45 protein-coding genes and 1 pseudogene (2 of these 46 cut by a window edge) are annotated in these 57,671 nt (G+C 55.9%); 25 read left to right on the top strand and 21 right to left on the bottom strand.

Annotated elements, in window-relative coordinates; all coding sequences use genetic code 11:
• From Q1A74_RS05390 to Q1A74_RS05380, 3 genes are all read left to right on the top strand, one after another.
• Window positions 1-68, top strand: partial view of a glycosyltransferase family 4 protein gene (locus Q1A74_RS05390; RefSeq protein WP_299593140.1) — the 3' end only. 1,141 nt of this gene lie to the left of the window's left edge; the window shows 68 of its 1,209 coding nt (coding positions 1,142-1,209); the start codon falls outside the window, past its left edge; it ends in the stop codon at window positions 66-68.
• A 69-nt stretch (window positions 69-137) separates the two neighbouring features.
• Complete coding sequence (locus Q1A74_RS05385) at window positions 138-875, top strand: sulfotransferase domain-containing protein (RefSeq protein WP_299593137.1); 738 nt, start codon at window positions 138-140, stop codon at window positions 873-875.
• Between the two features lie 213 nt (window positions 876-1,088).
• Window positions 1,089-2,555, top strand: a complete 1,467-nt coding sequence (locus tag Q1A74_RS05380; RefSeq protein ID WP_299593135.1) for a hypothetical protein — start codon at window positions 1,089-1,091, stop codon at window positions 2,553-2,555.
• Between the two features lie 117 nt (window positions 2,556-2,672).
• On the opposite strand, the pseudogene Q1A74_RS05375 reads toward Q1A74_RS05380, so the two are convergent.
• The 3 genes and pseudogenes from Q1A74_RS05375 to Q1A74_RS05365 all read right to left on the bottom strand — a co-directional run.
• Window positions 2,673-3,837, bottom strand: a pseudogene (locus Q1A74_RS05375) (IS256 family transposase); the annotation flags it as partial.
• A gap of 133 nt (window positions 3,838-3,970) precedes the next feature.
• Window positions 3,971-4,657, bottom strand: a complete 687-nt coding sequence (locus Q1A74_RS05370; protein ID WP_299593132.1) for an ABC transporter ATP-binding protein — start codon at window positions 4,655-4,657, stop codon at window positions 3,971-3,973.
• Window positions 4,657-5,421, bottom strand: a complete 765-nt coding sequence (locus Q1A74_RS05365) for an ABC transporter permease (RefSeq protein ID WP_299593129.1) — start codon at window positions 5,419-5,421, stop codon at window positions 4,657-4,659. The genes Q1A74_RS05370 and Q1A74_RS05365 overlap by 1 nt, the downstream gene beginning before the upstream one ends.
• Before the next feature lie 177 nt (window positions 5,422-5,598).
• On the opposite strand from Q1A74_RS05365, the gene Q1A74_RS05360 reads away from it, so the two are divergent.
• Together Q1A74_RS05360 and Q1A74_RS05355 are read left to right on the top strand one after the other, a co-directional pair.
• The gene (locus tag Q1A74_RS05360; RefSeq protein WP_299593126.1) at window positions 5,599-6,741 is read left to right on the top strand and encodes a glycosyltransferase; all 1,143 of its coding nucleotides are present in this window, start codon (window positions 5,599-5,601) and stop codon (window positions 6,739-6,741) included.
• Window positions 6,741-7,829 carry a glycosyltransferase family 1 protein gene (locus Q1A74_RS05355; protein WP_299593123.1) on the top strand — a complete coding sequence of 363 codons (1,089 nt, stop codon included), beginning with the start codon at window positions 6,741-6,743 and terminating at the stop codon, window positions 7,827-7,829. The genes Q1A74_RS05360 and Q1A74_RS05355 overlap by 1 nt, the downstream gene beginning before the upstream one ends.
• 242 nt (window positions 7,830-8,071) lie before the next feature.
• Here the strand turns inward: Q1A74_RS05355 and Q1A74_RS05350 are convergent, their stop codons facing one another.
• Both Q1A74_RS05350 and Q1A74_RS05345 read right to left on the bottom strand, forming a co-directional pair.
• Complete coding sequence (locus tag Q1A74_RS05350; RefSeq protein ID WP_299593120.1) at window positions 8,072-8,506, bottom strand: divergent PAP2 family protein; 435 nt, start codon at window positions 8,504-8,506, stop codon at window positions 8,072-8,074.
• A gap of 5 nt (window positions 8,507-8,511) precedes the next feature.
• Entirely contained in the window at window positions 8,512-9,399 is an 888-nt protein-coding gene (locus tag Q1A74_RS05345; RefSeq protein ID WP_299593117.1) for a decaprenyl-phosphate phosphoribosyltransferase, read from the bottom strand.
• A 36-nt stretch (window positions 9,400-9,435) separates the two neighbouring features.
• Between Q1A74_RS05345 and Q1A74_RS05340 the strand changes: the two genes are divergently transcribed.
• The 3 genes from Q1A74_RS05340 to Q1A74_RS05330 are packed head-to-tail and all read left to right on the top strand — an operon-like array spanning window position 9,436 to window position 11,878.
• Window positions 9,436-9,840: a GtrA family protein gene (locus Q1A74_RS05340; protein ID WP_299593114.1), complete on the top strand. Its 405-nt coding sequence runs from the start codon at window positions 9,436-9,438 to the stop codon at window positions 9,838-9,840.
• Complete coding sequence (locus Q1A74_RS05335; protein ID WP_299593111.1) at window positions 9,837-11,138, top strand: FAD-binding oxidoreductase; 1,302 nt, start codon at window positions 9,837-9,839, stop codon at window positions 11,136-11,138. Before Q1A74_RS05340 ends, Q1A74_RS05335 begins: the two co-directional genes overlap by 4 nt.
• A 2-nt stretch (window positions 11,139-11,140) precedes the next feature.
• Window positions 11,141-11,878, top strand: coding sequence for an SDR family oxidoreductase (locus Q1A74_RS05330; protein ID WP_299593108.1), 738 nt, complete (start codon window positions 11,141-11,143; stop codon window positions 11,876-11,878).
• A 16-nt stretch (window positions 11,879-11,894) separates the two neighbouring features.
• On the opposite strand, the gene Q1A74_RS05325 is transcribed toward Q1A74_RS05330, so the two are convergent.
• The 6 genes from Q1A74_RS05325 to Q1A74_RS05300 are packed head-to-tail and all read right to left on the bottom strand — an operon-like array spanning window position 11,895 to window position 19,152.
• On the bottom strand, window positions 11,895-13,637 hold the full coding sequence (locus Q1A74_RS05325) for a BatD family protein (protein WP_299593105.1): 1,743 nt from the start codon (window positions 13,635-13,637) through the stop codon (window positions 11,895-11,897).
• A 5-nt stretch (window positions 13,638-13,642) separates the two neighbouring features.
• Window positions 13,643-15,541 carry a VWA domain-containing protein gene (locus tag Q1A74_RS05320; protein ID WP_299593102.1) on the bottom strand — a complete coding sequence of 633 codons (1,899 nt, stop codon included), beginning with the start codon at window positions 15,539-15,541 and terminating at the stop codon, window positions 13,643-13,645.
• Window positions 15,538-16,596, bottom strand: coding sequence for a VWA domain-containing protein (locus Q1A74_RS05315; protein WP_299593099.1), 1,059 nt, complete (start codon window positions 16,594-16,596; stop codon window positions 15,538-15,540). The genes Q1A74_RS05320 and Q1A74_RS05315 overlap by 4 nt, the downstream gene beginning before the upstream one ends.
• Window positions 16,589-17,203, bottom strand: coding sequence for a DUF4381 domain-containing protein (locus Q1A74_RS05310; protein ID WP_299593865.1), 615 nt, complete (start codon window positions 17,201-17,203; stop codon window positions 16,589-16,591). The genes Q1A74_RS05315 and Q1A74_RS05310 overlap by 8 nt, the downstream gene beginning before the upstream one ends.
• Window positions 17,203-18,165, bottom strand: coding sequence for a DUF58 domain-containing protein (locus Q1A74_RS05305; protein ID WP_299593096.1), 963 nt, complete (start codon window positions 18,163-18,165; stop codon window positions 17,203-17,205). The genes Q1A74_RS05310 and Q1A74_RS05305 overlap by 1 nt, the downstream gene beginning before the upstream one ends.
• A 27-nt stretch (window positions 18,166-18,192) precedes the next feature.
• Window positions 18,193-19,152 (bottom strand): MoxR family ATPase, encoded by a 960-nt coding sequence (locus Q1A74_RS05300; RefSeq protein ID WP_299593093.1) that lies wholly within the window; start codon window positions 19,150-19,152, stop codon window positions 18,193-18,195.
• A gap of 270 nt (window positions 19,153-19,422) precedes the next feature.
• On the opposite strand from Q1A74_RS05300, the gene Q1A74_RS05295 reads away from it, so the two are divergent.
• Together Q1A74_RS05295 and Q1A74_RS05290 are read left to right on the top strand one after the other, a co-directional pair.
• The gene (locus tag Q1A74_RS05295) at window positions 19,423-24,309 is read left to right on the top strand and encodes an NAD-glutamate dehydrogenase (RefSeq protein WP_299593090.1); all 4,887 of its coding nucleotides are present in this window, start codon (window positions 19,423-19,425) and stop codon (window positions 24,307-24,309) included.
• A gap of 147 nt (window positions 24,310-24,456) precedes the next feature.
• Complete coding sequence (locus Q1A74_RS05290) at window positions 24,457-25,497, top strand: quinone-dependent dihydroorotate dehydrogenase (protein ID WP_299593087.1); 1,041 nt, start codon at window positions 24,457-24,459, stop codon at window positions 25,495-25,497.
• Between the two features lie 96 nt (window positions 25,498-25,593).
• Here Q1A74_RS05290 and Q1A74_RS05285 read toward each other — a convergent pair whose 3' ends face one another.
• Window positions 25,594-25,797: a ribosome modulation factor gene (locus Q1A74_RS05285; protein ID WP_299593085.1), complete on the bottom strand. Its 204-nt coding sequence runs from the start codon at window positions 25,795-25,797 to the stop codon at window positions 25,594-25,596.
• Window positions 25,798-26,145: 348 nt separating this feature from the next.
• Here Q1A74_RS05285 and rlmKL point away from each other — a divergent pair, with 348 nt between their 5' ends.
• Window positions 26,146-28,350 (top strand): bifunctional 23S rRNA (guanine(2069)-N(7))-methyltransferase RlmK/23S rRNA (guanine(2445)-N(2))-methyltransferase RlmL, encoded by a 2,205-nt coding sequence (rlmKL, locus tag Q1A74_RS05280; protein WP_299593081.1) that lies wholly within the window; start codon window positions 26,146-26,148, stop codon window positions 28,348-28,350.
• Here the strand turns inward: rlmKL and Q1A74_RS05275 are convergent.
• Complete coding sequence (locus tag Q1A74_RS05275) at window positions 28,337-30,754, bottom strand: bifunctional serine/threonine-protein kinase/formylglycine-generating enzyme family protein (protein ID WP_299593078.1); 2,418 nt, start codon at window positions 30,752-30,754, stop codon at window positions 28,337-28,339. The two genes, rlmKL and Q1A74_RS05275, sit on opposite strands and share 14 nt — an antisense overlap.
• Window positions 30,755-30,771: 17 nt before the next feature.
• Window positions 30,772-31,725 carry a protein phosphatase 2C domain-containing protein gene (locus tag Q1A74_RS05270; RefSeq protein WP_299593075.1) on the bottom strand — a complete coding sequence of 318 codons (954 nt, stop codon included), beginning with the start codon at window positions 31,723-31,725 and terminating at the stop codon, window positions 30,772-30,774.
• Between the two features lie 240 nt (window positions 31,726-31,965).
• On the opposite strand from Q1A74_RS05270, the gene Q1A74_RS05265 reads away from it, so the two are divergent.
• Together Q1A74_RS05265 and Q1A74_RS05260 are read left to right on the top strand one after the other, a co-directional pair.
• The gene (locus Q1A74_RS05265; RefSeq protein WP_299593072.1) at window positions 31,966-32,838 is read left to right on the top strand and encodes an FHA domain-containing protein; all 873 of its coding nucleotides are present in this window, start codon (window positions 31,966-31,968) and stop codon (window positions 32,836-32,838) included.
• Between the two features lie 31 nt (window positions 32,839-32,869).
• Complete coding sequence (locus Q1A74_RS05260; protein WP_299593069.1) at window positions 32,870-33,124, top strand: glutaredoxin family protein; 255 nt, start codon at window positions 32,870-32,872, stop codon at window positions 33,122-33,124.
• A 19-nt stretch (window positions 33,125-33,143) separates the two neighbouring features.
• Here Q1A74_RS05260 and Q1A74_RS05255 read toward each other — a convergent pair whose 3' ends face one another.
• Window positions 33,144-35,207: a transglycosylase SLT domain-containing protein gene (locus tag Q1A74_RS05255; RefSeq protein WP_299593066.1), complete on the bottom strand. Its 2,064-nt coding sequence runs from the start codon at window positions 35,205-35,207 to the stop codon at window positions 33,144-33,146.
• Window positions 35,208-35,300: 93 nt separating this feature from the next.
• On the opposite strand from Q1A74_RS05255, the gene Q1A74_RS05250 reads away from it, so the two are divergent.
• Window positions 35,301-37,184 carry an ATP-binding cassette domain-containing protein gene (locus Q1A74_RS05250; protein WP_299593063.1) on the top strand — a complete coding sequence of 628 codons (1,884 nt, stop codon included), beginning with the start codon at window positions 35,301-35,303 and terminating at the stop codon, window positions 37,182-37,184.
• 47 nt (window positions 37,185-37,231) lie between these two features.
• Here the strand turns inward: Q1A74_RS05250 and Q1A74_RS05245 are convergent, their stop codons facing one another.
• Window positions 37,232-37,675 carry a universal stress protein gene (locus Q1A74_RS05245; protein WP_299593060.1) on the bottom strand — a complete coding sequence of 148 codons (444 nt, stop codon included), beginning with the start codon at window positions 37,673-37,675 and terminating at the stop codon, window positions 37,232-37,234.
• A gap of 194 nt (window positions 37,676-37,869) precedes the next feature.
• Between Q1A74_RS05245 and Q1A74_RS05240 the strand changes: the two genes are divergently transcribed.
• The 4 genes from Q1A74_RS05240 to Q1A74_RS05225 all read left to right on the top strand — a co-directional run bounded on the left by Q1A74_RS05240 (window position 37,870) and on the right by Q1A74_RS05225 (window position 42,408).
• Window positions 37,870-38,412, top strand: a complete 543-nt coding sequence (locus Q1A74_RS05240) for a hypothetical protein (protein WP_299593057.1) — start codon at window positions 37,870-37,872, stop codon at window positions 38,410-38,412.
• Between the two features lie 297 nt (window positions 38,413-38,709).
• Window positions 38,710-41,457: a type I DNA topoisomerase gene (gene topA / locus Q1A74_RS05235; RefSeq protein ID WP_299593054.1), complete on the top strand. Its 2,748-nt coding sequence runs from the start codon at window positions 38,710-38,712 to the stop codon at window positions 41,455-41,457.
• Window positions 41,458-41,479: 22 nt separating this feature from the next.
• Window positions 41,480-42,025, top strand: coding sequence for a DUF6586 family protein (locus Q1A74_RS05230; protein WP_299593051.1), 546 nt, complete (start codon window positions 41,480-41,482; stop codon window positions 42,023-42,025).
• A 128-nt stretch (window positions 42,026-42,153) separates the two neighbouring features.
• Entirely contained in the window at window positions 42,154-42,408 is a 255-nt protein-coding gene (locus Q1A74_RS05225; RefSeq protein ID WP_299593049.1) for a hypothetical protein, read from the top strand.
• Window positions 42,409-42,487: 79 nt separating this feature from the next.
• On the opposite strand, the gene lexA is transcribed toward Q1A74_RS05225, so the two are convergent.
• Both lexA and Q1A74_RS05215 read right to left on the bottom strand, forming a co-directional pair.
• Window positions 42,488-43,096, bottom strand: coding sequence for a transcriptional repressor LexA (gene lexA, locus Q1A74_RS05220; protein WP_299593046.1), 609 nt, complete (start codon window positions 43,094-43,096; stop codon window positions 42,488-42,490).
• Between the two features lie 301 nt (window positions 43,097-43,397).
• The gene (locus tag Q1A74_RS05215; protein WP_299593043.1) at window positions 43,398-43,730 is read right to left on the bottom strand and encodes a DUF6763 family protein; all 333 of its coding nucleotides are present in this window, start codon (window positions 43,728-43,730) and stop codon (window positions 43,398-43,400) included.
• A 333-nt stretch (window positions 43,731-44,063) separates the two neighbouring features.
• On the opposite strand from Q1A74_RS05215, the gene Q1A74_RS05210 reads away from it, so the two are divergent.
• From Q1A74_RS05210 to Q1A74_RS05195, 4 genes are all read left to right on the top strand, one after another.
• Window positions 44,064-44,720: a TetR/AcrR family transcriptional regulator gene (locus Q1A74_RS05210; RefSeq protein ID WP_299593040.1), complete on the top strand. Its 657-nt coding sequence runs from the start codon at window positions 44,064-44,066 to the stop codon at window positions 44,718-44,720.
• Window positions 44,721-44,812: 92 nt separating this feature from the next.
• Entirely contained in the window at window positions 44,813-45,826 is a 1,014-nt protein-coding gene (gene nagZ / locus Q1A74_RS05205; RefSeq protein ID WP_299593037.1) for a beta-N-acetylhexosaminidase, read from the top strand.
• 95 nt (window positions 45,827-45,921) lie between these two features.
• Window positions 45,922-47,043, top strand: a complete 1,122-nt coding sequence (locus Q1A74_RS05200) for a mechanosensitive ion channel family protein (protein ID WP_299593034.1) — start codon at window positions 45,922-45,924, stop codon at window positions 47,041-47,043.
• A gap of 293 nt (window positions 47,044-47,336) precedes the next feature.
• Entirely contained in the window at window positions 47,337-47,552 is a 216-nt protein-coding gene (locus Q1A74_RS05195) for a cold-shock protein (protein WP_299593031.1), read from the top strand.
• A 188-nt stretch (window positions 47,553-47,740) separates the two neighbouring features.
• Here Q1A74_RS05195 and Q1A74_RS05190 read toward each other — a convergent pair whose 3' ends face one another.
• The 3 genes from Q1A74_RS05190 to mfd form a co-directional block, all read right to left on the bottom strand.
• A complete protein-coding gene (locus Q1A74_RS05190) occupies window positions 47,741-48,976 on the bottom strand; it encodes a DUF819 family protein (protein WP_299593028.1) in 1,236 nt (411 codons plus the stop codon).
• A gap of 163 nt (window positions 48,977-49,139) precedes the next feature.
• The gene (locus Q1A74_RS05185; RefSeq protein WP_299593025.1) at window positions 49,140-50,093 is read right to left on the bottom strand and encodes a CsiV family protein; all 954 of its coding nucleotides are present in this window, start codon (window positions 50,091-50,093) and stop codon (window positions 49,140-49,142) included.
• 189 nt (window positions 50,094-50,282) lie between these two features.
• The gene (gene mfd / locus Q1A74_RS05180) at window positions 50,283-53,768 is read right to left on the bottom strand and encodes a transcription-repair coupling factor (RefSeq protein WP_299593021.1); all 3,486 of its coding nucleotides are present in this window, start codon (window positions 53,766-53,768) and stop codon (window positions 50,283-50,285) included.
• A gap of 326 nt (window positions 53,769-54,094) precedes the next feature.
• On the opposite strand from mfd, the gene Q1A74_RS05175 reads away from it, so the two are divergent.
• From Q1A74_RS05175 to Q1A74_RS05165, 3 genes are all read left to right on the top strand, one after another.
• Entirely contained in the window at window positions 54,095-55,558 is a 1,464-nt protein-coding gene (locus tag Q1A74_RS05175; protein ID WP_299593863.1) for a glyceraldehyde-3-phosphate dehydrogenase, read from the top strand.
• A 496-nt stretch (window positions 55,559-56,054) separates the two neighbouring features.
• The gene (locus Q1A74_RS05170) at window positions 56,055-57,395 is read left to right on the top strand and encodes a Na(+)-translocating NADH-quinone reductase subunit A (RefSeq protein WP_299593019.1); all 1,341 of its coding nucleotides are present in this window, start codon (window positions 56,055-56,057) and stop codon (window positions 57,393-57,395) included.
• A 2-nt stretch (window positions 57,396-57,397) separates the two neighbouring features.
• On the top strand, window positions 57,398-57,671 hold the beginning of the coding sequence (locus tag Q1A74_RS05165) for an NADH:ubiquinone reductase (Na(+)-transporting) subunit B (RefSeq protein WP_299593016.1). Its footprint extends 938 nt past the window's final position; the window shows 274 of its 1,212 coding nt (coding positions 1-274); it begins with the start codon at window positions 57,398-57,400; its stop codon lies beyond the right edge, outside the window.

The raw sequence follows: 57,671 nt of genomic DNA, 5'->3' as shown, positions 1-57,671 counted from the left end.
CGAAAGGAATTTGCGACGTAATTGAGTTGGATCAGGTTGATTCCGAAAGTCAGACTATTGTTGCGTAAAAGTTATTGTGATTAATCTGTCTCCTGGTTGGGTTGCTGACTTGGGATAATGTATTTTAGAGGGGCAATATGACATTACCAAATCTCTTAATAGCAGGGTGCCAAAAATCTGGGACGACGTGGCTGCATCACTGCCTGTCTAAATCCCAATATGTTTATGGTTCGGATGTGAAAGAGTTGAATTTTTTCAACCGGCCAAATTACTCTGACCATGTAACTGAGTACGAGAAAAACTTTCAAAGTGAAAAGTCGTTTAAATACTATATGGAGAGTACTCCTCATTATTTCAGGCTGCCTAGAAAAGGTGTGAATATACCGAAAAATATAAAGTCCCTTTTGGGAGAGCCTAAGATTATTGTATTGTTTAGGGATCCTACGGATAGGTATGAGTCAGCATATATCCATCACATGATGGCAGGACGGTTTGAGTATAAGACTTCGATAAATGAAGTGACGGATGCCCATCATATGCTTGCTTTGGGGCGTTACGCAGAAATCGTAAAATTTTGGGCCGGGTATTTCCCAAATATTAGATATTTCCTCTATGATGATTTGGGGAGTAAAAAATTATTAATAAAAAATGTTATGAGCTATCTCGATTTGCATAATGATTTGGAGGGGGAGCGTCTTAATTTTTTTGTTAATGCAAAGAAGAAAAAAATTGTCAGTAAGCGGAAAGGTGAGGGGTGGGGTGAAATTCCGAGATTAACAGCTGAAGCCCGGAAAAAATTGAATGAGTACTATTTTTCAGATGTGCAGGAGTTGTCATCTTTAATTGATAGAGATTTGTCTCACTGGCTTAAGTGACCTAATGCCAAGGTTTGAGCTGGGCGTAAGCTGAGATGTATTGGTATTATAATTTTTTTGGTTCAAATGAGCTGTTTCATGAGTTACATGACGATTTTTATAATTTTACTCCATTTCTGAATAGAGCTAGTGCGAGATCGCTGTCATATAGTTGTGAGAATCTGCTAGGCGACTGATCGGATATTTGGAGGTGCTTTTTGGATTTCGAATTTTATGCATGCTAATTTTGTGAATGTTTTAGCTCGAGTGAAGCAAGATAAGTTAAGTGCGGCAGCCCTCATATTAGGCTTTTTTGCTGTCTGTGCCTATTTCATTCAAGCTCTAGGTATGGGATTTTGGCGGCCTGATGCGTGGGGCTACTCGGTAGATGAGCTGAGTGAATTTCGGGGGAGTCAGCGTTGGTTGGCACCCTTTTTCCATCATTACTTACGGGAGCTTCCCCTAGCTGTAGGGTGGATTTGTTTTATACTGGGTTGGTGGGTTCTCGGTTATCGCGTTGCAAAAAACTATCTTGGCGCTAATGCGTGCTGGATGCTCGCATCGACTGTGGCTCTCGTCTTCGTGATCAATCCGAGTTTGATTGGTCAAAGCTTTTGGCCGCTTCACAGTTTGGCTGCCTTAATTATACTGCTTTTGATGGATCAGTTGCGGGGGAGTGTTTCAAAATTCGTTCTGATACCTGTTGGTACAGTATGTCTTTATGCTATTCTGCAATCGTTCGCATTTCTTACGTTGATATTTCTGCTCCCCACCAAAAAAGAATTGGAAGTTGCTTCCCTTGGGTGGTTATTGAAGCGGGGGATGTATGATTTATCTTTGTGGGTGGGTTCCCTTGTTGCTGGGGTATTGGTAGCTAAGCTGGCTCAGCTTATTTATTTTGGCGAAATTACTGGCCTTTTACCGCATAGGAACTTAAGGCCGGTAGCTACTGTCTCTGATCTGATTGGTAACCTGATCCATAATTTGGAAGTGTTTTGGCATCATTTTCTTGGGGCGTATTCACTTTTCGGCATCTTGACATTTTCCGTTTTGGTATTCGGAGGCGTAGCTCTTATTGCATGGAAGCGGGGGGATAGATCGGGGGTTGCAAAACTACTGGCCGTAATGGCTTTTTACTCTCTCCCATTGGCTCTAGGTGTTTATTTAATAACTGCGCCCCTAGGTTCATTAATATCTTTTCGTTCAGGTTTTGGCGCTGGATGCGCTATTTTTATTGCACTCTTGGTTTCACAGTTAGTCGTAAGTGATCGCAGGTTCCTGTACTTGTGTATGTTCTCCCTGTTAATTCCAGCTTTTGGTCTTTCGTATGCCAATTTTAAGCGTTTTTCTGTAGGGACAGGTGAGATAGTTGCCACAATTTCAGAATTTAATTGGCGGGGGGCTGATAAACCTAATGTTTATATTGTTTCCTCTAAGGCTGAGTGGCCTATTACTTGGGAGTATTCTACCAGGTATTATCCGAAGTTATATGGGCGATACCAAACAGCGGAAAGATCCAAAGGTGCATTCTGGGAGTTGGGTTTACCTGAGCCAATTTGGTGTGTTAATGAAAAAAGGAAAAAGTATAAAGGAATTTGTGAGGAACTGCGTAAGCCGCCAAGTGCAAATTGTTCAAAATTGAACTCACGCATATGTGTAAAAAAAATAGATTTACAGAACTTTGTAATTTTCATTGATTAATTTATTGCAGGATTATAGTTGCGTAGGCGTTCTTCCATGTGGGATAAGAGTTTCTCGGCATATTAGGGGAGGGTGTTCAAAACTCTGTGTCAGCCATATAGCCTCATAGGCTGCTGTGTTTTCCAAGCGCTCCGGGAAGTGAATCGTCAACTGTGACAGCGTCAGGTTCCAGGTCTGAATTGGGTGCGTCCAGCGCGCTCAGAGGCTTTGAGTATGCCCGCGTACAGAAGCTTGAGTAAGCCGCTCTCGCTGGTGAAGACGCCCTTGGTTTTGGTCAACTTGCGGAACTGCCGGTGAACCGCCTCTACGGCGTTGGTGGTGTATATCGCGGTCCGCACATAATCCGGGTATTTAAAGTAGACTGACAGGGTCGCCCATTTGCTGCGCCAAGACTTGAGAGCCATCGGATATTTGTCGCCCCACTTGACCTCCAGCTCATCCAGGGCACTCTCTGCGGCATTCAGGGTCGCGGCTGTATCAGCCATGAAGACCTTCTGGTTCTTGGAGGCAACGTACTTCAGCGAGTTGCGGATTTGGTGAATGATGCAGTGCTGGATTTCGGTTTTTGGGAAGATGCTTTCGATGGCTTCGGGGAAGCCTTTCAGGCCCTCTACGCAGGCGATCAGGATATCCGAACTCCTCGATTGTAGAGATCGGTGAGCACGCTCAGCCAGTGGTGAGCGCCCTCTTGATCGGATAGATACAGGCCCAGTAGTTCCTTCTTCCCCTCAATATTCAGGGCAAGAATGGTGTAGATGGCCTTGCTGACATCGCGGCCATTTTCTCTGATTTTGTAGTGGATGGTATTGAGCCAAACGATGGCGTAGACCAACTCCCGCCCACGCCACGCCTGCAGCTCCGTGTCTGTTGCCGCGCTAATGGTCCCATTGGAAAGCTCCATGTCATACATGTCAGCGATGTGGGTACGGATGTCCTGGTAACTGTTACCCAGCGCAAATAGGGCAATATCCTTGCGCTCCAGTTCACCGGTAAGATGCGTCTGATGTTTTTTGACGATTTGCGGTTCAAAGGTGCCAGCTCGATCGCGCGGCGCGTATCCCAGCTCGAAGTTCCCAGCCGGGCTCTTCATGGCCTTGGAGGTACGGCCGTGCTTGCGGTTGGGCTGATCCTCGCTGGCGAGGTGCTCATCCAGTTCCGCCTGCATGGCGGCCTCGGTGAGCTGTTTGATCAGGGGAGTGAGGATGCCGTCTTTACCGCTTAGGTCTTTGCCTTCACGCAGCGCCTTGATAGTGGCATCCATGTCGAAAGTGGGTTTGGTCATAGGCCATCTCTTTTCGATCAATGGTAAAGAAATGACACGGAATTCTGAACACTACCTATTAGGGGTAATAAAATTAACGATAGGTGTGTTGAATGGCTTGCTTCTGAGTGATTTTCCTGCAAGTCTTGAACTTTTAATCTTTGAGGTATTCTGTTGTTACTTCTTTTGCGCACCCGGCTGCTCGTATATTGCCATTTTCAATCCATATCGCTTTGCTGCAAAGATTGTTTATTGTTTTTGGCGAGTGAGATACGAGTATGACCGTTTGTTCGGAATTGAGTTTTTGCTTTATTAATTTCTTTGATTTTTCCTTAAAATTTTTGTCTCCCACACCTAAAATTTCATCGAGTAACAGAATGTCCGGTTTTGCTTGAATCGCAATTGAAAAGCCAAGCCTAGCGCGTTGCCCAGCGGAATACGTTTTAAGCGGGTGGCTTGCTATGTGTTCCAGTTCGGCAAATTGCATTATTTCCTGAATTCTTGCTTTAGCTTCTCGGATTGATGAACCATTAGTAACGAGCGCCATTATTGCATTCTCTTTGCCGGTCAGCTTACGGTTAAATCCAAGGTTGAGTGCTAGTAGTTGTGAGGAGGTGTTGGGCGATCTGTATATTTCGCCTTCATCGGGCTCAATTATGTTTGCGAATAGCTTTAATAGAGTGCTTTTCCCTGCGCCGTTTCGACCGATTACCCCAAGGGTTTCGCCTCGGTAAAGTTTAAAGTTTAAACCTCTCAATACCCATTGCTTTGATGAAAAAATGCTTAGGCGTTTTCGGTATGCAACACCAACGTTTTGAAAGTTTAGTAATAACTCTTTCATTACATTACTCTGGGGTAGAAACGATCGAAATATTTAAGGGTTATTAATCCGAAGGCTGCTAACGATAACCCAAAAGCGAACGGGTACGTAAGAGCTGATAAGTTTGTTTCTCTACCTAACAGTAGACTGGTTCGGTAGCATTCAATAATTCCGGTTAGTGGGTTTAAATATAGTATTTGTTGTATGTTTTCGGGTCTTTCTTGAATGTCAAAGAAAATTCCTCCGGTGAAAAGAAGGCAAGTAATCGAAATTGGAATAATGTTGGAGAAATCAGGAATGATTGGAATGACTGCGGCTGTTGCATAGCTTAATCCAAGATTTAATATTAATTGCGTGGCAACTACCGGCGCGATGTCGAGCCAATGGATATCTTCAGGTGCTCCAATTAATAGAACTGAAAAGGCGAGTAACGGAAGTACAATAAAGAATCTTAGTGTAAGAGTTAGGTTTGTTGCGGTGGGGAAGATCCACTTAGGTAAATAAAATTGGCTAAGAATTCCCTTGTTATTTGAAATGGCGCTCGCGCTATTGTTTATGGTAGATGCGGTCCATTTAAATGGAAATAGGCCACACATGAGGAATAGTACGAAACTAGTGCCTTTATCGCCGCCTCTCAAACCTGTGGAGAATGCTAAGTAGAATACTGCGGTTAACAGGAGAGGCTCTAAAACCCACCAGAACGTACCAAGATACGTGTCTTCAGAGTCAGCTTTTAGTGCGCCGAGCCCGCGAACCCAGATGATGCTCAGGTAGTGTTTAAACATCTTTTAGTGACAAGTTCTTCTATGTTGAAAGTGGAATGCCTGTGATTTTGGATAGATTCAATAATCGTAAGGCTCATGCGATTATCAGAGTAAAACCTTAGAGTTCAAATATACTAGATTTTTGGTCCAAGCAGTAGTCTGTTCTCATGTTTGCGACCATGATCATGGTATTATCGTGTGCGTTTGTCTATAGGGGGATTGGATTTGAGCTTATCGAATAAAGTAGTTCAGTGTTATCGAACATTTTTTCCCGAGAGTCACGGTGGGCTAGAACATGTTGTTCTCGAACTTGCGCGAGGTACAGGGGGGGAGGTTTTAACTTTGGCCAATACTAAAACTACGGAAGGGGTGTACGATGGCGTAAAATTTAAGGCGGCGCGGCGTTGGTTCAGTGTAGCATCCTGCTGTGTAGGGCCGGGACTTTTTAGGCTTCTATTTAGAAGTTCAGCTCGCCTCCTGCACTTTCATTTCCCCTGGCCGTTTGGTGATCTGCTGTATTTATTTGCTGGCCGCAATCGCCCCTTAATTGTGACGTATCACTCTGACATTGTGCGCCAAAAATTGTTGGGGGCAGTTTATCGCCCGTTATTGGAGCGTTTTTTAGATCGTGCTGACCGAATAGTAGCCACTTCGGATAATTATTTAGAAACAAGTCCGGTGCTGGCAAAATACAGGGATAAGGTTGAAGTCATTCCTCTTGGAATTTCTGAGTGCTTCTATCCAGGGTCTTCAAGCAAGCTTCTGATTGAATTGGAGCGAAAGTTTGGTAAGGACTTTTTTTTGTTTATCGGGGTTCTCCGTTACTACAAGGGCTTAGATTACTTGATTAGGGCCGCAGTTGGGCAGCAGTTTAAAGTTCTTGTTGCTGGTCAGGGGCCAGAATTTGAGCGGCTTCTTGCTCTCAAAGATGCGTTAGGTGCGGATAACGTGGAATTCGTGGGTTACGTTAGTGAGTGTGAGAAGGCTTGCCTGATGTCGCTATCTAGAGCTGTGGTTTTTCCTTCACATTTGCGCTCTGAGGCGTTTGGAGTAACTCTTGTGGAGGGATTGATGTTCGGCAAGCCATTAATCTCATGCGAGATTGGGACGGGCACTAGTTATGTGAATGACAATGGTAATACTGGATATGTGGTTCAGCCGCGAAGTTCTGATGCGCTTCAGGAGGCAATGATTGAGCTATGGGGTAATGCGGAATTGGCAAAAAATATGGGTTGCTTTGCTCGTCAGCGATATGAAAAATTATTTACTGGTGAGCGTATGGTTGAGTCTTATAGGAGGCTTTACAGTAAGGTTCTCGATGAGAGTGGGGCTGTAAGTTAATGGCCAAAATAGCAGTTGATGCTCGCCCTCTTGCAGACCCCACAACTGGTATCGGGCGTTACACGTGGGCAGTCTTGAAGCGCTTAATTCGTAGTGAGCACAATTGGTATCTTTATAGTCATAAGCCTCTTTTGCACGATTTTGGCTTGTCACAGAATGTCGTCATTCGCTCCGGGAATATCCGGCCTAATGCATTAGGTTCAATTTTTGCTCAGGCGGTATTTCCGGTGTGGTGTCGGAGAGACCGTGTCGATTTATTTTGGACTCCTCGTCATCACTTGCCAATGTTTATAGGTGCATCTACAGCTCGTCTAGTGACTATTCACGACCTCGTTTGGAAAATGTATCCATATACAATGCCCCGACTTGGTAGATACCTTGAGCGAGCCTTGATGCCGCAATCTTTGAAGAAGGCAGATGCGGTGGTAGCAGTCTCCGATAGCACGGCTGATGAGCTTGTTGAGTCATTTCCCATGTATGCCAACAAGCTGCGCACAATTTATGAAGCGCCGTTTATCGAGGCGTCAAGTTCCCGGGTCGTTTTGGGGGGCTACTTTTTATTTGTTGGTACAATCGAGCCGAGGAAGAACCTTCTCCGGCTTCTCGATGCTTATAATGTATATCAATCTAATGTAAATAACCCTTTACCTTTACGGATCTGTGGTGGGGCAGGATGGGGTGTTCCTGGGCTTGAGGGGCTTATACAGTGCAAAGGGTTGTCTGATTATGTTCAAGTTCTTGGTTATGTGGATGATGAGAAGTTAGTCGAACTGTATAGCAACGCGAGAGCAGTACTTTTGCCTTCGCTTTACGAGGGGTTTGGCCTGCCTATTGTGGAGGCGTTTGGCCAGGGGACGCCGGTAATAACCTCGAATCGTGGCGCAATGAGAGAAATTGGCGGAGATGCAGCGCTGTTAGTGGATCCGGAGAGTGTAGATCAAATAGCTGCGTCTCTAAATGAGTTGACTGTTAATATACCACTAGTTGAAAGGCTTCAAGGCTTGGCTACTAAAAGGGCTGGGCTATTTTGCTGGGATCGCGCAGCTGAGCAAACGCTCGAATTGATGGAGTCATTAATTTCCATATAGATCTCAAAGTTTTAGGGTAAGATAAGTGTGTGGATGGCACAATTTTTAATGTCTCCTTTTGCTGTAAATTCGGGAGCTGGAATGAGTGAGTATTTCTCTGTTTGTTTGAGTCTAAGGTTCAGTTGAGGGTGCCGAGTACTCTCGCGAAAAAAGTGCTGGATCGATATTGGATGTTTTGTTTGTTTGAAATTTATTATTGAAAACAGTGGTCGTTTACGGTGAATGTTATTGTGGAGTGTTTTTTATCCGATAGCTTGCAGATTTGTTGCCGATGAGATACAAAGTGACACAAGAATTCCAGTAATAACTCCGGCGATAATTTCAATTCGAGTGTGCCCAATGCGTTCTCGTAATTTTGAGGTTTGCTTTTCTTGTGAATTGGTAATTTGATTTAAAGCCTTTGCGTGTTTTCCAACTTGTTGACGCAGGCTGTTCGCATCAAGAATCACAATAAACGCCAATGTGATCGCTACGCCAAATGCTGGATGATCAATCCCTTCCTTTAGGGCAATCAGTGTTGCTATGCTACTCACGATTGCACTGTGATTGCTGGGTAGGCCGCCGTACCCGATCAATCCAAAGGCCAGTTGCCTGGCTCTGATACTGTTGATCATAAATTTTAGAGAGCCGGCCACTAGCCAGGTCACAAACGGCGTGACAAGGTAAATCAGGTTCATTGGTATTATACTCCGGTGGGCCAGATTGCGGCGGTGCTGGCCGCTCCCCAAGCCAAAACTGTAACAATGAGTTGTTTGTCTGAGTACAACGCGTCAGTAGGGGACTCACCCTCGTTTCGGCTTTCAACCACAAACCAGTACCGAAATAATCCAAAGATAACCAGTGGCACTGTGATAACCAGCTCCGGGCGTTCGTTCATTACGAACAGGCTGTAAAACAGAAGTGCGCCGACGGCAGCCATCTCTGCATAGCGGTCGATCAGCGAAACGGTGTAATACTGAAGTACGTTCCTCCCTTCACTACCACTCTGGGCGAGCTCCTGCCGACGTTTGATGGCGGCAAGGTACAGGGCCAGGCACATAGTGGTGGTGAACATCCACGGGGACACCGGGACATCAATAGCCGTGGCGCCGGCGTAAACCCGTAATACAAATCCAATGGCGATAGTAAAGATGTCCAGTACTGGTTGGTGTTTCAGGTGGAAGCTATAGGCAAAGTTCAGTGCGATGTAGCTAGCTATTACGGCGATAACGCTGGGGAATAGGGTGAAACCCCAGATAAGTCCACCGTACAGAACGGCGAGTAAAGCCAGTGCTTGGGGTTTGGACACCTTCCCGGATGCTAGGGGGCGCTTCAGAGACTTGGTCGGGTGCTTTCGGTCACGCTCAATATCTTGATAGTCGTTGATAATATACGTAGCCGATGAGGCGACGCAGAATAGCGCCACAGCGATTAAGGCCTGGGAGATGGCAGTTCCGCTCAAAAATTGACCGGAAAAGATAAGTGGGGCTAAAACAAATGAGTTTTTAATCCACTGTTTGGGTCGCATGAGTGTAATGAGGCTGAGTGGAAGCCATTTCTTTCCCTCCACTAATACCGTAAAATCCAGCAAAATCTCTCTCCAAATCAACAACTTGTAGAATCATCTATGCGAATCGCCGTAAACTACACGATTTTCGCTGCCCTCGCTACATTAATCAATATTTGCAGCCAGGACATAAGCCTGCAGCTTTATGCCGGTCCATACTCTCTTGCGCTTTCCATTCTTGTCGGCACTTTTACGGGCTTGTTGGTCAAGTATTATCTCGATAAGCGTTACATATTCCGATACGTGGATGTTGGGGCCAGTCAGGATGTGCGCCTCTTTACTCTCTACGCCGCGATGGGAGTTGTCACAACGGTGATTTTCTGGGGGACGGAGTTGGCTTTCGAGTTGATGTTCCAAACCAAATCCATGCGTTATCTCGGTGGTGTCGTTGGATTGGCCATTGGTTACTTCATTAAATATCAACTGGATAAACGGTTCGTTTTCATCCCGAGAGGTGCTGTGTGAAGTTAAGTGGTTGGGGCCGCTACCCCAAAGTCGAGTGTCAGCCGCAATTCCCTCAGACAGGTACAGATGTGGTCCAGTTGCTGGAGCGGGGGCCGGAAGGTACTTTTATTGCGCGTGGCTTGGGGCGCAGTTATGGCGATAGCGCACTGGCCGAGGCCACGCTACACAGTGCCTATCTCGACTATTTTCGCTCTTTTGATGCTGAGTCCGGGATGCTGCGTTGCGCATCGGGGGTCAGCCTGGCGACCATTCTTGAAGTAGTTGTTCCCAAAGGTTGGTTTTTACCCGTTACGCCTGGCACTAAGTTTGTGACCCTGGGTGGCGCAGTGGCTAGTGATGTGCATGGGAAGAACCACCATATTGATGGTTGTTTCTCTGAATTTGTGGAATCCATAAGCGTTGCGACCTGCAGAGGTGTCGTGGAGTGTTCGAGGTCTGAAAATACAGAGTTGTTTCGCGCTACCTGTGGGGGGATGGGACTGACTGGTGTGATTCTGGAGGTCGAGTTACGCCTCAAAAGGATCTCGAGCAGTTATATCGAGTCGACCACGATCAAAACGCAGAACCTATCTGATACGGTTGCAGTACTCGACGAATACAGGTCTGCCACCTATTCCGTTGCATGGATCGACTGTTTATCAACTGGAAATGCGCTGGGGCGCTCATTGGTCATGCTCGGAGAGCATTCGGAAGAGGGAGAGTTGCACTTGGGATCCGGTGCCAGGCTGTTTGTACCCTGTGATATGCCGGGCATTTTGCTGAACGGCATGACGATGCAGGCCTTTAACAGCATTTATTACCATCGTGTAACCCGGGATCATACGCACAGCCTGGTGCACTACGAGCCGTATTTTTACCCACTGGATGGTGTGCGAAACTGGAACCGTTTATATGGTAGTGCTGGTTTTTTACAGTACCAGTTTGTCATACCTCGCGATGCCGGAATGGCGGGGATGACAGAAATCCTGAATCGCCTTGCAAAATCGAAGCAGGGTTCGTTTCTTGCCGTATTAAAGCTGTTTGGTAAAGAAAACCGGAATCACCTTTCGTTTCCTCTCGGTGGCTACACGCTGGCACTGGACCTGAAGTATTCTCCAGAGGTTTTGGCTCTACTGGATGAGTTGGATCGCATCGTGCTGGATGCCGGGGGCAGGATTTATCTGGCAAAGGATGCCCGCATGTCAAAGATGGTCTTTCAGGCTGGTTACCCACGCTGGGAGGCATTTTCCCGGCTAAGGCACGAATGGGGTGCCCATCGTGTATTTAATTCCGCGCAATCTCAACGGTTAGGTTTGTAGTTATGAAAAGCATATTAGTGATTGGCGTAACCTCGGCAATTGCAAAAGAAGTGGCAAGAAATTATGCAAGGCAGGGTGATTCCCTCTATGTCTTGGCGCGAGCTAAGGATCGCCTAGAGCAGATCGTTGAGGATTTGCGTGTTCGGGGGGCTGGTGCGGTAAGTTCAGGGCTTCTGGACGTTTGTGATTTCGATTCCCATATTGCTACTCTGGATAAAGCCTTTGCCGCCATGGGCCACATAGATACGGTCATCGTCGCGCACGGCACACTGCCTGATCAGGCTGCCTGTGAGGCTTCCGCAGAAGTTGCCCTGAAAGAAATACAAATTAATGCCACGAGTACCGTATCGTTGCTGACACATTTGGCTAATAAACTCGAATCTCAAGGCGGTGGGACACTGGCGGTTATTACGAGTGTCGCCGGTGACCGAGGACGAAAATCCAATTATGTATATGGATCCGCGAAGGCAATGGTATCGGTATTTCTGGAAGGGCTGCGCCACAGGCTGTACAGAAAAGGCGTGAATGTTCTGGATATTCGCCCTGGATTTGTAGATACCCCGATGACAAAGAACTTTGCCAAAGGCCTGCTCTGGGCGCAACCGGAGACGGTAGCGGCCGGAATTGTCTCAGCGGTAGAGCGGAGAAAAAATGTTGTTTATTTGCCGTTTTTCTGGGCGTGGATTATGCGAGCGGTTCGCAACCTTCCCGATTTTCTATTTTTACGTACCGGTCTTTGATGAAAAGGATTAAAATTTACGTGGATCCTTCGCCAAATAGCTGTGGCAGGTTTCGCGGCTGTGCTGCGGGTGACGTGTTGTATTTAGCTATACGATCAATCAGAATTATTAATAGCTGTCGGTTTATCGGTTTAGCTGGGGCCTGATAAATTGCGTCATTTATTACCTGAACAGCGTGTGTGAGCTCTGCTATATCGAGCTTTTGAGCGGCATTAGTTAGATTGTATTTCTCCACTTCTGGAAAATATCGACCTAACCACTCTTGGAGGGCTACCTGAATGTCTTGGGGGCTCTCATTCTGGATTAATCTCTTTAGGTTTTCAGTTTCGGCTGAATTTTTTGGCCGACTTTTAGCGGGCTTTGGTGTTTTTTCGTTGTTATTCTGGAAATAAAAAAGATAGATAATCCAGAAAAGATGTGATGCGATTGCGGCTATAGCCAGTTTTTGCCAAAACCCGGGTTCTACATTTTTTACATCGGGCGCTGTGATTGATGGTTGGTGGGGGGCGACATGAGCATCAGAATCGATCAGGGTTCCGCCACCCACCTCAAACCGAAACGCCGGCAGCTGCGTAGCACGCTGCCGCCCAGTCTTAGTATCCCACCAGGTAATCGTCACCGGCGGCAGCTGATAACTCCCTGGCTTGGTCGCAACAATCGCCGTAGTTTCAATCCGGCTACCGGTAATGCCATTCATCCCCGGCTGATCTTCCTGCTGTGGCTGATCCGGGTACGTTTTCAGTCCTTCTATATTGAGCTTCGGCAGGGGAGGGAGTTGCGCAGCTCTCAGGCCTTCTGCTCTAAGGGTGATAATTCGCGTAATCGGCTCCCCCACCCTGAACTCTTCCGGATCTTTGCTCCAGCTCTGCACCAACCCTAGGCCGGCCGCAGGTAGCCAGTGGCTGCCGCTGTAGCTATCGGGCTTGGGCTCTACCTTTACAGTTTTCGCCTCCGAGCGCAGGCGGATGCGTTGGGCATTGCGGTTGAAGAGCGAAAAGGGATCTCTTCGGCCGGTTACGGCGACGTAGTTGAGTGCGGGGATTTGTAATTCACCGGAGCTTTCCGGGAATACGGCGTAGGTGAGTTCGTAGACGGCATGGCCGACGCCTTTGATTCGGCGTTCGAATCGCTGTTCGTCGACTTTTTCTACGTGGGCACCGGGGATTTTTAGTGGGTCGGTGGCGATGTCGTGTAGGCCTACGGTGGTGTAGAGGCGGACTTTTATCAGTAGTTGTTCCTGGACGTGGAGCTTTTCTTTGTCGAGCTCGACTTCGAGGAAGGCTTTGCGGCTGTCGCTACTGGGAGCCTGGCCGGCTTGGTTGACGGTGATGGGGATGGCGTCGGAGATCTGGCCGTGGAGGTGCAGGGAGGGTACGAAGAGTTTGCCTTCTTTCAGCGGGGCGAGGATGACGGTCCACTCGACGAAGCTTTCGGCGTGGCCGTTGATGACGCGGTACTGGTTGGACTGTTGGCGGGAGAGGACTTCGAAGTCCTGCTCCAGCAAGTTGAAGTCGGGTTGACCGCCCCGTTGGCCGCCGCCGTAGCGGAGGGTTAGGGTGAAGGTTTCGTTGATCGCCAGTTCGTTACGATCGACCGACGCGGTAAGATCTTTGGCGTTGCTGGTTAGGGAGACCAGAAGGAGGAGTGGCGCCAATATCAGGAATTTGGTCAGAGTGAATGGCGTAGTTTTCGCGCGTGTGCGCGATTTGCCCGCAGGCAAGCTCCTGCGGGATGGGTGCGTGGTCTGTGAGGATTCCACTGGGGTTACCATCGTTGAGTGGCTCCGTTTTCCGGGGGCTGCCATTCGCCGGCACGGTAGGCGCGGCGGCGTTGCAGGCTTTCGTATTTAAATTTTTCGCGCATCAGGCCGGCGGGATCGTCGGGGATCTGGCGTAACCACTGGTCCAGGGCCTGTTGGGTTTCCGGGTCCAGGGGGCTGTCGGATTCCTGGGGTTGGGCGTTGGCCTGCTGTTCCTGCTCTTCGCCCTGTTGTGCTTCCTGTTCGCCTTGCGCCTGCTGTTCTTGCTGGTCTTCCTGATCGGATTCGCTTTGATCCTGCTGGTTCTGAGACTCTTGCTCGGACTGCTGTTGATCTTGTGAATCCTGCTGGGCGTTTTGCTGCTGCTCGGACTGGTCGCCCTGATCTTGTTGCTGCTGATCTTGCTGGGCGTTCTGTTCGCTTTGCTGATCCTGCTGCTGATCGTTTTGCTCTTGGTCGGACTGTTGGCTTTGTTGCTGCTGTTGCTGAAGCTCTTTCAGTTTTTTGGCCACTTCGCGATTGTGCTCGGCATCTGCGAGTGCCGGATCTTGCGCGAGGGCTTCGTCGTAGGCTTTGATGGCTTCATCAAAGCGGCCCAGACGAGTGAGGCTGTTGCCGAGGTTGTAGAGGCCCTGGGGGGAGTGGCTCTGGGAAAAATTCTCGGCTGCGGGGCCGTATTCACCGGCCCGGTATTGTGCAGTGCCTTGCCATTGGGAGTTTTCGAACACCTGCGCGGCGCTTTTGGGGTCGCCTTGTTGTAGCAGGTCGCGACCTTGCTGATTGGGGGTTTGCCACAGACTGCTCCCTGTCGTTGAAGTGGTGGGCTCGGCTGGCTCGGGCCCCTGACTGGCTTCTGTGCTCGGACTGGCGACGATGAGGCTCGATAGGGCCAATGGTAGCGCGCAGGCGAGGGCGCCTTTGCGGAAAAGTAGCAGGGTGAATGGCAGAAGTAGAAGTACCAGCCAGGGGCCTTCTTCGTACCACTGGTCGAACTCCCGTTCGGTGAGTTCTGCCTGCTCGGGCGTGGTGTTGTCTGGCAGTACCCGGGCGATATCGCTGTCGTCGACGGTGATCTGGGAGAAGTGGCCGCCGGTGCTTTTCGCCAGGCGCGCGAGTTCCTGGCGGTCAAAGTTGGCGATGATGATGGAGCCGCCGTCGTCGGTGATGAAACCGCTGCCTGTGTTTTTCGGGATGGGACTGCCTTCGCCGCTGCCCACGGCGAGAATCGAGAGGGTGGCGTCGGTGCTATTCACATCGCTCTTGATGGTGCTGGTGGCGGCTTTGGCGATACCGTCAGTGACCGCGAGTAGGCGGCCGGATCCGTTGGCGCCATCTTTGATCAGGCGCAACCCTTCCTCTACGGCCATCTCAATGTTGCTGCCGGGGACCGGCATGATGCGGGGAGACAGGGAGGGCACCAGGTTGGCGATGGTGGCGGTATCGTCGGTGAGCGGGGTGACGATGTGTGCTTCGCCGGCGTAGGCCACCAGTGCGGTGAGACCGTCTTTACGCTGTTTGAGGATGTCGAGGACTTTCAGGCGGGCACGCGTCATCCGGTTGGGTGTGAGATCCGTTGCCATCATTGATGGCGACAGGTCGAGGAGGATCACCAGTGCATCTTGATTGGAATACACCGGCGTGGGCAATTTGCGCCAGGTGGGGCCGGCGAGGGCGATGATGGCGGTGGTGAGCAGGGCAAAAATCAGGGTGAACAGCCAGGGCCGTTTTTCTCCGCCACGCATAAGCAGGTGGGGGAGCAGGTCCGGGTCGATCAGTTTTTGCAGGCCACCGCCGGCGAATACGATACGCGCCAGTGCCCAGCAGGCGACGGCAGCGGGCAGAATCAGCCACAGAAATGCAGGGCGCAGGAAGTGGAATAGTTCGGTATCGGCCAGGAAGTTCATACGGGCTGGCCTCCGTTGGTTTCTGCTTTGCGTCCATTGGACTTGGGGCTGCGGCGTTGAAGCTCTGCGATACCGGCGGCAATTAATGGGATTGCGGCCCATAAGAGGGAAAGCAGCAGGGCAATGGATAGGGGCCAGATGTAGAGAGACTTCAGTGGGCGGTAGGTTTCTGCTTCCTGTTCTACCGGCTCCAGGCGGTCGAGTTCAGCGTAGATGCCTTCCAGTTCCTGTGGATTGTGTGCGCGGAAATAGAGGCCATCGGTTTTGTCGGCGATGGCCTGCAGGGTGTCGCTATCCAGGTCCCGCGACGGGTTGATCCGGCGTGCGCCGAAGCGGGAGCCGAGTAGGCCCCGCTGCACCATTTCTTCCGCGCCGATGCCGATGGTGTAAACCTTAACACCGGCCTGCTTGGCCAGTTCGGCGGCTTTCAGGGGCGCGACTTCACCGGCGGTATTGGCGCCGTCGGTAAGCAGGATCAGTACCCGTTGATCGGCGGGGCGCTGGGTGAGACGTTTTACCGACAGGCCGATGGCATCACCAATGGCGGTACCCTGTCCTGCAAAGCCGATCTGGGCTTCGGTCAGCAGTGTCGCTACGGTTTCTCGGTCAAAGGTGAGTGGCGCCTGCAGATATGCGCGGGTACCGAACAATACGAGCCCCAACCGATCCCCCTTGCGGCGCAACACGAACTCCCCCACGACTTTTTTCACGGCGGTAATCCGCATGGCCGGGTTGCCATTCAGGATCATATCTGGGGTTTCCATGCTTCCGGAAATATCCACGGCAATCAGCAGGTCCCGCGCCGTGCTGGTTTGTGAGATGGGCTCGCCATACCACTGTGGACGTGCCGCTGCGGCGACGAGAAGCGCCCAGAGTAACCAGAGCATGACCAGGTTGAGGCTGTTGCCGGCTGCACTGCCGCCTTTGTGCGACAGCTTGCGGTAATAGGGCACCTTGAGTGCGCTGCTGAGCGGTTCGCTTTTGGGTAACAGCCGGCGGGCCAGAATCGGCAGCGGCAGCAGTGCAAATACCCACGGTAGGCCAAACTCAAACATGCTCGGCCTCCGTTTTTTCTGTGGGCGTTTGGGGTGCCGGTATGGATGGTATTGCGGCTGCCTGCGCGCATTGATGTTTGCGGGTCCACGAGACGGCAAATTCGCGCAGGGCTCTGAGATCTGCTTCGGTGCCGTGCGAGGCGCTGTAGAGATTCTCCAGCAGTGCGCGGCGGGCGGCATCTGGCATCGGAGCTTCGACGGTGGACTCGAGAAACTGGATCCAGCGCTGACCGGTGAGCGGGGCGCAAGTGTCGCGTCCGAAGGTCACTACGGCAACACGCTTTAACAGAATGTTGATTTCCTCCACGACTCTCGGTGCGTCGAGATCCAGCGCGTTCAGCAGTCGCACACCTTCCGCGCGGTAGCGATTGCGGAGACGTTTTTTGTGTGCGCGTAGCAGAAGCCAGCTGGCGGCGAAGAGCAGGATGATGATGACACCTGCGAGGATCCACCAGCCGGGGGCCAGCGGCCACCAGCCGATCTGGGCCGGTTCGTGAATGTCTTTCAGCTGTTCCAGCAGGCGCTGCATTTCCGGTGTCATCGGATTGGGTGTGACTGGATCGCGGGGCGGTGGCGCGGCCTGTTTCAGCGCAGACAGCAAATGCATCACGCGGGCCTCCGGCTCGGAGACGGTTGGCGATCACCGTAGGTACTCAGTAGCAGCGGTACGACGGGCTGGGTGTTGTCGAAATCCACCAGTGGCAGGCGCAGACGCCGGCACAGTTGGGCGGTTTGTTCGCGCACGCGGTACTGCTGGTTGGCAAACTGCTGGCGCAGCAGGCGGCTGGTTTTGCCTAGGAAGGTGCGTTGTTTGCCGTCGCTGATGGTGAGCGGCTGATCTGGCAGTTGCTGTTCGAGCGGGTCGGTGATCCGCAGTACCTGAAGGTCTGCGTGGCGCGTCAGCAGGTAGAGCGGCTGTTCGCAGCTTTCGTCGAGGTCGTGGCAGTCGCTGACCAGGAAGAGAGCGCTGCCGGGGCGCGCTATGCGCCTGGCTTCTTCCAGCAAAAGGCTTAGCGGCTGAGTGCCGTTGGTGGGGATCGGGCTTTCCAGTGCGCTGGCGGTTTCCACCATGCCGTGAATAGCGGCGAGCACCGCGTGATGGCTGCGGCGCGGGCGTACGGTATCCACACCCTGGTCGGAGAATACGAGGGCGCCGATACGGTCGCCATGCTGCAACCCGGCCCAGCTGAGGGCGGCGGCGATGCTACAGGCGGCGACAGATTTGAACGCATTCTGGCTGCCGAAGAACATGGGCGAACGCAGGTCCAGCAAAATCACTACCGGGCGCTCGCGCTCTTCCTGAAACAGTTTGGTGTGGGTTTTGCCGGTGCGCGCGGTCACGCGCCAGTCGATGGAACGCACGTCGTCGCCGGGCTGGTAATAGCGCACTTCCTCGAAGTTCATGCCGCGCCCACGGTAGCGGGTGAGCAGATTACCGGCTTGGTCGCTGCGGTTAACCCGTGGTTTGAACAGGCGCAGCTGACGGGCGATATGCCGCATTCGCACCAGCGGTGCCACCGTTGGGTAGGCGCCGCGGATGTTCAGGTCGTTGTGATTGATGGTCTTCACGTCTGCTCGAATTTCTCTCGCACTGGATTAAATGGCCGGTACCTGTTGCAGCAGGCGATGGATCACCTGATCCGCACTGGCGCCGGCGGCTTCGGCTTCGAAGCTCAGCAGCAGGCGATGGCGCAGTACATCGGGGGCGATGGCCATAACATCGTCCGGGGTGACGTAGTCGCGTCCGGCGAGCCAGGCATAAGCTCGGGAACAGCGGTCCAGGGCGATAGTCGCCCGCGGACTGGCGCCGAAATCGAGCCAGGAGGCGAGTTCGTCGTCGTAGCGCTGGGGTTCACGGGTGGCGATGACGAGCTGTACGATATAGGTCTCTACCGCTTCCACCATGGTCAGATCGAGAATCTCCTGCCGCGCGGCGAAGATGGTTTCCTGGCTGATCACCGACCGCGGGCTGCCTTCGCCGTGGCTCGCTTCCGAGCGCGCCAGCTTGAGGATTTTTGTTTCCGCCTCGGCATTTGGATAGTGGAGGTTGACCTGCATTAGGAAGCGGTCGAGCTGGGCCTCGGGCAGCGGGTAGGTGCCTTCCTGCTCAATGGGGTTCTGTGTCGCCATTACCAGAAACAGGTCCGGTAGGGAGTAAGTGTTGCGCCCCACACTGATCTGGCGTTCCGCCATGGCTTCCAGCAGGGCGGACTGTACCTTGGCCGGTGCGCGGTTGATTTCGTCGGCGAGGATCAGGTTGTGAAACACCGGGCCGGGTTGAAACTGGAATTCACCGGTTTCCGGCCGGTAGATATCCGTGCCAGTGATATCCGAGGGCAGCAGGTCCGGGGTGAACTGCACACGGTGGAAGTCGCCCTCGATGGCGTCTGCCAGGGTCTTGATGGCTTTGGTTTTGGCGAGGCCGGGGGCGCCCTCTACCAGGAGGTGTCCGTCGGCGAGGAGCCCTATCAGGATGCGATTGACCAGAATCTCCTGACCAATAATCTGCTGCTCCAGCCAATCACCCAGAATTTTTATCTGCTGGCGTGTGTCCATATCGTCACTTCTTTTGCCGATTTCCTGTTTCAATACGCTGCCCGGGGTGGGAGGCTATCTATCATCTTTATATATAGCTACTTGTCTGGTTTTCGCGGGCCGGTTGATTTTAGCGGCATAGCGCCGAGAGGCAACCACTGGTCCCGCCCGGGCCACCGAAAGGCGGCAGAGTAGACAATTATTCTGACGTTTTGTTCTACCTTGATTCAGCAAATGTAGCATTCTTGCGCGCGATGGCGGTTGCGCGTTGATGGGAGGAAGCACGTGAATATGGCGACGGTCATTACCGACAGCCGGGAAGAGCTGCTGACACAGGTCAGCGAGCTTATAGGGAAAAAGCTGGGCGACAAGGCGGGCCCGGTAGCGGCCTTTGCCGCGCAGTTTCTGAATCAGTACCCGCTGGAGGATCTGGCGGGGCGACGTCTGGCGGATGTGTACGGGTGTATCTACACCTGCTGGGACTTCATCCAGCAGCGCACCGCGGGGGCGCCGAAGATCCGGGTATTCAACCCACGACTTGAAGAGCACGGCTGGGAGTGTTCCCACACAGTAGTGTGCGTGCTGCAGCGGGATATGCCGTTCCTGGTGGATTCCGTGCGCATGGACGTAAACCGGCGTAACACGGTCATTCATTCCATTAAAAGTACCGTGATGAACATGCAGCGCGGGGACGACGGCCGCCTGCAGCAACTGCTGCCTCCAGGTCTTACGGAGGAAACCGGGCGTCAGGACGATCCGAAGGTGAGTAGCGAGGCGCTGATTTACCTGGAAATCAATCTGGATACCTCTGCATCTCATGCCCACGAGCTGGCGCGGGACCTGAAAGAGACCCTGGGTGATGTGGCGCTGGCGGTAGATGATTATGTCCCCATGCTGGACACCTGTGCCGCCATGGAAGATCAGCTTCATGCGGGCCTTGCGGACAACGACGCCAATCTGGAAGAGGCGAGTGCCTTCCTGCAGTGGATGCGCGATGGCAACTTCACCTTCCTCGGGTACCGCGAGTACGAATTCTGTCAGCAGGGCGACAGAAAAGTGCTGTGCGAGGTGGAGAACCGCCGCCTGGGACTGTTCAAGAATCTCCAGCAGCCGGCCGAGCCCACTCCCGAATACGCCTTCAACGAGGGCAAGCAAAAATTTTACCAGGGGCCCAACTTCCTCACCTTTGCCAAGTCTTCAGTGAAGTCGCGGGTGCACCGGGCGGCGTACTCCGACTACGTGAGTATCAAGCGCTATGACGCCAACGGCGAAGTAATCGGTGAGTCTGCGTTTATGGGGCTCTACACATCGCCGGTGTACACTGAGAGCCCATCGAAAATCCCCATCATCCGTCGCAAGCTCGCGTCGGTAATCGAGCAGAGTGGCCTGGCACCCACCAGCCATGACGGCAAAGCGCTGAAGCGGATTCTCGACACCTTTCCCCGCGATGAACTGTTCCAGAGCAGCACCTCTGAACTCTACGAGACGACGCTCGGCGTGCTGGCCATGAACGAGCGCGCGCGGTTGCGCCTGTTCATGCGCAAAGATCCCTTTGGCAAGTTCGTCAGTGCCATGGTGTATGTGCCGCGGGACCAGTTCAACAGTGAGGTACGTGAGCGGATCAGCGATCGCATTGCGCGCACCATTCACGCACTGGACTCCGACTTTACGACGTATTTTTCCGAATCGATTCTCGCCCGGGTACACCTAGTATTCCGTATTGATCCCAATGAACCGGTGGAATTTGAAGTAGCGCGACTGGAGGCGCAAATCGTGGATATTACCCGCAGCTGGGAAGACGTATTCCAAAGGTCCCTGATTGAAACCCATGGTGAAGAAGTGGGCAGCCGCCTGACCAGCACCTTCGGTCAGGCGTTTCCCGCAGGCTACCGGGAGGATTTTGAGCCCCGCATTGCCGTGCAGGATGTAATTTCCATTCAGGAGCTCAATGCAGATAACCGCGTTGCCATGAGCTTCTATCAGCCCGTGGGCGCGGAGCCCGGCAGCCTGCGCTTCAAGGTGTTCAACGTGGGCTGCGGCCTGACCTTGTCCGACGTTATTCCGGTGCTGGAAAACCTCGGCCTGCGGGTGATGGGCGAGTTCCCGTACACCATTCGTCCGCAGGGGCAGCAGGATGTGTGGATGCACGAATTCCATCTGGAATTCGGCTTGCCCACCCGGGTGGATGCCCAGGCTTCCCGCTCCCTGTTCCAGGATGCCTTCGCGGCGATCTGGGATGGCGTTGCCGAAAGCGATGCCTTCAACCGTCTGGTACTGGCGGCGCGCCTCAACTGGCGCGAGGTCACCATGCTGCGCGCCTACGCCCGCTACCTGAAGCAGACCAAGTTCAGTGCCAGTCAGTCCTATATCGCCGCCACCCTGGCCAACCATGTGGAAATCACCCGCAATCTGGTGGCGCTGTTCCGGGCCATGTTTGATCCGCGCATCAACGCTACAGACCGCCAGGACCAGTCGCGGGTAGAGCGCCTGATCAAGAAGATTCACGACGGCCTCGACAACGTGGACAACCTGAACGAAGACCAGGTGATCCGCCGCTATCTGGACCTGATCCGCGGCACCCTGCGCACCAACTTCTTCCAGCTGGATGGACAGGATCAGCCGAAAGATTACATCTCGATCAAGTTTAGCCCGCGGGATATCCCCAATATTCCCGAGCCGCGCCCCGAGTTTGAGATTTTTGTTTACTCGCCTCAGGTGGAAGGTGTGCATCTGCGCGGTGGTAAAGTGGCCCGGGGCGGGCTGCGCTGGTCCGACCGCCTGGAAGATTTCCGCACTGAGGTGCTGGGGCTGGTCAAAGCCCAGAATGTGAAGAACGCGGTCATCGTACCCAGTGGTGCAAAGGGTGGCTTCGTGGTGCGCAAGCCGCCGTTGGACAATAGCCGCGAAGCATTTATCGAGTCGGGCATCAGCTGCTACAAGACGTTTATCCGTGGTCTGCTGGATATCACCGATAACCTGAAAGATGGCGAGGTAATTCCGCCGCAGCGTGTAATCCGTCGCGATGCAGACGATCCCTATTTGGTCGTGGCTGCCGACAAGGGCACTGCAACCTTTTCGGATATCGCCAACGGCATTGCTGCCGACTACGACTTCTGGCTCGGGGATGCCTTTGCCTCCGGCGGCAGTAACGGTTACGACCACAAAAAAATGGGTATCACCGCGCGCGGTGCCTGGGTGTCCGTGCAGCGCCACTTCCGCGAGATGGGCGTGAATGTGCAGGCCGAGAATTTCTCGGTAATCGGTGTAGGTGACATGGCCGGAGACGTATTCGGCAACGGCATGCTGCTGTCGGAGCATATCTGCCTGAAGGGCGCCTTCAATCACCTGCATATTTTCGTCGACCCGAACCCGGATGCCTCTTCCAGTTTTATCGAGCGCAAGCGCCTGTTCGAATTGCCCCGTTCCAGCTGGACAGATTACAACCTGAGCCTGATCTCCAAGGGCGGCGGCATTTTCGAGCGCCGTGCCAAATCGGTAAAAATCAGTCCGGAAATGAAACAGGCCTTCGACATTACTGAAGACCAGTTGACCCCCAACGAACTGATCAGTGCGATGCTGAAAGCACCGGTGGACCTGATCTGGAATGGTGGCATCGGCACCTACGTGAAAGCGAGTAGCGAGAGCCATGCCCAGGTGGGGGACAAGTCCAACGACAACCTGCGGGTCAACGGCAATCAGTTGCGCTGCAAGGTGTTTGGCGAAGGCGGCAACCTGGGCATGACCCAGCGTGGGCGCATCGAGTTCTCCCTCAATGGCGGCCGCTGTAACACGGATTTCATCGACAATGCCGGTGGTGTGGACTGCTCGGACCACGAAGTAAATATCAAGATCCTACTGGACAAGGTGGTGGCCAATGGCGATCTCACCGACAAGCAGCGCAACCAGTTGCTGGAGGAAATGACCGAGTCCGTTGCTGAGCTGGTGCTGGACAACAATTACAACCAGACCCGTGCGCTGAGCGTTGCTGCCTTCCAGGTCGGTGACCGCTTTGACGAATACCGCCGCACCATCAATGCGCTGGAATCAGAGGGGCGTCTGCGCCGTGCGCTTGAGTTTATTCCGGACAATGAAACCCTGAATGAACGCCAGAACAAGCATCAGTACCTGACACGGCCAGAGCTGTCCGTGCTGATTTCCTATGTGAAAGTGAAGCTGAAAGAAGAGCTGCTGCACGCGCACATCATCGACAACGACTATGTGCAGTCCTCGGTAGAGTCTGCCTTCCCGCCCGCACTGGTAGCCCGTTACGAAGCGCTGGTTTACGACCATCAACTGCGTCGTGAGATTGTTTCCACCCAGGTGGCCAATGAAATGGTCAACAGCATGGGGATTACCTTCTACCATCGCATCAGTAGCGCGACCGGTGCCGATATCGACACCATCGCCGCCGCCTATACCAGCGCGCGGGACGTATACCTGATGCCGGAGTTTCAGGAGGGCGTCGCGGCGCTCGATTACCAGGTACCTGCGGAACTGCAATTGCAGTTGATGAACTCGATGATCGGGCGTGTGCGCCGCGCTACCCGCTGGTTTATTCGCAACCGCCGGGGTGTGCTCGATCCTGCGGAAGAGCGGGCACTGTTTCAGGAGCCGGTACAGCGGGTGATTCGTGCACTGCCCCAAGTGTTGAGCGGTGAGCCTCTGCGGGAGTGGCGGGCGCGGCAGGAGTTCCTGCTGGACGCGAAGGTGCCGGAGCAGCTGGCACTGCTGGCGGCTTCGCCTACCTATCTGTTCTCCGCGGTGGGGATTTCCGATTCCGCGCGGATTAGTGATCGCCCGGTAGAAGAGGTAGCAAAAACCTACTTTGCGCTGGCGGACAGGCTTGGGCTCTACTGGTTTGGCAATCAGATCATCGATTTGCCGGCAGGTACCTTCTGGGAATCGCAGGCGCGTGAAACCAGCATGGATGATCTCGACAGCCAGCTTGCGCGCCTGGCAATCCATATCCTCCGTCTGGCCGGTGATGACGGGCTTGACGTGGATACTGCGGTAGAGCGCTGGGAGTCGCATATGGCGCAACCCATACAGCGCTGGGAGAACCTGGTTACAGACCTCAAGTCTGCGCCCCAGGGAGACTTTGCGATGTTCACAGTGGCACTGCGGGAATTGATGTATCTCGCCAATGCCACGGCCGATCAGGAGACCCTGGCAGGCTGATTGGATCAGCATTCTGTCGTAGAAATCCGTACAATACGGGGCCCTCCGGTGTAACGGGTGTGACGTACACCGGAGCGGTTTGTCCCAAGTACAGTATCCCTGTGCGGCTGGTTGTGGCCGGGTGGGGGGAGAACGAAAAGGAAGCTCATGTATCAGCATTTGCGCAAAGCCCTGTTTGCGCTGGACCCGGAGCGGTCCCACCATCTTTCCCTGGATGCCATAGGCGCGGCGGAGCGCCTGGGGTTGATGTCTCTGTTTTCCAGCCAGATCCCGGATGATCCGGTGGAGCTGATGGGGCTGACCCTACCGAACCCGGTGGGCCTGGCCGCAGGACTGGATAAAAATGCCCAGGCGTTTAATGGCTTGGGTGCGCTGGGTTTTGGTTTTGTCGAAGTGGGCACGGTCACTCCGCGCCCGCAGCCGGGCAATCCGCATCCGCGTCTGTTCCGGTTGCCGGAAGCGGAAGCCATCATCAACCGCATGGGCTTCAATAACGAAGGCGTGGACTATCTGCTGGAGCGGGTGAAGCGTCGTCGTTATTCCGGTGTGCTCGGGATCAATGTCGGCAAGAACTTTGACACCCCGGTGGAAAAGGCGGCGGATGACTATTGCTTGTGTATGGAAAAGGTGTACGCCCACGCGGACTACATCACCGCCAATGTCTCGTCCCCGAATACCAAAGGCCTGCGCGACCTGCAGTTCGGCGACAGCCTGAGCAAGCTGCTCGAAGCGCTGAAAGAAAAGCAGAATGCACTGGCCGCAGAGCACGACCGCTATGTGCCGCTGGCTGTGAAGATCGCACCGGATATGGACGAAGAAGCGATCAATCATGTGGCGAAAGCCCTGCGGGATCACGAGATTGATGGCGTTATCGCCACCAATACCACCATCGACAAGTCATCAGTGGAAAACCTGGAGCACGGCAGTGAAGAGGGTGGCCTCAGTGGTCGGCCTTTGACTGAGCGCTCTACTCAGGTGATTCGTAAACTGTCTGAGGCGTTGAATGGTGAGATTCCGATCATTGGGGTCGGTGGTATTTTTGATGGCGAATCCGCTGCGGAGAAAATTCGCGCGGGGGCGACAGCTGTGCAGATTTATTCCGGTTTCATTTATCGCGGACCGGAGGTGGTTCGCGAAGCCGCCGCCGCCATTGCGGAATTCCACAAGGGCAGGGTGGTTAGCAAATAGTTGTCTGATAATTGCTGGCTGGTGGTTATTTAGTAGGTGCCAAGTAGTAGGTGCCAAGCAAAATCCCGGAGCAAAAACTCCGGGATTTTTTGTAAATTACATATTGGCCATTCGCTGCGCAATGGCCGCACGGCCAAAGCCATTCCAGTAGTCCTGTCGGCCCTGACGCCAGCCGTTCACCCATTCCTGATGCTGGGATCCATTCTCGTGTGGGCAGCTATCGTGGTTTCTTCCTTCCATGGCAGCAACGTAACCTTTGTGGAAAGCTCTATCGTTGGGATTACGTTTTTGACGTTTCATAGATAGGGTACCTCGAATTTCTTGTTGAATCTGGAAGCTGTCGACCGAAATCGCGATCGGGCTAAACAGTTTTCCCCCTTCGCTGAAACCAGCTTATTGTGGAAGTGGTTCAGCGAGAAGAGTTGCAGTAAACCAGATTCAGCAGAGCGCCGGAACAACCCGTATTTTCTGAAAAAGCCGCTGCTTAGGTGTAATCCGTCTAGGTAGGCAGATGGTGTTGTTGGTGCATGAGGATTGGAAGAATGCTGTGCTGCTTTCCGGTATCCTTGCGCTACCAGAGCTGTCGCCTGGCCAAATCGCCCGGCCTGTAGCTTCCAGAATCCCCATTCATTCATAGAGACTGATTCCTTGACTGCCCAGTATTCCTTTACCGCCACCTGCCCCAAGGGGCTGGAAAACGTACTTGCCGACGAGCTGCGCAGCCTCGGCGCCTCGGTCGAGCGAGAGCAGCCCGCCGCGGTGCGCTTCAATGCCGACCTGACCATGGCGTATCGCGTGTGCCTGTGGAGCCGCATGGCCAACCGGGTGCTGCTCAATCTGGGGCAAACCAAAATTGCCGACGCAGAAGGCCTCTACCGGGCGGTTGTGGACATTCCCTGGGAGGAGCACATCAGCCCGACCGGTGTGCTTTGGGTCCAGTTTTCCGGCACTAACCAGGAAATCCGTAACAGCCAGTTTGGTGCACAAAAAGCCAAGGATGCGATTGTGGACCGGTTGCGCAAGGCCACCGGCGCGCGCCCGGATGTCGACAAGCGGGATCCCGATCTGTCAGTGATGTTACGCCTGCACCGCGACAGCCTGGAAATAGCGATCGACCTGTGCGGCGACAGCCTGCACCGACGCGGTTATCGTACCCATATTGGCGCCGCCCCCTTGAAGGAAAACCTTGCCGCGGCACTGCTGGTGCGCGCCGGCTGGCCGGCCATCGCCGAGGAGGGTGGGGCGCTGCTGGACCCCATGTGTGGTTCGGGCACCTTTCTGGTCGAAGGCGCGTTAATCGCAGCAGACATTGCCCCAGGCTTGATGCGCGACAGCTTTGGCTTTGAACGCTGGCTCAACCACCAGAATGACCTCTGGTTGCCGCTGCGAGAAGAGGCGTTGCAACGCCGCACGGAAGGCTTGCAGAGATCACTGCCGGAAATTCGCGGCTACGATGCCGATGCGAAAGTGCTGTTTGCGGCGGAATCGAATATTGCCCGGGCAGGGCTCGACAAGCACGTGCGGGTCAGCTGCCGCCCGGTGGCAGCCTTCAAGGTGCCCAGCCACAGGCCGGTGAAACCGGGGCTGGTGATTACCAATCCACCGTATGGTGAGCGCCTCGGTGAACAGGAAGATTTGCGCGAGACCTATGCGGAACTGGGCCGGCAACTGAAGCAGGAATTCGGCGGCTGGAAAGCGGCCATTTTTACCGGCAACCCGGAGCTGTGCCATTCCACCGCGCTGCGGTCCCACAAGCAGTACAAACTTTTCAATGGCAGCCTGCCAAGCCAGTTGTTGTTGTTTGAAATCCATCAGCAGCGCGATGGGGAAGCGGGCGGCTCTGGTGAGCGCATCAAGCCGCGCTTGTCAGAAGAAGCTCAGATGGTGGCCAACCGCCTGCAGAAAAACCTGCGCACCACGGGCAAATGGGCGAAGAAAAACGGTATCGACAATTATCGCCTGTACGATGCGGACCTGCCGGAATACTCCGCCGCCATCGATCTGTATCAGTCGGTAGACGGGCAGGCGTTCGCGCATATTCAGGAATACCGCGCGCCGGCAAATATCCCCGAGGAAAAGGCGCGCTCGCGTCTGAGTGATCTGGTGCGGGCCACACGCCATGTGCTGGATCTGCCGAGTCGCAATATTTCCATCAAGGAGCGCCGCCGTCATTCCCACAAGGAGAGTGGTAGCCAGTACCAGAAGCGTGGTCATGGCGCGGCGGAGAGCGCGCAGGCATTTTGGGCGGAGGAATACGGCGCTCAATTTGAAATCAACCTGTGGGACTACCTCGATACGGGGCTGTTCCTGGATCACCGCCCCGTGCGTCAGTACCTGAAGAGTATCTCGAGCGGTAAAAAACTGCTGAACCTGTTCTGCTATACGGCAACGGCAACGGTGCAGGCGGTACTAGGAGGCTGCACGGGAAGCACCAGCGTCGATTTGTCCAAGACGTATCAGGCGTGGGCGCAGCGCAATTTCCGTCAGAACAATATGGATGCCTATCGCCACCAGCTGATTGAGGCGGATTGCCTGCAGTGGCTGGAAGCGGCGCAACAGAATCGCCGCGGGCACTACGATGTCATCTTTCTGGATCCACCGACCTTTTCCAACTCGGCCAAGATGGAGGGTGTACTGGATATCCAACGCGATCACGGGGTGTTGATTCGCCAGTGTATGGCGTTGCTGACTCCGGGCGGCACCCTGTTGTTTTCAAACAACCTGCGCAGCTTCAAAATGGATGGAGAGATACAGGAAGAATTTTCGGTTGAAAATCTCTCATCCAGATTGCTGGACAAGGATTTTCAACGCAACCCGAAAATTCACAATGTGTGGGAGATCAAAGCTCCATAACCAGACGGAAGCCCACTTCTTTTGAGGTGGCTTTCTCGCTGAGCCCGGTGCGGTAATCGGACGTGATATTGCGCAGGGGTTCGCGCATGGAGCCGCCGCGGATGACCCGCAGCTCGCAGTTTTTCAGCTGTACGGGGCGCGCATCGCTGCGGTGGTTGGTGTAATCGCCGAGGAAGCAATCCTGTACCCACTCGCCCACATTGCCGGAGGTGTCGTACAGGCCGTAAGGGTTGGCTTTGTAGTTGGCAACCGGCGCGCTTGAAATCGTGAACAGGGAGTTGAACTCACTGGCACAGCCGCGGCGGCAGTTGGCTTTTCCCTTGGCGCTACCATCGCCCCACCAGAAGGGGCTGTCTGTGCCAGCGCGCGCGGCAAATTCCCATTCTGCTTCACTGGCCAGGCGGTATTTCTGGCCGGTCTCTTCACTCAGCCATTTTGCATAGCGTTGCGCGTCCTGCCAGCTCACATTGATTACTGGACGGGTTCCTCGCCCCCAGCCTTGATCCGATGGCAGCGCGCGGCCGTTGGCTTTGGCGTAGCGGTCGAAATCCTGAAAGGTGATTTCGTGGGTGCCAATTGCGTAGGGACGCGTGAGGGATATTTTGTGTTCCGGGCTGGTAAAGGGGCGGCTGTTGTTGCCCATGGTGAATTTACCGGGGGCCACGACCACCATTTCCGGGCCCTTGCCGCCAGAACTGAGCGGTGACTGGAAGCCTTTGCCCGGGAAGAATTTACGCTCCAGTTGCACCGCAAGGTTCACGTCAGCGGCACTGATTTCGATCCAGCGGCGCACGGTACTGTAGCCGGCCTTGCTGACCTCGATGTCGTACCGCCCCGGTTCCAATGCCATACCCGGCGTGTACCGCGGCACAATATTCATGATGCGGACGCGCGCGTCCTGCGGGTTGGCGGAGACCTTCAGCGCATAAGTGGGAGGAGCTTGCTCTGCTTCGATAGTTTCTGCTTCTACCGCGGCTGCTTCCTGCTTAATCGATGACACCACCTCTTCTGGGGCCAATTCACTATCCGTTGTAGCGGCTGTTTGCATGGACTCGGCAGCGACTACCGGTGCAGAGGTTCGCGGCGCTGGATCACTGCGAAGCACGGGCCGCACCTGATTGGTTTGACTGGTGTGCGGGGTGATGGGGCCCGGAAGTTCCGCGGGAAGGGACGTGCTGGATGTCGCGCTTTCAACCACCGGTTCTGGCAGCAGTATTTGCGACGTGATGTCCACCGCCTCGTTGACCAGCCCTGATTCACTCTGCCACTGGAATTTATTGCTGAACAAGCTGAACAGCACCCACGCAAAGGCAATACTCGCGAGCAATGTGCCGCCAAACAGCCAGGAGCGACGCTTGGCGGGTGCGGTTTGTTGCATCACCTGCTGGATGCGCATGATGGTCTGTTGTTCGGCGCGGGGGTGCTGCTGGTGCAGGGGTTTGTCTCGCCAGCGCGCCCAGCTGGCACTGAGGCGATCGCTCAGGGTGCCATAGAGGGTCATCACCAGGGCGCGCAGCAGGCTCGAAACCCGCACGGAGGTGTTGTTGAGCTTCGTATTGCCAGCGGGGGTTTTCCCGTCCAGCGCGGCCAGCAGTTGATCGATGGCATCCACCACATCCAGGCCGCGCTGAAAGCGATGATCCGGGTCTTTTGCCAGAAAGCGGTCGATCAGCCCTTGATACAGCGAGTGGCGGGCGGGTAGGCGGGGGATGGGGTCGGTCAGGTGCTTGATCGCAATCGCAACGGCTTCTTCCGCCTGGAAAGGCACCGCGCTGGTGAGCATTTCGTAAAACACCACCCCCAGGCTGTAGAGATCGGCGCGGCCATCAACTGCCGCACCGCGGGCCTGTTCCGGGCTCATATAGTGTGGAGTACCCACCACCATGCCGGTGTTAGTCATGCGCGTGGTGCGGGCAACGGCGCGCGCTACGCCAAAGTCGGTAAGTACCGCGGAACCGTCCTCACGGAACAGTATATTTTCCGGCTTCAGATCCCGGTGCACATATCCCTTGTTGCTGGCGTGATCCAGCGCCATGGCAATCTGGCGGGTGATATGCAGTGCTTCGAGGGGTTCGATCGCGCCCCTGGTCAGGGAATCGGCCACCGACCCACCGGGCAGGTAATCCATCGCGATGTAATTGAGGCTGCGATAGCGGCCAATATCGTGAATGGCAACGATATTGGGATGGGAAAGCTGGCCGACGATGTTCGCTTCCCGTTGGAAGCGTTCGCTGAAAATCGGGTCGGCATTCAATACCGGCGACATGACTTTCAGTGCCACCTGCCGCCCCATGCTGCGCTGGGTGGCCAGGTAGACGGTGGACATGCCGCCCTGATTGATTTTCTTCAGGATCTGATAGCCGGGAATTTCCAGCGAGGCGGTGCCGCTGCTGACAACTTCCATTCGAGCCCGTTCCTAATTTATCCGTTTAGCAGCTGCCAGGCCGCGAAAGCACATAGTGAAAAAATAATCGCAAGTGTAGCGACTCTGACAGCAAGTGTGCCTTGGTTGGAAAAAAATTGGCGGGACTCAGTTTCCCTGGCGGGTGTGCGGGAGTTCTGGTTTTCAGAATCTTGTGTGGCATTTTCTGGGGAACTGATCACCTGAACGGTCACATTGTCGCGACCCCCGGCGTCCAGTGCCGCGGCAATCAGCAGTTCGCTGGCGCGCTGGTTGTCGGCGTTGCCGGCAAGTACCTGGCAGATTTCTGCCTCGCTGACTTCATTACTAAGGCCATCGCTGCACAGCAGCAGCTTTTGCCCCGCATTCCACGAGAAAGAAGCGCGATCAATTTCCAGGGTAGGGTTGGTGGAGCCGCCGATACAGCGAGTGATGACATGTTTGTTCGGGTGGCTGGCGGCTTCTTCCTGATTGATGGCTCCGGAGTCCACAAGCATCTGCACGTAGGAGTGATCCACCGTCAATTGCTTGAGGGAGCCATTCGGTAACAGGGGATCGGTTTGCGCCGGGTCCGGCGGTGTCCAGAGGTAGGCGCGACTGTCGCCGACCCAATAAATATGAAAGTAGCCGCCGTCTTCGGCGACCACGACGGCGGTAGTGCCCATGGCAGTGGTGGTATTTTCGTCGCCGATGAGGAGGGCGTGTGCCCGGCGCAGGGCCTGCTCGTAATGGCGGTCGGTAGCGGAGGAGCGCTGGATTTCTTCGACCACGGTCTGGCTGGCGATTTCACCGGCCTGGTGGCCACCGAGGCCGTCGGCAACAACCCAGATACCCCGGGTCTCATCACCCCAGAATGCATCCTCGTTCTGTTCCCGTCGATATCCGGTGTGGGTGGCTCCGGCGCTACGCTGCGCTGCGCTGACGGCGGGCTGGCTCACACCGCTCGGGCGTTCCCGTACTTTGGCTTCACTCACTGGTATGCAACTACCTGTTACCTGTCGTTATTGTCGAAAGCGCCAAATCTTGCCGATCCTTGCAGATTTCTACACTTCCATACTAGAGCCTGCAGGCATTGTAAGCTGCAAACGGAATCACAGGCCAATGAATTTGCCCGTGATAAACTTCTGATCCATATCTTTGGGAACTGCGCACTCTGCAATCTGAGTGCTGGTTAAAAATTGTACACTTTTGCGTGCTTTTAAGGAAGCCAGACAATGCTGAAACTTTGTGACGTAAAAGATGCCACGCAGAGCGTGTGGCTAGTGGCCCCCAAAGTGACGATTGGGCGCGGCAACCAGTGTGATCTCACCCTGGCGGATGCCTCCATTGCCAAGCTCCACGCGGAGATCCTGGTGGACGGCGAGGAGCTGGAGCTGCGCAGCCTGGCAGGTGACGGCCAGGTGGCGGTGAATGGCAAGGTGGTTGAGGGCAGCTGCAAGCTGCGGCGCAACGACCGGGTGCAAGTGGGGGATCGCAACCTAGCGGTGGTGGACCCCAAAATCACCCGGCTCAAGGCCGCCGGTGCCAGTGCCAATGTGGCCTGGGCCCTGCGTGCTAACCACCCGGCCATTGTCGGCCGTGTATTTCCGGTGCGGGAAACCAGTGTGGTGGGGCGCTCCGACGATTGCGACCTGACCTTCGCCATGTCGCACCTCTCCCGACGCCACGCGCGCCTGGAGGTGCGTGAGGGGCTGCTGTTTGTGGTGGACCTGGGTTCCGCCAACGGCACCTTCCTCAACAACCAGCGGGTGACCGAGTGCCGGGTGCGGCGGGGAGACGAGTTGCGCTTCGACAGCCTCAGTTTCAGTGTTGTGGGCCCGGCGGACGATATCGACAAAACCACGGTGCGCCAGGCGGTCACCATGCCCGATGCGGCGCGCCAGAGTACGGCCCTGGATCAGGCCATGCAGCGCGACCGTGTGCGCGACAGCGGGAAAGCGGCATCCACTGCAGAGGCGGCACCATCCCAGAGCTATATCGGTGATTCGGCGGCAGCCGGCAGTAGCGGATGGATCTGGGTGGGTTTGCTGGTGGCGGGTGCGGCAGTGGCTGGCTATTTTTGGGCACAGGGGCAGGGGCTGGTTTAGCCCCTGCAGTACGAGTGAAATTGGAAGCGCTGTGTTTGACCGACCCCTGATTCTCTACACCACCCTCGGCTGTAGCCTTTGCGAAAAGGCCAAGGTGGAAATCTGGCCGCAGCTGGCACAATTCCAGTTGCAGCTTGAGTCGGTGGATATTGCCGACGACGAGCAGTTGAGCCGACTGTTTGGCTGGAGTATCCCGGTGGTGGGTCTTGGGGATACCGATGATGTGTTGTGCTGGCCGTTCACTTCTCACGAGCTCGAAGCGTGGCTTCGGGCTCGCCTGAATTAATCAATATACCTTCCGTAACTCAGAGCTTCGCTTCTGCTTCATTCTTTCTGAGCAGCGGTGCCTTGTTGCCACTGCGATATGCGTAAATCACCGAATACGACAATACGTTCTGCACGTACTTGCGGGTTTCGCTGTAGGGAATGGTTTCGATCCACACATCAAAAGGCAGCTTTTTGTCCGTGTCTTTCAGCCAGCGCGACACCCGCGTGGGGCCGGCGTTATAGGCGGCGGCGGCGAGGAAGCGGTTGTTATCGAATCGTTTCAGCAGCGAATTCAGGTAATAGGACCCGAGGCTGATATTGGTGTTGGGGTTCAGCAAATCCCAGCTGCGTCGATAGGGGACGCCGGCCTTGCGCGCGGTGGCCAGGGCGGTGGATGGTAACAGTTGCATAAGCCCCATTGCCCCGGCATGGGATTTGGCGTCGTGGCTGAAGTGGCTTTCCTGGCGGGCCACCGCGAGCACAAGATAGCGGTCGAGAGCGGTTTTCTTGCCCATGCGGCCGGCCACATCGCTGACGATATCGGAGAAGGCGAGTGGGAAGCGGAGCTCCAGGTCGTCGAGATAATCCGCGGCGAGAATCGACTGAATCGATTTGTGGTACCAACCCCAGGCGCTGGCCACCTTGCCCGCGGTCATCAATTCTTCGGTGGTCATTTCGTCGGTCGCGTAGTTCCACTCACGGCGGGCGTGGTAGAACTCGCCGATGGCTTGCAGCTCTTCAGCCCGCTGCATTGCGGGAAGGGCCGCAACTTTTTTTACCAGTTCCGGGGTGATGGGCGCGGGGCGGTCCACAAAGCTGTAGTCTTTGCCCAGGGTGTCAGAAGCGAGGAAGCCATAGTAGCTGCGCTCTTCGGCCGCTTTCTGGTACAGCTGCTGCGCCAGCGCCGAACGCTCCGCATTGTTCTTTTTACTGGCGGCCAGTTGTTCGTTGATGGCGCGGGCTTTCCAGTAAAGCCAGCGGTCCCAGTTCTGGTCCGTCTCCGGCAGCTGGTCGATCCAGAATTCTACCTGTGCCCAGTCCATTTCCCGCAGAGACTGGCGGATCAGCCATTCGGATGTACGTAAATCGAAAAACCCGGGGTTGGCTTTGATCAGGGTTTTCAGGCCGCTCTGGTCATCCTGGCGGGCAAACTGTAGTGCGAGATAGCGCAGGAATTGATCGCGCTCGTCGTCGCTGAACAGGAAGCTCGCGCTGTACCGTTGCCAAGCCTGGCCAGTTTTCTCCGCATCTTGCGAGGCCAGGCGGCGCAACCCGATGGTGACAATATCCCGGTATTCTGGGTTGTCCTGGATAAAACGGTCGTAATTGAGGATCTGCTCTGGCTTGCGGTACACCGAGCGCATCAGCTCCGCGCGCTTGGCGCGGTCTTTGTCCAGCTTGCGGGCGATGAAGCTGGCGAGGTCGAGGTTGCCGGAGCGGACGGCGAGGGCGTGGCGTTTCCAGGCCCGGTCCTGAGTGAGGCCGCCATCGCGTATCCAGCGGTTGAATGCAGGGTCGCACTCTTTGGGCTGCGAGGCACCGACTGTCCACAACTCTTCGATCAGCGCGTAAGCCTCCTGTTTGTCGCCATAGCGGGACAGTGCATCGACGTAGTAGCAGCGCAATTGAGTGCGGCGAATTTTTTCTGGATCGTAATATTTCAGGTAGGACTTGAAGCGCTCGCGGCCGCCGAGCTCGCGCAACACGCGCACCCGCATCCAGTCGCCGATGGCAGTGCCATCGTGTTCGTCCAGAAACGCGTCGATCTCGTCGTAGGGGAGTCGCGAGAGCTTTTTGCTGATCGCCCAGTAGTCGATGTAGGGGAGCAGCGGATAATCCTTCAGCTCTTTTTTTAGCTGCTTCAGCCGGTTCTGGTCATTGTGGGCAATGGCCAGGCGGGCCTCTTGCAGTTTTTCTCGCTGTGCCACGGCGGCCTTGGCGGCTTTGGTATCCTTACTTTCCGCCCGAGGCAGTTGCCCCGCCGCAGGCGCGGTACGGCTCGCTTTGGCGGATTGTTGTCCATGTGCCAGGCCGGCGCCGGCAAGACTGGATACCGACAATGCTGCGCAGAGAATGGCGAGTCCTGTGCTGCCAATCGACATACTAAAAACCCGATTGAGAAATCGCTTATTCGTAGGGAGGAGAATAAAGCGTAAAATGTCCTTTTTCACCCAAAACTATTGTAGTTGTTAATTATGTTGCTTCAGTTGGATGGCGTGTGTTTGCGCTATGGCGTTCAGGTATTGGCGGATCGTGTCAACGCCAAGATAGAACGCGGAGATCGTATTTGCCTGGTGGGGCGTAACGGAGAGGGGAAGTCCAGCTTGCTGAGCCTGATTGGCGGCAAGGGTGACCCGGACGAGGGTGAGATAATTCGTCAGAGCGGCATGGTGCTGGCTACGCTTGAGCAGGCGCTGCCGGAGGATTGCACAGATACCGTATATCGCTACGTAGCCGAGGGGTTGGGCGACGTTGGCATCTGGTTGTCGGACTACCGCGATACTCTGGACCCGGCGCTACAGACAAAAATTGAAAATGCCCACGGCTGGGAGTTGCTCGCCAACATCGATGCCGTACTGGATCGGCTCGACCTGGATGAAAGTGCCCGGGTAATGGACCTGTCCGGCGGTTGGCAGCGGCGCGCCGCGCTGGCTCGCGCGCTGGTGGTTCAGCCGGACCTGCTCATTCTCGATGAGCCCACCAACCACCTGGATATTGCCGCGGTGGAGTGGCTGGAGGAGTTCCTCGCCACCTACCGCGGGGCGCTGCTGTTTGTAAGCCACGACCGGGCGCTGGCCCAGCGGCTCGCCACCTCGGTGTGGGATCTGGATCGCGGTATTCTTCGGGTGTTCAACTGCCCGTTTAATCGCTATCAGCAGGAAAAAGAAAAACTGCTGGAAGAAGAGGCGCGCAACGACGCGCTGTTCGACAAAAAGCTCGCCCAGGAAGAAGCCTGGATTCGCCAGGGCATCAAAGCCCGCCGTACCCGCAACGAAGGCCGCGTGCGCGCACTTCAGTCTCTGCGCAAAGAGCGCCAGGCACGGCGCGAGCGACAGGGTGTGGCAAAGATGGCACTGGATTCGGGGGAACGCTCCGGCAAGCTGGTGGCGGAGCTGAAGGGTGTCACCTTCGGGTTTGAAGGGGATGCCGCGCCGCTGGTTCGGGATCTGGACTTCACCCTGATGCGGGGCGATAAGGTCGGTCTGATCGGCCCGAACGGTGCCGGCAAGAGTACCTTGATTCGCCTGTTGCTGGGGGACCTGGAGCCTCAAAGTGGCAATATCCGTCTGGGGACCAAGCAGCAGGTGGCGTACTTCGATCAGCGTCGGGATACCCTGAACCCGGACCTCACTGTTGTCGATAACATCGCCGAGGGGCGTGAAAATATCGAAATAGGCGGCAGTACCCGCCACATAATGTCGTACCTGAGTGACTTCCTGTTTACCGGGGTGAAGGCGCGCACCAAGGTGGGGGCATTGAGCGGCGGTGAGCGCAACCGCGCACTGCTGGCAAAACTGTTCAGCCAGCCTGCCAATATCCTGGTGCTGGATGAGCCCACTAACGACCTGGATGTGGAGACGCTGGAGCTGCTCGAGCAGTTGCTGATGGAGTTCTCTGGCACTGTGCTGCTGGTGAGCCACGACCGGGCTTTTCTCGACAATGTGGTGGAGAGTTGCCTGGCTTTCGAGGGCAATGGCATCGTCAGGGAGTACGTGGGTGGTTACCACGATTTTGTGCGCCAGGGCGGGCGTTTTATCAGTGCCGAAGAGCAGCTCAAGGCGCGCAAGTCCAGCGCGGTAGAGGCGCCCGATGTGCCGACCCCTACGCCTGCGGAAGAGCCCCAGAAAGCGGAAAAAAACAAAAAGCTCAGTTATAAATTGCAGCGCGAGCTGGATGCATTGCCGGGCAAAATCGAGACGTTGGAAACAGAAATCGCGGCGTTTGAAAAAGAGGTGGCGGCCCCGGATTTTTACCAGCAGGACAACGACACAGTGCAGGCCCGCTTGCAGAAGCTGACGGACCTGCAGGAAGCGCTGGAAGAAGCGTTTGAGCGCTGGGCAGAACTGGACAGTATGTGAGTGAGTAAAAACGGGGGCTTTAACAGCCCCCGTTTTTTTTGCTTCTGTTATTCCCCGGGTGAATGCACCCGTACCGCCAGTACATCACACCCGGCGCCGTGCAGCACGCCATTGGCTGTGGAGCCCAGCAACAGGGCGAGGCCGTGGCGGCCGTGGCTGCCAATCACGATTAAGTCGCAACCCGTTTCTTCCGCAAGCCGGTGAATTTCTGTGGCCGGCTGTCCCAGCATCACGTGCTGGCGATCCGCGGGAATATTCAGGTTGGTGGCGGCTTTGTGCAGTTGCTCTTTTGCCTGATTCTGCAGTTGTTCCTGTACCTCGGACAGATCCATCGGCACATCGCCACCATAGGCAAACGTGAGCGGCTCAATGATATGCGCGAGGCTCATTTTTGCGTTGCTGTGCCTGGCAATTTCCGCGGCGCGGTCCAGTACCTGTGAGGATTCTTCAGAAAGGTCCAGTCCAACCAGAATATTGTTATAGCCTGACATTTGGCCCCCGCAGTGTCGGTGAATTTCAGTGAACAGGCCGGGGAATCAATCGGCCCCGGTGCTTCTATTGAGTCTACTTTAAAAAAACGGACTTGACACAACCACCGGGTTGCGGGGAAAAATGCGCGCCCTCAACGGCGATTTGCCTGCTGTTGCTGGCAAAAAAGCTTAACTCGACACGGAAGAATCTGCATATGGCCAGCTGGTTGCCCATCGTCATCATCATTTTTGCCGTCGCACTGGTTATCGGCCCGGTATTCTGGCTCAAGCCCAGCAGCCGGGATCGTAAACTTGCTGAACTGAGGCAGCGGGCCGCTACTTCTGGTCTTAAAGTCCAGATTCAGGCGCTGCCGGATTCACAGCCCAAAGGGAATGCCGCGGTGTATTTTTCCCAATGGCGGAATCCCCGCCGGTTGCAGGCGGGCTGGGCGCTGGAACTGCAGCGCATGGCGCACGAAGTGAATTTTGACGGCGTGTGGGATTGGCGTAATGGCCGCGAGGCACCGCAACCGGCCAAAGCTCCACTGAAAGAGCTATTGGGCATGCTGCCGGCGGACGCCACCGCGGTCTACGCAAATGACAGCGGCCTGGGCGTGCAGTGGCACGAGCGCAGCGGAGACAAGGGCCTGGCGGCCCTGCAGGAGGCGCTTGCCTCAATGCGGCCGGTAATAGAGGAAGCAATCCGCCAGCCGGCCCGGCAGGAGGAGGGCGCGGATTCGCAGGATCCACACATTTGACCGCTTGCCGAACAGAAGTGGTCTACTTTTTTAGCGGTCGCAATTAACCGCGCCCAGGGGTTCGCTGTGGACATGGCTTGGCCGCGAAGCGTGGCCAAGCCCTATCCGATTCGGTGTGAACCAAGGGTCAGATAGCCGGTCACAAACGGTTACCGAGCGCACAATTGGGTCATCAATTTGTGACGCTTGCTTGACCGCACTGGGGGCGAAGCATATATATTCGCGCAGCGCACAGTTGAATTCGGCTGCTGCCGAAGGTGCGAAAGCAGTAAATTTTCTATTAAAAATCAAAAGCTTATGGGTAAATCACTGGTCATCGTCGAGTCGCCGGCGAAGGCAAAAACAATCAACAAGTATCTCGGAAAGGACTTTGTAGTGAAGTCCAGTATCGGTCATATCCGGGATCTTCCCACTGGCGCCTCCAACAAAAAGCCGGTGGATGCCAAAGAGCGTGCCCGCCGCGCGGCGGAAACCCGCAAGCTTTCTCCGGAACAGAAAGAGATTTACAAGCGCAAGAAAAGCCGCGAACAGCTGATCAAGCGCATGGGGATCGACCCGGACCACAACTGGGAAGCCCACTACGAAATCTTGCCCGGCAAGGAAAAGGTGGTGGACGAACTGCGCAAGCTCGCCGCCAATGCTGATCACGTCTATCTCGCAACGGACTTGGACCGCGAAGGGGAGGCCATTGCCTGGCACCTGCGGGAAGCGATTGGTGGGGACGAACAGCGTTATCGCCGCGTCGTGTTCAACGAAATTACCAAGTCCGCGATTCAGGAAGCCTTCCAGGATCCGGGCCCGCTCGATATTGACCGGGTAAATGCGCAGCAGGCGCGTCGTTTTCTCGACCGTATTGTGGGTTACATGGTTTCGCCGCTGCTGTGGGAAAAAGTGGCCCGCGGTCTATCTGCCGGCCGTGTACAGTCGGTAGCGGTAAAACTGGTGGTGGAGCGCGAGCGGGAAATCCGCGCGTTTATCCCCGAAGAGTACTGGACCTTGTTTGCGGACACGCAAACCGCCAAGTCCGATGCCCTGCGTCTGGAAGTGAAAAAGCAGGCCGGTGAAGCGTTCAAGCCCGTCAATGAAGAGCAGGCAATGGCCGCTGTTAAGGCGCTACAGGCCAGCGACTACAAGGTGACGGCCCGGGACGACAAGCCCACCAGCTCCAAGCCTAGTGCACCTTATATTACGTCCACTTTGCAGCAGGCAGCGAGTAATCGCCTCAGCTTCAGCGTGAAGAAAACCATGATGATGGCCCAGCGCTTGTATGAAGCGGGCTACATCACCTACATGCGTACCGACTCTACCAATCTGAGTGCCGAGGCGGTCTCTTCTGTACGCGAATTTATCGGTGAGAATTACGGCGATAAATACCTGCCGGAGAATCCCAATCGCTACAGCAGCAAAGAGGGCGCGCAAGAAGCGCACGAAGCGATTCGCCCGTCCGATGTGCGCGTCAAACCGAACATGCTGTCTGGAATGGAGCGCGATGCTGAGCGTCTGTATACCCTGATCTGGCAACAGTTCGTGGCCTGTCAGATGACGCCGGCACAGTTTACCTCCACCTCGGTTGTGGTAACCGCGGGCGATTATGAGCTGCGCACCCGCGGCCGCGTGATCCGCTTCGACGGTTTCCTGAAAGTCGCGCCAGCACAGAGCAAGAAAGACGAAGACCTGGTCCTGCCGGACATCAAGGTCGGTGAAACGCTGAACCTGAAGCAGCTGGATCCCAAGCAGCACTTCACCAAGCCGCCGGCGCGTTTCAGCGAAGCGGCGCTGGTGAAAGAGCTGGAGAAGCGCGGCATCGGTCGCCCGTCCACCTATGCATCAATCATTTCCACCATTCAGGATCGCGGTTACGTGCGCCTGGAAAACCGTCGCTTCTACGCGGAGAAAATGGGTGACATCGTCACCGATCGCCTGAGCGAAAGCTTTACCGATCTGATGGACTACAGCTTTACCGCCAATCTGGAAGAGTCTCTGGACTCGGTGGCCGAAGGCGAGCGCGGTTGGAAAGACCTGCTGAATGAATTTTATTCCGGTTTCAGCAAGCGCCTCGAAGTTGCCCAGGACAAAGATGGTGGTATGCGGCGCAACACGCCGACGGATACCGACATCGCGTGCAGCCAGTGCGGCCGCCATATGCAGATCCGCACCGGCTCTACAGGGGTTTTTCTCGGTTGTTCCGGTTACGCACTGCCGCCCAAGGAGCGCTGCACCAACACCATGAACCTGGTGTCCGGTGAGGAAGCGGTTGATGCCGACAAAGATGAAGACGCGGAGACCCGCCAGCTGCGCGAAAAGCGCCGCTGTAATAAGTGCGGCACGGCAATGGAGAGTTACCTGGTGGATGAACAGCGCAAGCTGCACATCTGCGGTAACAACCCGGATTGCACCGGTTTTGAAGTGGAAAAAGGCACCTTCAAAATCAAGGGTTACGATGGCCCCGTGATCGAGTGCGACAAGTGTGGCGCCGACATGCAATTGAAATCTGGCCGCTTCGGCAAGTACTTCGGTTGCACCAGTGAAACGTGTAAAAATACGCGCAAATTGCTGAAGAGCGGCCAGCCGGCACCACCCAAGATGGACCCGGTGCCGATGCCTGAACTGCCCTGTGAGAAAGTGGACGACACCTACATTCTTCGGGACGGTGCCTCCGGCCTGTTCCTCGCCGCCAGCCAATTCCCGAAAAATCGTGAGACTCGCGCGCCCCTGATCAAGGAACTGCTGCCGCACAAGGACGAGATCGATCCCAAGTACACCTTCCTGTTTTCCGCTCCCGCGGAAGACAACGAAGGCCGCGATACCGTGGTGCGTTTCAGTCGCAAGACCCAGGAGCAGTATGTACAGTCTGAAGAAGAGGGCAAAGCGACTGGCTGGAAGGCCTTCTACCGCGATGGCAAGTGGCAGGTAGAGGCGCCCGCAGCGAAGAAGGCGCCCGCGAAGAAAAAAGCCCCGGCGAAGAAAAAGGCAGCTGCCAAGAAAGCCCCTGCGAAGAAAAAAGCCGCGGCTAAAAAGGCAGCGGCCCCAAAAAACAACGATTGAGTAACGCAGGCAGGTAATCCTGGTGAGTAATCCTTATACCGGTGCAGTGGCATCGGCACTGCGAAAAACCCAGCTGATCCTGCACTCCCCGGATGCGTCCGGGGAAGCGGGTAGCCAGCAGGCCCTGTTGGATACTGCGCTGCAGGAAGCGGCACTGGTGCAGCTGTGGCGCGCTTACAGGGCGTTTCTCGCGGAACAGGGTCATCAGTTGCAGCTGGGATTTCGCCCGGGCGGCGAGCCGGAAACGGCACAGGCGCTTGCTCAGCTGGTGGCTGCGCGGGGGAAATTCAGCGCCGAGGTCAATGAGCTGGTCAGTCTGGGGGAGAATCCGGATAGCTGGTTTCGCAGTATGGAACTGGCCTGGCAGGCGCTGTGGCGGCCTGCAGGCGGCATCTCGATGTCGCCGTCCGACCCTGGCCCTGGCCCTGGCGCAGTGCAAAGCCTGATCCCGGTGCAGCAGCTTGATCAGACCGCTGCAGAACCCCTCAGTCGGGAGGCCTTGACCAGCTGGCTACGGGCGATGAATGAGCTGGTGCAACGCCAGCGGGCCCACGGCGAGGAGTGGTGATTCTCCCACCAAGGGATCCCTGTTTGTCCGCTCAATAATCGCTTGTCCCTGTGGTACACTGCCCGAAATCGCACTGTGTCGTCTATTGCATTGGACGCAGGCTTTCCGGGAAGTGAGTGGAGAAATGAATGTCTTCTGAGACCTACGAAATCATCGAGTTGTCCAATGGTGATGTGGCGTTACGGCGCGCCGGTCATAAGGATGATCCGCTGGTGCGTATCCATTTTTCTGCAGAAAGCCTCGACTTCCTCCGCGAGCACAAGGTGACCATTGCGCGCGCCATGCTGGAGGCGGGGATTGAGGCGGTACAGGATATCAATGCGCTGGAGCCGGAGCCCTTCGAGGAGGAAGATGTGGATCTGACTGAGCACACCATCCACTGACCAGTTCTCGCATCGATTTTGACGCATAAAAAAACAGGGCCACGGCCCTGTTTTTTTATGCGTCATGTCGGATGAGGGTTCAGACTGGATTCTGCCGAATCACACCCACCGCCAGCCCCTCAATCGCGAAGTGCTTGTCGCGCATGTCCACTTCAATGACATTGAAGTCTTCGTTCTCTGGCAGCAGCTGAACTGTGGCCTGGTTGCCTCGGCGCTTGAAACGCTTCACCGTTACCTCATCCTCTATACGTGCCACCACAATCTGTCCGTTGCGGATATTGTCGGTGCGCTGCACAGCCAGTAAATCCCCATCGAGAATACCGGCATCTTTCATACTCATGCCGTGTACCCGCAGTAGGTAATCCGCTGGTGGGTGGAAAAACTCCGCGGGAATCTCGCAATATTCCTCGATATTTTCCTCCGCCAGTACCGGATTACCCGCGGCAACCCGGCCGACGATCGGTAGGCCGGTGTTGTAATCGGGAATACGGATACCGCGCGAGGCTCCCGCTACCATTTCGATAGCGCCTTTGCGCGCAAGCGCTTTCAGGTGTTCTTCCGCCGCGTTGGGAGAGCGGAATCCGAGCTGCTTGGCAATTTCTGCACGGGTGGGCGGATAGCCGGTATCGTCCAGATAGGTTTTGATCAGCTCGAGTACCTGGGCCTGACGGGCAGTGAGGTTCGTCATGGGTTCTTCCTGTTTTTCCCGGAGTCTGTATTTATATACAGGTGCTGTGATTATATACAGATTTGGCGGGTGCGCAAATACTGGCGGGCAGGTGAGTCGAATTGGGGGAAGGACTGGCGCTGGGTGGGTCAGACCGGGTGCGAAACGATTCTGAAAAGGGTTCGAAAAGATTTGCGAGTTTTATTTTTTGCGAGAAGTCGCTGATGCCGGAGTATCGGGTTTCCGGAATCAGCGTTGGGGGGCATTGTCGAATTTTCGGAGAGCAGTTTGAGCGATTTGCTCCGGCCATTTGCAGGAAATGTCAGAAACCTTCATCTGTGCCCGGAAACGACTCGCCCTCGAGTCGGTCGATGGCCGTTTGTGCCGGTGACAGAATCGGGCTTCGGAAACCCGCGTCTTCGTCGTCCTGCATTTCCTCTGCCAGGGTGCCATAGCCGGCGTTGGCGTCTTCCGGCTCTGCTGCGCCAATTACTGGCAGACGCGGCCAATTTTGAAAATCAATTTCATCCAGTGAGCCGTCGAGATACTGAATCTCGATCGTGCGGGAAGGGTGATCGACGGCCACCACTTCAAACAGGTCGCCACTATCGAAATTTTCAAACCAGCTGCCAATTTCAGGGGCAATTCTTGCCATGATGCAGCCCTCCTGTCGTTATCGGTATGCGCTCCCTACGAGAGTCGCCAGGGTGACTTACTCCGTGTGGTTCTGTCGGGATAAACAGAGAAGCCTCTGGTTTCAATCTAGCGTGGGGGCGGGGGGCTTGGTAACTGACAGGTCGCGACTGTCGCTGGCTATCCACGGATCAGGTGTGTCTGTGCAGGTGATTCGGCAGTTCCTTGAGGCAGATGGTCGCTGTCAGGGGGCCTTTCCTGGGCTGCCGAGCGGATGCCGATAATGAGGGACTATGCTAGTCTCAGCGGTTAAACAAACGTTTTAATTGCTGGTTTGAATTATTGTGAGCAGGGTATGAGTCAGCTGGATACCGTCAACCGTATACTGGATGCCGCCGAGGTGTTGTTCGCCGAACGGGGCTTTACCGAAACGTCATTGCGGACCATCACCAGTACCGCTGGGGTTAACCTGGCGGCGGTGAACTACCACTTCGGGTCGAAAAAAGAGTTGATTCAGGCGGTGTTCGAGCGGTTTTTGACACCGTTTACCGCCAATCTTGATCAAGAGCTGACCCGCCGTCAGGCCCAGCTTGAGGCGTCGCCCGGGGAGCAGCTGGAGGTAGATGACCTGCTGCAGAGCCTGTACCGCGTTGCCTTGGCCGGGTTGGCCAAAGAGGGGCGGGATCCCAAGCGTTTTATGGGGCTGCTGGGGCTGGCTTACACGCAGTCTCAGGGGCACTTGCGCCGGTTTATCGTGTCGAGGTACGGGCCCAGCTATCGCCGCTTTGCGGGCCAGCTGGCCAACGCGCTGCCTCAGGTAGACCCGGTTACTTTTTACTGGCGCCTGTATTTCATGCTCGGTGCCACCATATTTTCCCTGTCGAGCTTTGATGCCATCGAGGCTATCCTGAGGGAGGATTTTGGCGCTGAGAGCAGCCTGGAAGAAACTCTGGCTCGCCTGGCGCCGGCGGCCGCCGCCATGCTGACGGCGCCTGAGCCCAAGGATGCCTGATTTTCGGTGCGTCTTCGCAATGCCATCAACGGCTCGTATATTTGCGGTACTCGATACTCAAACACATTGACTGACAGCGGGAGCGGGAATTCATGTCTGTTCAGATTGGTCCGGTAATGATCGATGTCGAGGGCACCGAGCTCACGGCGGAAGATCGCGAGCTGCTGCGCCATCCCCAGGTAGGCGGCCTTATTTTTTTCGCACGTAACTTCCGCGATCGCCCCCAACTTGAAGCCCTGATCGCAGAGATCCGCAAGGAGCGCCCGGAAATCCTGCTGGCTGTCGATCAGGAGGGTGGCAGGGTGCAGCGCTTTCGCGATTCGTTTACCCGTATACCTTCCATGCAGGCGCTTAGCGCCCAGGCGGATACGCAGCAACTCAAGGATGTGGGATGGCTGCTTGCGGCCGAGCTGCTGGCGGTAGGTATCGATTTCAGTTTTGCGCCAGTGCTGGATGCGGATGATGATTTTTGCCGAATTGTCGGGGACCGCAGCTTTGCTTGCGACCCTCTGCAGTTAGCGGCGAAGGCGCGCCCGTTTATGGCCGGTATGCACGAGGCCGGTATGGCGACGACGGGTAAGCATTTCCCCGGGCACGGGCAGGTACTTGAAGACAGCCACGAAGAGTTGCCGGTGGATCAGCGCGAGCTGGTTGATGTTCTTGCCTCAGATGCCAAGCCATTCGAAGAGTGTATTGCCGCCGGGGAACTGGATGCGGTCATGCCAGCACATATCCGCTTCGCAAAGGTGGATGAAAACCCGGTGGGGTTTTCCCGCTTCTGGCTCCAGGAAATCCTGCGCAAGCGCCTGGGGTTTGACGGTGTCATTTTCAGTGACGACCTCACCATGGAGGGTGCCGGCGCCGCCGGTGGCTACGCCGAGCGAATTCGCGCAGCGATGATGGCTGGCTGCGATATGGGCATTGTTTGCAATAATCGTCAGGGCGCTCTGGAAGTCCTCGATGCGCTGGAGGGGTTTGAACCAGACCCGCTTTCGAGTCAACGCCTGGAGCGTATGCGTGGGCAGTCGGGTATCGATAACTGGGGCGCGCTCGAAGCGAACCCGCGCTGGCAGGCTACTCGCGAGTGGCTGGCATCCTGGATGTAAATACGCACAATAGGCGATCTGAATTTTTTAACGCTGCCGCATACTCATAAGCAGGCAGAAACTGAATAAACCAAAAGTATTATATGGAGTGACTTGTGGAGCAGGTTCAAGCGTTTTTGCGCTCCCTGGTGGGGGAAGACCGTTTCTGGATTGCCGAACTTTTTCTGATTGTACTGGCCACCGCATTTGTGGCCTGGATACTCGCGTTATTTGTTGCGCGCTTGCAGGCGCGGGCGGAACGCACCGTCAACCCGTGGGACGATGCCCTGGTGAACTCGATCAATCCGCCGGCTTCGATTCTGGTGTGGTTGGTCGGTTTGACCCTCGCTGCCGGTCTCGCGGGGGCGGCCACAGATTCGGAAGTATTGAACTGGTTGGGTGGTAAGCCCCGCGCTATCGGTTTTGTCGTAGTAGTGACCTGGTTCGCGTTGCGGTTTGCAAAAGAGGTCGAGCAGAATCTGGCGAATCCGCGTTTTGTTCGAAAACCCATTGATGCCACGACGGTTCGTGCGATTGGAAAACTGGTTCGCGCTTCCATCATGATTACCGCTGCGATGGTCATCATGCAGCGGCTGGGCTACAGCGTAAGCGGCGTGCTGGCCATGGGCGGGATTGGTGGCCTGGCAATCGGCTTTGCTGCAAAAGATCTACTGGCCAATTTCTTTGGTGGCCTGATGATTTACCTGGATCGCCCGTTCAAAGTAGGGGACTGGGTGCGCTCGCCGGATCAGGAAATCGAAGGTACCGTGGAAGATATCGGCTGGCGCCTGACCCGCATCCGCACATTCGACAAGCGCCCGCTGTATATTCCGAATGGAATATTTACCCAAATCTCCGTTGAAAACCCCTCGCGTATGCTGAATCGTCGCATCTACGAAACCATCGGTATTCGCTATGAAGATGCCCAATTGATGGCGCCGATCGTAAAGGACGTGCGCGCGATGCTCGAACAGCACCCGGAAATTGATACGAATCAGACGTTGATTGTGAATTTCAATTCCTTCGCGCCGTCGTCGCTGGATTTCTTTATCTACACCTTTACCAAGACCACTGAGTGGGTGCGCTACCACGAGATCAAACAGGACGTTCTGCTACAAATTCTCAAGATCGTCGAGCAGCACGGTGCCTCCTGTGCCTTCCCGACTTCGACGCTGCATATTGCCGACTTGCCTGAGCTGGCGATCGCCGGCGGGCGGGAAAAGCCCGTTGGGGCCTGAATGACAGTTAAGCGCTGTATTGCTTAACCGCATGAATTGACAGGGATTGTGGGGCTTATCTTACTAATTTGGTGAATTGTTGCGCATTATTTATGGGAAGTAACATTAATTTCACGTGGAAACCTAGACAGTGGCGCTCTTTTATCTAAGAATCAGTAGCGACCTGTACGGATGACCGCACAGGTACTTCGAGACTGTAGGCCACCCCGTACAGGGTGCTGGTTACGGCAATAGGGGTAGGCGCATTGCCCGCAACCGGGGTGAGCGCAATAACAATAAATGAGGTTGGCTTAATGAGTGATCGCGTTACGGGTACCGTGAAGTGGTTTAACAATGCCCGGGGTTATGGCTTTATCACTAGCACTGAAGGTTCCGAGGATATCTTCGTCCACTACCGCAGCATTCGCGGAGACGGTTACAAAACTCTCAATGAGGGGCAGGCCGTAGAGTTTGAAATGCAGCAAGGCGATAAAGGCCTGCTCGCGGAAGATGTAGTGCCCTGCGAGTAATTCGCTAAAAACGCACGCTCGACTCTGTACACACTGGGCGCCTCTATAGGGGCCCATGTGTGTGGATTGTGGAAAACGTGAAAGCGTAGGCAGCGTGAGAGGCGCTCATCGTAAAAAGCCCTGACCACTTTGGTTCTTTACCGAAGTGGCCGGGGCTTTTTTGTTTTCAGGTTTTTTGACGGACGGGATCAGCCGGCGCCGACAATTCTCAACAGTTGCCCGCAGAACCAGGCCGCGTAGGTACCAAGGGCATAGCCCATCACTGCCAGTAGCACGCCGACTGGTGCCAGCGAGGGGTGGAAGGCGGCAGCCACCACCGGTGCCGAGGCTGCGCCGCCCACATTGGCCTGACTGCCCACGGCCATGAAGAAGGTGGGGGCTTTGATCAGTTTCGCTACCAGCAGGATCAGACCCGCGTGTATCGCCATCCAGATCAGGCCAAGCACAAACAGTTCCGGGCTGTTTTTCAAGGCGGTGATATCCATGTGGGTACCAATGGTGGCCACCAGAAAATAGATAAACACCGACCCTACCTTGGCAGCGCCCGCACCCTCGAGCCTTTTCGCCGGGGTAAAAGCCATGGCGATGCCAAGAGTGGTGGCCACGACGATCAGCCAGAAGAAGGGGCTGGTGAAGCTGAATCGGGCCAGTTGTGGTGCGTTGCTCTGAAACCAGGGGGCGAGAAAATCCGCGCAGGCGTGGGCAATGGCGGTAACGCCGAAGCCGACGGCGGCAATCAGCATCAGATCCTGCAGCGCGGGAATACGCGCGTGCTTGCGCTGCATGGTTTCCACTCGCTCACGCAGGGTATCGATGGCAGAGGTATCTGCACCGCGACGCGCATCCAGCTTTTTGGCATTGCCGGCCATAAGTAGTAACACCGCCATCCACAGATTGGCGACGATCACGTCCACCGCGACCATTGCGGAAAACACCTCACCACCCACGTTAAAAATTTCTTTCATAGCCGCCTGGTTGGCGCCGCCACCAATCCAGCTGCCGGCAACGGTGGTCATTCCCCGCCACACCGCGTCGGGCCCGTTGCCATTGAGCATGCCGGGGTCAATCGCCGACATGATTAGTAGGGCAATCGGCCCGCCGATCACAATGCCGAGGGTGCCGGTCAAAAACAGAATCAATGCCTTGGGCCCAAGGTTGATGATCCCTTTCAGGTCGATGCTCAGGGTCAGTAAAACCAAACTGGCGGGTAACAGATACCGCGATGCAACGAAATACAGGTTTGAATTGTCGGCGTCGATAATGTGGAAGGTGGTCAGTAGTGACGGCAGGAAGTAGCACAGCAGTAGCGCTGGTACGAAGCGGTAAAAGCGCTTCCAGAAGCGCTGTTCGCTGCTGGCCGTATAAAACACGAAACCAAGGATGGCGGCGAGCATGCCGAGGATGATGGCGTCGTTGGTGATCATGGTGGGTGTGGCCTGTTTTTTTATGGTTTCTCAGTAAGAAAAGTAGCAGGTAAGGGTAACGTTATACGTTGCTGGCCTTGAAGGTGGTAACAACCGTGGCAACAAGAGCGGCAACAAAAAACGGCCCGCGAGGGGCCGTTTGTGCTTGGCTGTCAGCTGCTGCTCAGGGCGCGAGATCCGCGGGTTCATCCTGTGCGGCAGGTTCCGCGGCTTGTTGCACCGTACGTACCTCGATCAGAACACCCAATTTGGGGTGGTCGATATAGTGCAGCTCACCACTGCGCAGGCGGCGCTCTTCATTGAGTACGGCGACCCTTGCAGCCATTTTTGCCACAGGTTCCGCGATACCGGGTGCATTCATGGTGCTGTCTCCGTGAAATTCCACAGAGTCAGCGCCTGTGCTGTAGCCGCTGGTGGTGCTGTATCCGGAATCGTGCGGCGCTGCGGGTGTGTTCCGGAGGTCCATGGGCTCATCCCCGGCCATTGCGTTGTCGCGGGTGGCGATCACCGCAGCGCGGGGGCGGGTAGGGACGGAGATGCCCTGCGGCCGGGTCGCGTCGATGCTGTCGCTGGGAAAGCCGGCTGTGGGTGCATCGTAGCCAAAGGCGCTGCTGGTCTGCGGCAGCCATTCACTCAGCCACAGATCGGTGCTCAGGTGTAAATAGCGGGATACGCTCAGGGTGACACTGCCCTCAAGCTGGTGATGCCTTCCGTCCGCCGCGCCCCCACTGACCAGCACCGCGGGAGCATTGCGCTCGTTCTGCAGCACCTGTCGCCAGGTTTTGTGGAACAGTACCTGATAGCCGGAGGAACGCTTTAGGGCTGCTACCTTGTTGTCCAGCTGATTGGGGGCTGGCTGCAAGGCTGGAACCATCGGGTCGGCGCTGGATGGGGTATTGAAGTCAATCCAGCGGCTGTCGTAGGCGAGCTGCGGGGCGGCCGGCCAGGTTTCGCGGGACTGGTTCATACCGCTCTCACGGCTGAATACCACCATTTCGATTTCAAACTGCGTGCCTGCGTAGCCAGCTGCCTCAGCGCCTGCCGCGCAGAGTGCGAGGAGGGCGGCTCCGGCCAGCTGCTTCAGGCGAGTCGTGACCTGCTTATTAGTAGGGGTCATTTTGATACCGCTATTTCTCTATCTCTATTTGACCAGGATTCCCGGATGTTCTGTGTCGCCGATTGCGACGATTCTGCCCATCTTAGCATTGATCGACGGTCCCTTGTGCCCACTAATAGGTAGTAGGTAGTTGGGTGGTTGGTCGTAGGTGACATCGAAGGTGGCGCAGCTTCCTGGCGGCCTGGGCCGCTATTGGGAAAGCTGCTGCAGCACCTCACTGACCTGCCGCAGGCGCTGTTCCGGGCCGCTCTCATCCAGGGTGAAATTCAGCTGGTTGGCCCCCTGCAACCGGTAGGAGGTGGGGTGGGTCTGAACCAGTTTGACCAGGGTGAACGGGTCTACGTTGGCGTCGTCCGCAAACTCGATACGCCCGCCGGTGGCCGATGCCTCCAGTTTGCGAATTCCCATTTTGTTGGCGTTGAGCTTGATCTCTGTGATCTGGAACAGGTGTTTGACAGGCTCCGGCAGCAACCCGAAACGGTCGATCATCTCCACCTGCAGCTCTTTGAGCGCGGCCTTGTCTTCCGCGTTGGCGATGCGCTTGTACATGATCAGACGGCTGTGGACGTCCGGCAGGTAATCTTCCGGAATCAGCGCGGGCACCCGCAGGTTCACATCTACCGCTGGTGATTCCAGTGGCTCGTCGATATTAGGGGTGCGGCCCTCGCGAATGGCTCTGACGGCGTGGTCGAGCATTTCCATATACAGGTTGAAGCCCACGCTGTGAATCTGGCCGCTTTGTTCCTCGCCCAGCAGTTCGCCGGCACCGCGGATTTCCAGGTCGTGGGTGGCCAGGGTAAAGCCGGCCCCCAGGTCCTGGGCTTCGCTGATGGCTTCCAGGCGCTTGACTGCATCGGCGGTCATTGCCCGTTTGTTCGGTGTCAGCAGGTAGGCGTATGCCTGGTGATGAGAGCGGCCCACGCGGCCGCGCAGCTGGTGCAATTGGGCGAGGCCGAATTTGTCCGCGCGCTCAATCAAGATGGTGTTGGCGGTGGGGACATCGATACCGGTTTCGATGATGGTGGTACATACCAGCACATTGAAGCGCTTGTGGTAGAAATCGCCCATCACCTGCTCCAGCTCGCGCTCGCGCATCTGGCCGTGGCCGATGCCGATCCGCGCTTCCGGAACCAGCTCCTGCAACTCCCTGGCCAGCCGCTCGATACTTTTGACCTCGTTGTGCAGGAAGTACACCTGACCGCCGCGCAAAATCTCCCGCAGGATCGCCTCCTTGATCAACGCGTCATCGCGCTCGCGCACGAAGGTTTTTACCGACAGGCGACGGGCCGGTGGCGTGGCGATTACGGAGAGGTCGCGGATACCGGCCATGGCCATATTGAGTGTGCGGGGAATCGGGGTGGCGGTGAGGTTGAGGATGTCCACCTCCGCGCGCAGGCTCTTCAGTTTTTCCTTCTGACGCACACCGAACCGGTGTTCCTCATCGATGATCAGCAGTCCCAGATTTTTGAATTTCAGGTCGCTCTGCAGCAATTTGTGGGTGCCCACAAGAATGTCGACCTTGCCTTCCGCAACCCGCTCTTTGATTGCGTCGACTTCCTTGCTACTGCGGAAGCGGGAAATGACTTCGATGGTCACTGGCCAGTCTGCGAAACGGTCCTGCAGTGACTGGAAGTGCTGTTGAGCCAGCAGGGTAGTGGGGACCAGCATGGCGATCTGTTTACCACCGTGTGCGGCAACAAAGGCCGCGCGCATGGCCACTTCGGTTTTACCGAAGCCCACGTCGCCACACACCAGGCGGTCCATGGGTTTGTCGGACAGCATGTCGCCGACAACAGACTCGATCGCGAGCTGTTGATCCGGGGTTTCCTCGAACGGGAAGCCTGCGGTGAACTCGCGATAGGCCATGCCCGGATCGCCAAACGCGTGGCCCACACGGGCTTCGCGGCGGGCATAAATGTCGAGCAGTTCGGCGGCTGCATCGCGGACCTTTTCTGCCGCTTTGCGTTTGGCTTTCTGCCAGGTTTCGCTACCCAGTTTGTGCAGTGGCGCCAGTTCTTCATCGGCGCCGGAGTAGCGGCTGATCAGGTGCAGGCTGGCAACGGGTACATACAGTTTGGCGCCGTCACCGTATTCCAATGTCAGGAATTCTGCCTGTTGGCCGTCGATATCCAGGCTCTGCAAACCTTTATAGCGGCCGACACCGTGGTCGATGTGCACCACGGGCGCGCCGATGCGCAGCTCGGCCAGGTTTTTGACTGCGTTATCCGCATCTTCTTTGGCTTTTCTGCGGCGGCGCTGTTGCAGTACGCGGTCGCCGAACAGTTGTGGTTCGGCGATCAGGTTGAGTTGTGGATCTTCCAGCAGTAGTCCTGCGTCGATCGGCGCTACGGTAATGCCGAACTGGTTGTCGCTCTGGAGGAAGGATTGCCAGCTGTCGAATGTTTTTGGTGTAAGCCGGATTCCGCCCAGCAGATCCAGCAGGGCCTCCCGGCGGCCACTGCTTTCTGCGCAGAACAGTACGCGGCCGTTGTATTCCATCAGGTAGGCTTCGAGCGCTTTCAGCGGCTGCTCGGATTTTCCATCCACCGGCAGGCTGGGTGGTGCCAGGCTGGCAAAATTGTAATTGCCCTCGGCCTCCGGAAGCGTTTCCGGAGAAAAGAAGGCGCGGGGCAGGGATTTCAGGGCGCCGTAAAATTCGTCGATGTTCAGCAGTACCTGGCGGGGCTCAAGGATCGGGCGGGTCAGGTCGCCACGGCGGCTCTGGTAGCGATTATCTGCCTCTCGCCAGAAGGACTCCACGGGCTGTTGCAGGTCGCCCTGCACAAAAATCTGACTGCCATCGGGCAGGTAATCAAACAGGCTCGCACACTGGTCGAAAAACAGCGGTAGATAGTACTCGATTCCCGCCGGGGCAATCCCCGCGCTGATGTCCTGATAAATTGAAACCGGGCCCGGGTCTACGTCGAATTGCTCGTGCCAGCGCTCAAGGAATTTTGCCAGCCCCGGTTTGTGCATCGGGAATTCCCGTGCAGGAAGCAGGTGAACCTGCTGAACCTTGTCGACGGTGCGCTGGTCTTCCGGGTCAAAAGTGCGCAGGGATTCGATTTCGTCATCGAACAGGTCGATACGGTAGGGCAGGTTGCTGCCCATGGGATAAATGTCCATCAGTGCGCCGCGCACGGCAAATTCGCCGTGTTCGTACACTGTATCTACGCAGTGGTAGCCCGCCTGTTCCAGTAGCCGGCGCTGGTTGTCGAGATCGAACTTCTGGCCTTCTTTCAGGATGAGTGCATTCCCCGCGACATAGTCCTTCGGCGCCAGTCGGTGGAGCAGGGTGCTCACCGGCGCGATGACGATCCCGCTCTGCATCTGCGGCAATTGATACAGGGTGGCCAGCCGGTCCGAGATGATGTCCTGGTGTGGCGAGAAGGTGTCGTAGGGGAGGATTTCCCAGTCCGGGAACTGGAAAATCGGCAGCGCAGTGCTGGCCTCCGGAGCGGAGTCATCTCGGCAAGGCTTGTTAAAAAATTTCAGCTGCAGCTCAAGTTGCTGGGCTTCCTGGCTGTTGCGCGCGATCAGCAAGGTGGGCGCGTTACTGCTTCTGGCGGCGTTCAGGATGGCCAGAGCGGCACTGGCACCGTGGAGCTGGCCCCAGAATTGGCGGTCACTCTGCGTGCGAAAAGCGGGTGGGGACAAAGGGGGGAATTGACTCATGTTTCCTTATAATTCCGTGCTTTCTGACCGCTGGCGGCCCGGAGGCGGCCATTGTAACGGTGAAACGTGACCGGTGCAGGTCTGGGATTTGCGGCGGCCCGAATCTGACGCTCAGATGGTGTCATTATTTGCGTGGTTTTCGAGTGGGGCAGGCGTTGAAAAAATGTAGTTTAACTACAGTTTTTAGGCCATTTTTTACGCGGTTGCGCACCCTCAGGTGAATACACATAATGCGCCGGCCTTCGCCCCAGAGGTGATTTTTTGAGCCATCCTTATTCTCTGGACCGCGCTAAGGCACGACCCCCATTTTCACTCTGCAGAGGTGTCTGACTGTGACTCAGAAGCGACCGAAGCCCGCTGACTTTTTCAAGGACTGGAAAGCGCGAGAAGCGCTGGCGGAATCCATGATTCCGATGATTGGCAAGCTCAACCGGGAAAGCAACGTCGGCATTTATATGTACGGCCAAAACCTGGTGAACCGCTCCGTACTGAGCATCATGAAGGCCCACCGCTTTGTGCGTCAGGTCGAAGAGAATGAGCTGTCTGAGTTTGAAACCTATCCAGTACTCGAAGCGATCTGCAAGCTGGACCTGGGCCCGGTGCACATCGACCTGGGCACGCTGACCAACAAATACATGCGCGACGAGCGCGGCCTCTCCATTGAGGAGTTTGTACGCAGTGAGCTGGCAGACGCCGGTGGAGCGGGCAAGCCCCTGCCGCAGACCCAGGACGTAGTGATCTACGGTTTCGGCCGTATTGGCCGCCTGGTCGCCCGTCTGCTGATCGAAAAAGCCGGCAGTGGCGATGTGCTGCGCCTGCGCGCCATCGTGCTGCGCAAGGGTAAAGCGGACAACGACCTGGTCAAGCGCGCCTCTCTGCTGCGCCGCGACTCCGTTCACGGCGCCTTCAACGGCACCATCCGTGTGGACGAAGAGACCAGCACCCTGATCTGCAACGGCAACGAAGTAAAAGTGATCTACGCCAACTCCCCGCAGGAAGTGGATTACACCGAGCACGGCATCAACAATGCCCTGATCGTCGATAGCACCGGCGTATGGCGCGATGAAGAGGGCCTGTCTCAGCACCTGGAGAGCAAGGGTGCGGCCAAAGTGCTGCTTACTGCACCGGGCAAGGGCGATCTCAAGAACATCGTGTACGGCATCAACAACGGTGAGATCACCCCGGACGACAAGATTCTGTCTGCGGCTTCCTGTACCACCAACGCCATTGTGCCGGTATTGAAGGCGATGATGGACAAATACGGCGTTCAGCATGGCCACGTGGAAACTGTGCACGCCTACACCAATGACCAGAACCTGATCGACAACTACCACAACGGCGAGCGCCGCGGTCGGTCTGCCGCGCTGAACATGGTGTTGACCGAGACCGGTGCTGCCAAAGCGGTTGCCAAGGCGCTGCCGGAGCTGAAAGGCAAGCTCACCGGCAACGCGATTCGCGTGCCGACGCCGAACGTGTCCATGGCGATCCTCAACCTGCGCCTGGGGCAGGAGACCAACAAGGACGAGCTGAACGAGTACATGCGTGATGTGGCGCTGCACTCGCCACTGCGTCAGCAGATCGACTTTACCAATTCTCCGGAAGTGGTCTCCAGTGACTTTGTCGGCTCCCGCCGCGCCTGTGTGTTCGACTCCATTGCCACCATCGTCGAAGGCGACAATGCGGTGCTCTACTGCTGGTACGACAATGAGTTCGGCTACAGCTGCCAGGTGGTGCGTTGCCTGGAAGACATGGCTGGCGTACGTTACGAGTTGTTCCCCAAGAAGGACTAAGTGCCTATTGGCCGGGGGAGGGGCGTCAACGCCTTCCCGCGGGTTCCATGGCGCAGGTAATTGGTCTGGCAGATCAATCCTGCGCCATACCATCTTTTCTTGCTGAGACGGGTGATGAGGCGGCGCCTCCCACTAAAGTCGTTGTTTTTTCAGCAAAAATTTCCTCATCTTGAGTCGATTTGGCTCCATCTGCTCTGGTAAACCCCCGGCCCCGTACTTATAATGCGCGCGATTTTGCGGGGCTGCCGTGTGCCGGGAAATATTTGCGCAAAGACTGCGAGTTGCCAAGGCAATGGCGGGTCTGTGCGCGTCCCGGCCGCTGAGCGACATCTTCTTATCTGTGGTGCCATCCTGCAGTGACTACTATTTATAGTCTCACTTTCAGGCTTGTTTCCGGCTCGCCACGGCCTAAGCCCCCGCTACGGGTTCCTCTATTTTTAGCGTTTTTAACCTAGAAGCTTTTTAACCTATCAACTTAGAACTTAGGCATAGGCGTATGAGAAAGATCCGTCGGGGATTGGATTTACCCATATCCGGCGCGCCCGAGCAGGTCATCCACGATGGCCCTGCAGCCAAAACCGTCGCGGTGGTTGGTCCCGATTACAACGGGATGAAGCCCACCATGGCGGTTGCGGAAGGGGATAGCGTCAAACTCGGACAGCTGCTGTTCACCGATAAAAAAACAGAAGGGGTTCGCTACACCGCACCGGCCGCAGGCCGTGTGGTTGCCGTCAACCGTGGTGCCCGCCGGGTGCTGCAGTCGGTGGTGATCGAGGTGGAAGGCGATGAAGCTGAGCAGTTTGCCAGCTACAGCGCCGACCAGCTGGCGAGCCTCACCTCAGAGCAGGTGCGCGTGAATCTGCTGGAGTCCGGTCTGTGGACCGCACTGCGCACACGCCCATACAGCAAGGTGCCGGCGCCAGACGCCCAGCCTTCTGCGCTGTTTATCAACGCCATGGATACCAATCCGCTGGCGGCAGACCCGGTTGTGGTCATCGCCGAGCAGCGCGATGCGTTCGCCCAGGGTGTTGAAATTCTCTCCAAGCTGGCCGAAAAGACCTTCGTCTGCACCGCGCCAGATGCCGATATCCCGGTTCCCAGCGCTGCTTCCGTGCAGCGTGAAGCGTTTGCCGGCCCGCACCCGGCTGGCCTCGCTGGTACCCACATTCACTACCTGCACCCGGTCAAGCCCGGTCGTCAGGTGTGGACTATCGGTTACCAGGACGTGATTGCCGTGGGCAAGCTGTTTGAAACCGGTAAGCTGTTCACCGATCGTGTGGTTGCCCTGGGTGGCCCGCAGGTGACCAAGCCGCGTTTGCTGCGTACCCGTGTCGGTGCCGACCTGACAGCGCTGACCGCCGGCGAGACCACCGGTGACGACAACCGCGTGATTTCCGGTTCCGTATTTGGTGGCCGCACCGCCAGTGGCCCGCTGGGCTACCTCGGTCGCTACCACAATCAGGTGAGCGTGCTGGAAGAGGGCCGTGAGCGCCCGATGCTGCACTACTTCACCCCTGGTGCGAACCGTTTCTCCGTACTGCCGATCTACATCAGCCGCTTCATGAAGAGCAAGCTGTTCAACTTCACCACCAGCACCAACGGTTCCGAGCGTGCACTGATGCCTATCGGTACCTACGAGCGCGTGGTTCCGCTGAACATCATGCCGACCCAGCTGCTGCGTGCGCTGATCGTGGGCGACACCCAGGTGGCTCAGCAACTGGGTGCCCTGGAGCTGGACGAAGAAGATCTGGCGCTGTGTACCTTTGTGTGCCCGGGCAAGTACGACTTCGGTCCCATTTTGCGGGACAACCTGACCCGTATTGAGAAGGAGGGTTAAGGATGTTGCGCAAACTACTCGACTCTATGGAGCCGCATTTCCACAAAGGCGGCAAATACGAAAAGTTCTACGCGCTGTTTGAAGCGATCGACACCGGTCTCTTCCAGCCTGCAGACCGCACCAAAACCACCGCACATGTGCGCGACGGCATCGACCTGAAGCGCATCATGATCACCGTGTGGGCGTGCGCCATGATCCCCATGATGTACGGTATGTGGAACGTGGGCTTCCAGGCCAACACCATTATCGCGGGTATGGAAAACGTGGATCTGAGCG

Origin of the sequence: uncultured Microbulbifer sp. (assembly GCF_947504145.1) — a bacterium.
Classification (GTDB): Bacteria; Pseudomonadota; Gammaproteobacteria; order Pseudomonadales; family Cellvibrionaceae; genus Microbulbifer.
The sequence above is the reverse complement of the archived record's forward strand: the minus strand, read 5'-3'. Positions and strand labels throughout refer to the sequence as shown.

Excerpts from the sequence above, each read along its gene's own strand:
- Q1A74_RS05385 (WP_299593137.1), top strand. The coding sequence starts at position 138 with ATGACATTACCAAATCTCTTAATAGCAGGGTGCCAAAAATCTGGGACG.
- Q1A74_RS05380 (WP_299593135.1), top strand. The coding sequence starts at position 1,089 with ATGCATGCTAATTTTGTGAATGTTTTAGCTCGAGTGAAGCAAGATAAG.
- Q1A74_RS05370 (WP_299593132.1), bottom strand. The coding sequence starts at position 4,657 with ATGAAAGAGTTATTACTAAACTTTCAAAACGTTGGTGTTGCATACCGA.
- Q1A74_RS05365 (WP_299593129.1), bottom strand. The coding sequence starts at position 5,421 with ATGTTTAAACACTACCTGAGCATCATCTGGGTTCGCGGGCTCGGCGCA.
- Q1A74_RS05355 (WP_299593123.1), top strand. The coding sequence starts at position 6,741 with ATGGCCAAAATAGCAGTTGATGCTCGCCCTCTTGCAGACCCCACAACT.
- Q1A74_RS05350 (WP_299593120.1), bottom strand. The coding sequence starts at position 8,506 with ATGAACCTGATTTACCTTGTCACGCCGTTTGTGACCTGGCTAGTGGCC.
- Q1A74_RS05340 (WP_299593114.1), top strand. The coding sequence starts at position 9,436 with ATGCGAATCGCCGTAAACTACACGATTTTCGCTGCCCTCGCTACATTA.
- Q1A74_RS05330 (WP_299593108.1), top strand. The coding sequence starts at position 11,141 with ATGAAAAGCATATTAGTGATTGGCGTAACCTCGGCAATTGCAAAAGAA.
- Q1A74_RS05320 (WP_299593102.1), bottom strand. The coding sequence starts at position 15,541 with ATGAACTTCCTGGCCGATACCGAACTATTCCACTTCCTGCGCCCTGCA.
- Q1A74_RS05315 (WP_299593099.1), bottom strand. The coding sequence starts at position 16,596 with ATGTTTGAGTTTGGCCTACCGTGGGTATTTGCACTGCTGCCGCTGCCG.
- Q1A74_RS05310 (WP_299593865.1), bottom strand. The coding sequence starts at position 17,203 with ATGCATTTGCTGTCTGCGCTGAAACAGGCCGCGCCACCGCCCCGCGAT.
- Q1A74_RS05300 (WP_299593093.1), bottom strand. The coding sequence starts at position 19,152 with ATGGACACACGCCAGCAGATAAAAATTCTGGGTGATTGGCTGGAGCAG.
- Q1A74_RS05295 (WP_299593090.1), top strand. The coding sequence starts at position 19,423 with ATGGCGACGGTCATTACCGACAGCCGGGAAGAGCTGCTGACACAGGTC.
- Q1A74_RS05290 (WP_299593087.1), top strand. The coding sequence starts at position 24,457 with ATGTATCAGCATTTGCGCAAAGCCCTGTTTGCGCTGGACCCGGAGCGG.
- Q1A74_RS05285 (WP_299593085.1), bottom strand. The coding sequence starts at position 25,797 with ATGAAACGTCAAAAACGTAATCCCAACGATAGAGCTTTCCACAAAGGT.
- Q1A74_RS05275 (WP_299593078.1), bottom strand. The coding sequence starts at position 30,754 with ATGGAAGTTGTCAGCAGCGGCACCGCCTCGCTGGAAATTCCCGGCTAT.
- Q1A74_RS05265 (WP_299593072.1), top strand. The coding sequence starts at position 31,966 with ATGCTGAAACTTTGTGACGTAAAAGATGCCACGCAGAGCGTGTGGCTA.
- Q1A74_RS05255 (WP_299593066.1), bottom strand. The coding sequence starts at position 35,207 with ATGTCGATTGGCAGCACAGGACTCGCCATTCTCTGCGCAGCATTGTCG.
- Q1A74_RS05250 (WP_299593063.1), top strand. The coding sequence starts at position 35,301 with ATGTTGCTTCAGTTGGATGGCGTGTGTTTGCGCTATGGCGTTCAGGTA.
- Q1A74_RS05245 (WP_299593060.1), bottom strand. The coding sequence starts at position 37,675 with ATGTCAGGCTATAACAATATTCTGGTTGGACTGGACCTTTCTGAAGAA.
- Q1A74_RS05240 (WP_299593057.1), top strand. The coding sequence starts at position 37,870 with ATGGCCAGCTGGTTGCCCATCGTCATCATCATTTTTGCCGTCGCACTG.
- topA (WP_299593054.1), top strand. The coding sequence starts at position 38,710 with ATGGGTAAATCACTGGTCATCGTCGAGTCGCCGGCGAAGGCAAAAACA.
- Q1A74_RS05225 (WP_299593049.1), top strand. The coding sequence starts at position 42,154 with ATGTCTTCTGAGACCTACGAAATCATCGAGTTGTCCAATGGTGATGTG.
- lexA (WP_299593046.1), bottom strand. The coding sequence starts at position 43,096 with ATGACGAACCTCACTGCCCGTCAGGCCCAGGTACTCGAGCTGATCAAA.
- Q1A74_RS05215 (WP_299593043.1), bottom strand. The coding sequence starts at position 43,730 with ATGGCAAGAATTGCCCCTGAAATTGGCAGCTGGTTTGAAAATTTCGAT.
- Q1A74_RS05210 (WP_299593040.1), top strand. The coding sequence starts at position 44,064 with ATGAGTCAGCTGGATACCGTCAACCGTATACTGGATGCCGCCGAGGTG.
- nagZ (WP_299593037.1), top strand. The coding sequence starts at position 44,813 with ATGTCTGTTCAGATTGGTCCGGTAATGATCGATGTCGAGGGCACCGAG.
- Q1A74_RS05195 (WP_299593031.1), top strand. The coding sequence starts at position 47,337 with ATGAGTGATCGCGTTACGGGTACCGTGAAGTGGTTTAACAATGCCCGG.
- Q1A74_RS05190 (WP_299593028.1), bottom strand. The coding sequence starts at position 48,976 with ATGATCACCAACGACGCCATCATCCTCGGCATGCTCGCCGCCATCCTT.
- Q1A74_RS05185 (WP_299593025.1), bottom strand. The coding sequence starts at position 50,093 with ATGACCCCTACTAATAAGCAGGTCACGACTCGCCTGAAGCAGCTGGCC.
- mfd (WP_299593021.1), bottom strand. The coding sequence starts at position 53,768 with ATGAGTCAATTCCCCCCTTTGTCCCCACCCGCTTTTCGCACGCAGAGT.
- Q1A74_RS05170 (WP_299593019.1), top strand. The coding sequence starts at position 56,055 with ATGAGAAAGATCCGTCGGGGATTGGATTTACCCATATCCGGCGCGCCC.